Below are 54,168 nucleotides of genomic sequence, written 5' to 3'. Positions count from 1 at the left end.
GCCGAGGTCGCCAAGGTGCTGGTGCTCACCGACATTCCCTGCCTCGGGCGGTCCAACTTCAACGAGGCGCGCCGCTTCGTGACTCTGATAGATGCGCTCTACGAAGCGAAGGTGCGGCTGATCTGCTCCGCCGCGGCCCAGCCGGAGCTGCTCTACCTCGAAGGCGAGGGCTCGTTCGAGTTCGAGCGCACGGCGAGCCGGCTGCGGGAGATGCAGTCGGCGGACTGGGCTGCGCCTGAGAAGATCATACAGCGCAGTGCCGGATGAATTGCCCGTCGTAGTGGCGACCCTCGGCCAGCCCATCACATGCGCACCAGACCGACATTCCGTAATCGTGCTCGGATTCCGTGTTGAGCAATGCATCGGCATGAATGCTGATGAACACGTCCTGGCCGCGCAGATCCTCTGAATTGTTCGGGAATTCCGGCTCCAGTCCGAACAGCCGGTGGCCGCGCCAGTCGGTGATCCGCGCCTCGACGAAGCCGCGCACCCCTTCCGGAATGGCCTGGAAGTCGGTGGCGGCGAAGGCATCGCGATATTGCGTGCGCAAAGCGCCCCAGAGCGCGTCCGGGCTGCCGAGCATAAGCGGCTTCACGGGATAGTTCGGCATCCCGTACATCAGTGCCCGGCGCTCTACCAACAGAGCGCCCAGAGCAGCCGCGTCCACTGAGCCTTCTGGCGGCTCTGCGGCGGCGCGGGCATGCCAGGGCTCCAGCTTGGCCAGCAGCGCCGGCGCATCCTCCATCAGCAGGGAGTAGAAGGCCTGTTTCTGCAGAATCACCTTCGTAGGCGGGTCGGGCCAATGTGCCTTTCGGCTGAAGAACTCCTCCCCGAAGCGAAGCTCACGCTGCAACCCCTGAAGCAGCAGTCGCGCGTCAAGTTCCGCAAGAGCCCAAGTGTCGATCCACGCGGCTGGATCGGCAAAGAGCTCGGGAAAGGCCGAGGGGCGCTGCTCGCCGCGATCAAGGAAAGGGACCGGATCGACCGGCCAGCGCTTGAAAGTCTGCGCATCGCCGAAATAGCCAAGCTCGTTGATCGGCGCGAGCGTGGCAGGCGCCGGGATCCGCGAGGCAACCCGCATCCGCTTGTCGTCGATGATCCGGACCGCGTAGTCGTGCAGCCCGACAAACACCAGCAGCGCACCGCTTTCCGGCAGGCCCGGCGGCCGGCTGCCGGTTTCCGGCTCGGGCTGCAACGCCCCGAGGTCGATCTGCGCGAGGAAGTGCAGCGGCGCACCATCCGTCCCGAGGGGCCAGACGAATTCGAGCGGCGCGCAAGGCGTACCACCGAGCCAGGAAGTGGCGCTCTGCCAGGGACGGAACGGCGACCGCAGTATCAGCGCCCAGGCAGGCAATTCGCTCGCCCGGTCGGCGCTGCCGGTGCGGGCCTCCAACTCGGCGAGGATCTGGTCGACATCGATCGACGCCCTCTTTTCAGGGCGCTTCGCCTTGCGCAACCACTTGAACATCAGCCGTTTCCTCTCACCGAACTCACCGGAACTCTTGCACGAGGGGCGACAGTCTCCCACGCCCCGAGGGGGCTGCCGGGCGATGTGTTGCAGTCAGGTCTCAGCCGTTGTCGCGCAGCACCGTGCCGGCGAGGTAGAGCGAGCCGCAGATCACGACGCGCGCCGCCGGGGTCTCGGCACGGATGGCGGCAAGGGCCGTGGCCACATCGGGCGCCACCTCTGCCGGGATGCCGAGCCTGCGCGCGGCGTCTGCCAGCACCTGCGGATCGGCGGCGGCGCTCTCGCCCGGGATTGGTACCGCGATCAGGCCGTCGGCCCGTCCGGCCAGCGGCGCCAGCACGGCCTCGGGATCGCGGTTGGCGAGCAGGGCAAAGATCAGCCGGGTCGGCCGTTTCGGAAGGGCGTCGAGCGTGGCGGCGACAGCGCGGGTGGCGTGGGCGTTGTGCCCGCCATCGAGCCAGATTTCCGCGTCCGACGCGGCCTCGACCAGCGGGCCGCGACGAAGACGGTGCATCCGGGCCGGCCAGCGCGCGCCCGTCATCGCCGCCTCGCAGGCGGCCTCGTCGTGGCCGAGCGTACGCAGCGCGGCGATGGCGATACCGGCATTGTCGATCTGGTGAGGGCCGGCGAGCGCGGGCAGCGGCAGGTCGAACAGCCCGGTCTCGTCCTGATAGACCAGCCGCCCCCGCTCTTCCCATGTGTGCCAGTGCTGACCCTGGGCGAGCAGCGGCACGCCGAGCCGCGCGGCACGCGCCTCGATCACCTCGAGCGCCGCCTCTTCCTGGCGGCCGACGACGCAAGGCACGCCGCGCTTCAGGATCCCGGCCTTCTCGCCGGCGATCGCCTCGAGGGTGTCGCCGAGAAACGCCTGGTGGTCCATCGCGACCGGCGTGATGACGGTCAGGCGCGGCTCGGCGATCACGTTGGTCGTGTCCATCCGCCCACCCATGCCGACCTCCAGCAGCAGCGCGTCGGCCGGAGTCTCGGCAAAGGCGGCGAAGGCGGCGCAGGTCGTGGCCTCGAAGAAGGTCACGGGCGCATCGCCATTGGCATCGAGCGTCCGCTCCAGCAGCGCCGAGAGCGCCGGTTCGGAGATATCCGCGCCCGCGAGGTAGATCCGCTCGTGGAACCGCACGAGATGCGGCGAGGTATAGGCGTGCACGCGCAGGCCCGCGCATTCCAGCCCCGCCCGCAGCATGGCCAGGGTCGAGCCCTTGCCGTTGGTGCCCGCGATGTGGATCGTCGGCGGCAGCGCGTCCTGCGGATTGCCGAGCGCGGCGAGCAGGCGCCACGTCCGGTCAAGCGACAGGTCGATCTCTGTGGAATGCAGCCCGCTCAGCCGCGCCAGCAGCGCGTCGCTGCCGGTCACGGGGGCATCGTCGGGGGCGGTCACCGTGCCTTGTTCGCCTTCTTGGCCTCGTCGGCCTTGGGCGCGGACTCGGCGGGCGCCTTGGCCTCGGCCGGCACGTCGGCGGGGATCAGTTCGGCGTCCGACGGGCTCGGTAGCTCACCCATCACTGCCGGCGGCAGGCCGAGCAGCATCCGGGTGATCGTGACCAGCTCCTCGCGCATCTTGCGGCGGTCGGTGACCCGGTCGAGCATCCCGTGGTCCAGCAGGTACTCGGCCCGCTGGAAGCCTTCGGGCAGCTTCTCGCGGATCGTCTGTTCGATCACCCGCGGGCCGGCGAAGCAGATCAGCGCGTTCGGCTCGGCGATGTGGATGTCGCCCAGCATGGCGTAGCTCGCGGTGACGCCGCCGGTCGTGGGGTGGGTCAGCACGACGATATAGGGCAGGCCGGCCTCGCGCAGCATCTCGACCGCGACCGTGGTGCGCGGCATCTGCATCAGGCTCAGGATGCCTTCCTGCATCCGCGCGCCCCCGGCGGCGGAAAACAGGATCAGCGGCCGCTTGAGTTCCACTGCCCGTTCGGCGGCGGCGATGATCGCGTTGCCGACATACATCCCCATGGAACCGCCCATGAAGGTGAAGTCCTGCGCGGCGGCGACGATCGGCGTGCGGCCCATCTCGCCCTCGGCAACGAGCATCGCCTCTTTCTCGCCGGTGGCCTTCTGCGCGGCCTTCATCCGGTCGGGATATTTCTTCTGGTCGCGGAAATGCAGCGGGTCCTGGACCGGCTCGGGCACCGCGACCTCGGTGAAGATGCCGCCGTCGAACAGGTCCGCGAACCGCTCCCGCGGGGTCACCGGCATGTGGTGGTCGCAGCTGGTGCAGACGTTCAGGTTGTCCTTCAGCTCCCGGTGAAACAGCATCGTCCCGCATTCCGGGCACTTGGTCCACAGGTTCTCCGGCACCTCGCGGCGGGAGAACAGCGAGTTGATCTTGGGCCGGACGTAGTTGGAGATCCAGTTCATGGAGGGTCCTTCGCGCCAGTTGCGGGGCCTGAGATATGCCGCCTGACCGGTAAATGCAATTGCCCGCTCAGCGGGTGAGGCGCCGCCGGGTCAGCCACCAGACGAGCACGAGCACAGCGATCGAGACCACGATGGAAAGCGTCTGCGCTCCGCCGGCGCTGATCGGCTCCGCCGTGACGTAGAGCGCGAGACCGGTGATCGTGTTGGCGGTGGCGACGCCGAGGATGCCGACGGCGTTGTTGCCGAAGTGCAGCCCCATCGCCGCGCCGAGGCTGCCGGTCTTTTCGGTCAGGTCGGCGGCGAGCAGGCCGAAGACCAGCGCCGAGAGCAGCACCAGCGGCATGTTCGCCCCGGCCACCGGCGACCAGTGGAGCGCCGCGAACAGTACGGCGGGCAGCCCCATCCAGATCCAGCGGGCGGCGAACCGGGCGGCAAGCTGCTGTTGCAGGTAACCGCGGAACACCAGCTCCTCGGCGCCGATCTGGATGAAGATCATCACCAGCGCGAAGGGCAGGAACCGAAGCCACTCCGCAAGCGGCAGGCCGGGCACCGGCGCATCGACAAGGAACCCCAGCCCGATCATCACCGCGTAGACCGGGACAAGCATGGCAAGCGCGGTCAGGAAGCCCTCGGTCCACTCGGGCAGGTCACCGAAGAGCGAGCCCGGCCCCCGGAAATGAAACGCCGCGGCGGCCAGCAGCGGGCCGACGAAGAGGCCGAGGAACGTCGCGAGGACAAAGAACACCGATTCCGGCGTCGCGATCCCGGTGGCGCCGGTCAGTTCGGCCTGCAGGCTGCCCAGGGCCGAGACGAGGTGCAGCGGCGTCGGATCCTCCGGCGCTGCGATCTGCCGGGCCCGGATGAAGATCGCCCCCACCGTGATCGGGATCACGATCGCCACGTACATGAAGGCGATGAACACCAGGCCGAGACCCAGCCGCCAGAGTTGCGGGTAGTCCCTGGCTTCCGCCAGCGACGCTTCGAAGGCTGATGCGCGCATTGGTCAAGGCTCCTGTCCTGAAGGTGTTAGCCTGCGATGGCGGGTGCTGCAATCGGGTGGTTTTCGGTCAGACCTTGAGCGCCAGCCGCGCCGCCAGCCAGCAGCAGAACGTGGTCAGCACCTCCGGCAGCATCAGCGCCGCGATGGCGGGATCGTCGAGCCGGATCGGGATATGCCAGAGCGCCAGCCCCGATCCCGGCCCGGCGACCGAGACCAGCAGGATGCTGGCGATGTTGTTGGCGGCGTGGAACCCGATGGCCGCGCCGATTGCGCCGGTGCGAGCGGTCAGGTCGGCGGCGGCCAGCCCGAAACAGGTGGCCCAGAGCGCATAGAGCGGCGCATTGGACCCGGCCGCGCCGGGAGCGAGGTGCAGCAGGCCGAAGGCCAGCGACGGCACGATCAACCACAGCGGCAAGGTCGGGAACCGGGCGGCGAGCTGTTGTTGGAGGTAGCCGCGAAAGAACAGTTCCTCGGTGCCGGCCTGCACCAGGATCGCGGCAATCGAGACCGGCAACAGCAGCACCCAGGTGCCGCGCGGCATCGCCGTGTTGCGGACCGTCTCGTAATCCTGCGGCAGCACCACCCAGAGCAGCAGCAACAGCCCGCCGACCGTGAGCAGCACCCGCAGGAAATCGGAGACCACCGCCTCCCACGGGCCGAAGAGCGTCGCCGAGTGGCGGCCGTGTAGCGCATTGACCGCAAGAGCGAGCCCGACCGCGAAGAACCCGAAGGTGAACAGGGAATAGAGCGCCGCGAAGGCCGTCGCGTTGTCGCTGTCGGTGGCCTCGAGGATCGCATCCGTGGTCTCCAGACCCACCAGGTTCGACACCAGCGCGAAGCCCGCCTGGTAGAGCGCGATCCCCGCCACGACGGTCAGCACCACGCCGGCCAGGGTGCGCCACAGTTCGGGCGCTCCCCGCGCGGGCGCGACATAACTCAGGTGCGGTCGATAGCTCATCGGGCGTCCTTTCCCGCGAAGAGGTAGGCCGTCGGGCGACCCGGCGCAATCGCCCTGCAGGTCTCCGGCGGCGCGAAGCACCTTGCTCCCTTTCGGCCCGGGGTCTATTCCAACCGGCAAGCCAGACAGGGGAAAGCCATGCTGAAGCGTCCTTATGACAAGTCCAAACTGCCCAGCCGCCATGTCACCGAAGGGCCGGCGCGGGCGCCGCACCGCTCCTATTACTATGCCATGGGGCTTTCCGAGGAAGAGATCGCGCAGCCCTTCGTGGGCGTCGCGACCTGCTGGAACGAGGCCGCCCCCTGCAACATCGCGCTGAACCGGCAGGCGCAGGCGGTGAAGCTCGGTGTCAAGCACGCCGACGGCACGCCGCGCGAGTTCACCACCATCACCGTCACCGACGGCATCGCCATGGGCCACGAGGGCATGCGCTCGTCGCTGGCCAGCCGCGAGGCGATCGCCGACACCGTTGAGCTCACCATGCGCGGCCATGGCTACGACGCGCTCGTCGGCCTCGCCGGCTGCGACAAGTCGCTGCCGGGGATGATGATGGCGATGGTCCGGCTCAACGTTCCCTCCGTCTTCATCTACGGCGGTTCGATCATGCCGGGCCGGTTCGAGGGCCGCGACGTGACCGTTCAGGACGTGTTCGAGGCCGTCGGCCGCCACCAGGCCGGCGCCAACACCGACGAGGAACTGCGCGCGCTGGAAAAGGTCGCCTGCCCCTCCGCTGGCGCCTGCGGCGGCCAGTTCACCGCCAACACCATGGCTTGCGTCTCCGAGGCCATCGGGCTCGCGCTGCTCAACTCCTCCGGCGCCCCCGCGCCCTACGAGAGCCGCGACCAGTACGCCACCGCCTCCGGTGAAGCGGTGATGCAACTGCTGGAAAAGAACATCCGCGCCCGCGACGTGGTCACCCGCAAGAGCCTCGAGAACGCGGCGCGCATCGTCGCCTGCACCGGCGGCTCGACGAATGCCGGCCTGCACCTGCCCGCGATCGCCCACGAGGCCGGGATCGATTTCGACCTCTTCGACGTCTGCGACATCTTCCATGACACGCCGTATTTCGTCGACCTGAAGCCGGGCGGACAGTACGTCGCCAAGGATCTCTACGAAGCCGGCGGCGTTCCGGTGGTGCTGAAGGAGCTTCGCAAGGCGGGCCTGCTGCACGAGGATTGCATGACCGCTTCCGGAGAGACCATGGGCGAGGCACTCGACCGGATCGAGGGCGAGGCCGACGGAAAGGTGATCTATCCGGTCGAGACCCCGCTCTCCCCCACCGGCGGCGTTGTTGGCCTCAAGGGCAACCTGGCACCTGAGGGCGCCATCGTGAAGGTCGCCGGCATGGAGGAAGAACAGCGCGTCTTCACCGGCCCGGCCCGCGTGTTCGAATGCGAGGAAGACGCGTTCGAGGCCGTCAAGGCGCGGGAATACAAGGAAGGCGAAGTAATCGTCATCCGCAACGAAGGCCCCGCCGGCGGCCCCGGCATGCGCGAGATGCTCGCCACCACGGCCGCGCTCTCCGGTCAGGGCATGGGCAAGAAAGTGGCACTCATCACCGATGGCCGCTTCTCCGGCGCCACCCGCGGATTCTGTATCGGCCATGTCGGGCCGGAAGCCGCTCACGGCGGCCCGATTGCGTTGCTCCAGAACGGCGACATGATTACCATCGATGCCATCAAGGGCGAGATCTCGGTGGCGCTGAGCGACGAGGAACTCGCTGAACGCAAAAAGAGTTGGGCAGGACCGCGAGAGACCATTTACGCCACCGGCGCGCTGTGGAAATACGCGCAGCTTGTGGGTGGGGCAAGGCTCGGGGCCGTGACCCATCCCGGTGGCAAAGAAGAGCGGCATGTCTACATGGATCTTTAACCCTGCATTGTTCACGGCGGCGCTTTCGGGCGCCGCCATGTTGCTGAGTTCGGCCTGCACGACGCAGACCCCGGTCAGCCGCGCCGCGCCCACCGCGCCGGCGCTTCGAAAACTCCCCGTCCTCGACAACGCCGTGGTGATCACAGCCCCTCCGGGCTATTGCATCGACATGTCCGGCAGCCGATCGGAACGGCGCGACGCCTTCGTTCTGCTGGCCTCCTGCCGCGCGATAACCGGAGACGACGGTGCCCCCGCGCCCTCCACGCCCGGCCTGCTGATGGCCAGCGTCGACGGCACGAACACCGCGGGGATGCCGCCGCAGGCGGAGATCGAGAAGTTCTTCGCCTCCTCCGTCGGGCGCTCCGCCCTGTCGCGGGAGGGCGATCCGGACGCGGTGACGCTCGGCGAAAGCCGTTTCCGGGACGGAACCTACATGATCAACGTCCGCGAGAGGGGCGGATCGGAGGTTCTCGGCGCGCAGAGCTGGCGAGCGGTCTTCTCGGTCAACGGCCGCATGGTCACCGCGACCCTGCGGGAGGTCGCCGAGGCGCCGATCAACTCCAACGAGGGCTTCCGCACCGTGGAACGCTTCGCCCGCGACATCCGCCGCGCCAGCCCAGCCGCACCCTGATCCCGCACGGGATTTGCAGAGCGCGCGGCTTTTCTCCTAGAAGGGTCGCAGGCAGGCCAACGGAGCGGTGGCGATGACAGGACAGGGGCGTGGGCCATCCGACCGGGGATACGCGGGGGAGTCGCGCGGCTGGCTGACAAAGCTTGGCCTTCGAACCAAGGCGCGCACGCCCGTCCAGCGCATCGCACTGTCGGCGGACCTTCCCGGGTTCGAACGGCCGCTCTGCGCCGACTGGCTCTGGCGGCCGGACCCCTGGATCAGGCCATGCTTCTCCGGCCCCGTCCCTGTCGAGGGTTCGGGCCAGAACATCACGCCGGGCGTCTCACTGTTCCACGACGCCACCGCCGCGTCCGCCACCATCGCCCATACCGCGACGCCGGAAGCCGACGCGCCGTACGGGCTCTCGATGGACGTGGGCGCCTTCGACGGCTCGTTCCTGTCGCTCGCGCTCGACCTTCCCGCCGACGGGATTGCAGGGATCTCACGCCGGCACCTGCTCGGCGTCTCTTTTCGCCTCGAAGCGCCTCCGGCGGCCAAGGTCTTTGCCCGGTTCAACCTGCGCCACGGGCCGAACACCGAGACCCTGCTGCGCGCGTTGCCTGAGACCCGGGAGGCCACCGGACGCATCCCGGTGGAATTCGACCTCGCCTATATCGAGATGAACGAGCGGCGCGTGACCGCCGCCTGGATCGATGTGATCTTCCAGCAGCCCGCGCAGACGGGATTCCGGATCGACGACCTCGTGCTCTATCGCCGGCCGCGGGCGCAGCTCTGAGCCGGGCCCGGCCGCCCGAGGTCTGACGCCGCGTTGCGCGTGACATCTCCCCACGCGCCCGGCAGTCTCCCGCGGAACAGGGAGGATCACATGACCGCGTACCCACGTCTTCTGGCGCCGCTGGACCTTGGCTTCACGACGCTGCGCAACCGCGTGCTTATGGGCTCGATGCACACCGGGCTCGAGGAGACGAAGGACTGGAACCGCGTCGCGACCTTCTATGCCGAGCGGGCTGCGGGCGGCGTCGGCCTGATCGTGACGGGCGGCATGGCCCCCAACCGCGAGGGCGGCGTCTTCCCCGGCGCGGCGGGGCTCTTTACCGAACAGGACATCGCCAACCACCGCATAGTGACCGACCGCGTGCACGATAGCGGCGGCAAGATCGCGATGCAGATCCTGCACGCGGGCCGCTATGCCTACAGCCCCGACTGCGTCGCGCCGAGCCCGGTCAAGTCGCCGATCTCCCCCTTCCAGCCGAAGGAACTGGACGAGGCGGGCATCGAGAAGCAGATTGCCGACATCGCCACCGCCGCCGCCCGCGCCCGCGAGGCCGGCTATGACGGCGTCGAGGTGATGGGCTCCGAGGGTTACTTCCTCAACCAGTTCCTCGTGCGCCACACCAACAAGCGCACCGACCGCTGGGGCGAGTCCTACGAGAACCGGATGCGCCTGCCGGTCGAGGTCGTGCGCCGGGTGCGCGAGGCGGTGGGGCCGGACTTCATCGTGATCTACCGCCTGTCGATGATCGACCTGGTGCCCCAGGGCTCGACCTGGGACGAGGTGGTGATGCTGGCGAAGGCGGTCGAGGCCGCCGGCGCCACGATCATCAACACCGGCATCGGCTGGCACGAGGCGCGAATTCCGACCATCGCGACCTCGGTGCCGCGCCGCGCCTTCACCTGGGTGACGAAGAAGCTGATGGGCGAGGTCTCGATCCCCGTGGTCACCTCGAACCGTATCAACACGCCCGAGGTGGCGGAGCAGGTGCTCACCGATGGTTGCGCCGACATGGTCTCGATGGCGCGTCCTTTCCTTGCCGATGCCGACTTCGTCAACAAGGCCGCGGAAGGCCGGGCCGACGAGATCGCGCCCTGCATCGCCTGCAACCAGGCCTGCCTCGACCATACGTTCAGCGGCAAGCTGACCTCCTGCCTCGTCAACCCGCGCGCCTGCCACGAAACCGAACTCCGGATCGAACCGGCCGCCGCGCAAAGAAGGATCGCCGTGGTCGGCGCGGGGCCGGCCGGGCTTTCCGCGGCGCTGACGGCAGCGGAGCGCGGCCACGCCGTGACGCTCTTCGACCGCGACAGCCGCATCGGCGGGCAGCTCAACATGGCGAAGAAGGTTCCCGGCAAGGAGGAGTTCCACGGGCTCGTCGCCTGGTTCGAGACCATGGTCGCGAAATCCGGCATCGACCTGCGGCTCGGCACCGAGGTTGCACCGGAGATGCTGGACGGGTTCGACGAGATCATCATCGCCACCGGCGTCCGCCCCCGCGACCCCGGCATCCCGGGCGAGGAGGGCGCCAACGTGCTCGGCTATGTCGACGTCCTGCGCGACGGGGCGGAGGTTGGTCGGAAGGTCGCCATCGTGGGTGCGGGCGGCATCGGCTTCGACGTCGCGCAGTTCCTGGCGCACGCGGGCGAAAGCGCCACCGAGAACCCGCCGCACTGGCGCAGCTTCTGGGGCGTGGGCGATCCGGAGGTCACGCCGGGCGGTCTCGCGCCAAACGGGCCGCAGCCGGACCCGGCCGCCCGCGAGATCACTCTGCTCCAGCGCAAGGCCGAGCGGCCAGGCAAACGGCTGGGCAAGACCACCGGCTGGATCCACCGCGCCGAGCTGCAGATGATGGGCGTGACGATGCGCGGCGGCGTTAACTACGACCGGATCACGCCCGAGGGGATCGAGGTCTCGTCGGCCAACGGGTCGCAGCCGTCGCTCGTTGAGGCCGACACGGTCGTTCTCTGCGCTGGACAGGAATCGCAGCGCGACCTCGCCGACGCGCTGGAGGCCGCGGGGCGCAGCGTGCATGTGATCGGAGGCGCGGACGTTGCAGCGGAGCTCGACGCTAAACGCGCCATCGATCAGGGCACGCGTCTGGCAGCGCGACTCTGACGCCGATGGGGGGCTGACTGTTTCCGGATCGAAGCCGGTTCACCATTTATTTTGCGTCATCTTAACGATTGAGGCAGCCGGGAATCGGGAAAATCTCCCCAATTTTAGGGAGTTGCGATATTGGAGTCGGCGGGCAGTGTTTCCACCGCCACAACGGTGCCGGAGAATTTCCTGACATTGTCGGCCCCTCGCCGCAGTCTTGCCGGAATTTCCATCGATACCCGGAGCGTAATCAATGATGAGTTCATGAGGACCGCTGCTATGGATCGCCTGACCGAGATGGAAGCCTTCGCCACAGTGGTGGACCAGGGCGGATTCACGGACGCTGCCAAGAAGATGGGCATCTCCAAATCTGCGGTCTCCAAGCATGTTTCCTCCCTCGAAGCGCGCCTCGGCGCCCGGCTGCTGAACCGCACCACGCGGCGCGTCTCGCCCACCGAGATCGGCCTGGCCTATTACGATCGCGCCCGCCGGGTGTTGAACGATGCGGGTGAGGCCGATGCACTTGTAACCTCGATGCAATCCGCGCCCTCCGGTCTGCTCCGGATTTCGGTCGCCACGGATTTCGGGGTGAACCACCTGTCACCGATTCTCGGCGAGTTCCTGCAGGAATTCCCCGAGATCACCGTCAACATGGTGCTCAACAACCGCTACGTGGAGCTGATCAGCGAGGGCTTCGACATGGCCGTTCGGATCGGCGAGCTGGAAGACAGCACGCTGCGCGCCCGCAAGCTGACCGAGACTACCAAGCGGATGATCGCGAGCCCGGCCTACTTCGAACAATACGGCCGCCCGCAGAAGATCGACGACCTGAACGAGCACAAGCTGCTGCATTATTCCAACCAGTCCTCGGGCAACGTCTGGAAGCTTACCGCGCCGTCGGGCGAGAAGCGTCAGGTGCGCACGGCCGGCTGGCTTACGGTAAACGACGGCCAGTCGCTGCTCAACGCCGCCATTTCCGGGCTCGGCATCGCCTATCTGCCGAGCTTTCTCTATGCCGACGCGCTCAAGCAGGGCCTCGTCCAGGAGGCGATCCCTGATCTTCCGGTCGATCCGCTCGGCATCTATGCTGTCTACCCGCCGGGGCGCTTCACGCAGCCCAAGGTGCGCGCCTTCATAGATTTCCTTGTCCGGAGTTTCTCCGAAAAGGGCCCGGATATCTGGTAAGAGTTTTCCCCCACCTGGTCTCAAGCATCAGGACTGGCCGGAGCATCCCGCTCCGGCCATTTTTTTGTTGGCGGGGTATCGCTGCCTGGCAGGCGGGGGATTGCCCTCGGGCGGAGCCCTTTGGGCGGTGGCGCGCGTGCCGCGCGCGGGGCTGCGCCCCGGGGCCTCTCAGTCCGGATCTGAGAGGATGACCTCGACTCGCCGGTTGAGGGTCCGGCCGGCCTCGGTCGCGTTGCTGGCGAGCGGCGCGAGGAAGCCGACGCCCTCCGCTGCCATTCGCGGCTCCGCAATGCCGTGGCGCTCCGACAGCCGCTGCAGAACCGCCAGCGCCCGCTTGCGCGAGAGCGCCACGTTGGCGGCCAGGGTGCCTTCGGCATCGGTATGACCAACGAGGACGATCCCGCGCTCGGGATGCGCCGCGAGATAGGCGGCCAGTTCGTCGAGCGTCGCGAAGGGGCCTTCGGCCAGTTGCGACGAGCCGGTCTGGAACGTCAGGTCTCCCAGTACCGCGCGGCCCTTGGCCTCCAGATCCGAAACCAGCCGTCCAGCCGAGGCGGCGCCGTTGCCGACCGGTGGCGCCGGTCCGACCCCGACCGTCACGCCGGACAGAGCCCCCGCATCCTCTGGCCCCGCGGTGACGCGGGTGATCTGGACAAAGCCGCGAACGGCCGAGCGGCTGACCAGCAGGCTGACATGCTCTGGACCAACCTCCCCGTCGCGCCGCAGCAGGGCGTAGCGGAAATCGCCGAGGTCGACGTGCATCTCGGGCTCCGAAAACAGCTCGATCGCATAGCGGAAATCGAAGCCGCCGCAGGCCCGCGCCTCGCATTCGAAGACCGGCTCGAACCGTGCGTCGACAAGTTGATCCCGCAGCGGCACGAGGATCTGGAGCGTGGTCAGATCGGACGCCTGGATCTGCCAGGCCTGCCGGATGACCGCCCCTTCGGCACGCACCGTCTCGATCCCGCCGTCGACCCAGCCCGCCACCGGCAGATCGGCGCTGCCCATCTCTTCGCTCTTCGACGCGGTGAGCCGGGCGGTGGCGGGCAGGGTCAGCTCGACCGCCTGCGCGGGCAGGGCAACGGCGCAGGCCGCGCAGAAGTGTAGCAGGAGCCGTCTCATCGGTTGCGGGCGTGGTATTCCGGGTTGGGGCGCATGTCGACGGCCGAGGCGATGCGATTGCTCATGTTGAAGAAGCCGGCGACCGAGGCGATGTCCCAGATATCGCGGTCCGAGAACCCCAACTCGCGGAGCGCCTGACGGTCCGCCTCCGTGACCTCGGCGCTGGCGCGGGTGAGCTTCACCGCGAAATCGAGCATCGCGCGCTGGCGCGGCTCCAGGTCGGCGGTGCCGTAGTTCATCACCATCCGCTCGCCCAGCTCCGGGTCGCCCGACAGCTCGCGCACCGCCTGCCCATGGGCCACCTGGCAGTAATAGCAGCGGTTCTCGGAGGAGACGGCCACGGCGATCATCTCGCGCTCCAACTTGCTCAGCCCGCTCTCGGCCAGCATCAGCACGTTGTACATGCCGATGAAAGCGTCGAGGTGCTCGATGTCGAAGGCGTAGGCGCGCAGCACGTTCGGAACCAGCCCGAGTTTCTCCTCGCAGAGGTCGAAATAGGCCTGCGTGCGCTCCGGCAGCGGCTCTGCCGCCGGCAGATCGAGCGCGGTTGGGGCGTCCGACATGAATGTTCCTCCCTCGGACCCGCGGGTTACCTGGTGCGGTAGTGGTACTCTTCCACAGCTTCCATGCCCAGCGAAGCATAAAGCGCGCGGGCCGGTGCGTTGGCCAGCGTGACGAGCACGGAGAGCCGGGCGGCCCCCTCGTCGCGGGCCCAGAGCGCGGCCGCCTGCATCAGGTGCCGGGCGACGCCCTTGCGGCGGTGCTCCTGCGCGACTTCCAGCGCATGCAGCATGGCGATATCGCCATGGAGCGCGACAAATCCGGTGGCGGCGGGCTGATCCCCGGCGCGGCCAAGCAGCGACAGGCGCGGCCCCATGACCCTGTCCATCACCGCGAGCCGCGCGGGTCCGATGCCGCCCTCGGCCCAGATCTCGGCCTGAACCTGCATCGGCGGCCAGGCCACGTGAAAGGCGGTCACCGGTGGCGGCGCCTTGGCGAGCCGCTCCACCGGGCAAGCCAGCAGCACGACCGGGTCCTTCACCCGGTAGCCGGCCGCCTCCAGCCGTGCGTCGAGCGCCTCTTCCCCCGGACGGATCATGACCAGCGGATCCTGCCCCAGTCCGGCCTGCGCCTCCTCCATCGCCGAGATCTCCGGCGCGTCGCCCGCGGCCGTGGCGGCAGACACCCGATTGCCACCACCCGCGCCTTCCCTCAGGCGCCACCCGTCGATGTCGATGTAGCGGGCGGCAGGCCACGTCGCGTCTATGGTGGAAAAGAGCGCCTCGCGTTCCAGTCTGCTCACCGAACGGCCTCGGGGAAGAGCTCGGCCAGATCAGACATCGCGGCGTCGACCCGGCCCGGCTCCGTGCCGCGGATCACGATGTTGGTGCCGAAGATCCCCTCGCGGGAAAACGGGTAGGACCCGATGGAGAGGTCGGAATACTCCGTCGCCAGCTTACCGAGCGGCCCGGCGACCTCGCCCTCCGGCCGATGGATGGTAAGCGATTGCGACAGCAGCGGCGCCCCGCCCACCAGCGTCGGCAGAACCCCGGCGACCATCGCCTCGAAGACGGTCGGAACACCGGCCATCACGTGGACATTGCCGATGGTGAAGCCGGGGGCGGCGCTGATCGGGTTGTCGATCAGGGTGGCGCCGTCGGGGATGCGGGCCATCCGCAGCCGGGCCTCGTTCAGCTCGTTGCCGCGCGCCTCGGCAAAGGCGGCGAGCCGGTCCCGCGCCTCGGGATGCACGCCGATGGTCACCCCGAAGGCGGCGGCGATGCAATCGGCGGTGATGTCGTCATGAGTCGGGCCGATGCCGCCGGAGGTGAACACCGAATCATAGGCTTTCGACAGCGCACGGACGGCAGCGACGATGGCCTCGCTGTCATCGGGCACGACGCGAACCTCGGCCAACCGGATGCCCCGCTTGGTAAGTTCGCCGGCGAGGAAGTGCATGTTCGAATCGCGGGTGCGCCCCGAGAGAATCTCGTCGCCGATCACCAGCATTGCGGCGGTGGGATTGGGCATCGATTCTCTCCTTCTTGTCGGGCCTCGTATTGGGGTATAGGCCCGCACCATGCGCTTTCAAACCCCGCTCGTACCCGCCCGGCTGCTTCGCCGCTACAAACGGTTTCTGGCCGACGCCGTGCTGGAAGACACCGGCGAGCAGGTGGTTGCCCACTGCCCGAACCCCGGCTCCATGATGGGCCTGCAGGACGACGGCATGCGGATCTGGCTGGAGCCCAACGACGATCCCCGGAAGAAGCTCAAGTTCGGCTGGCGGCTGGCGGAGCTCCCCTGCGGGCACTGGGCCGGGATCGACACGGCAGTGCCCAACCGGGTGGTCCGTGAGGCGCTGGAGGCGCGCGCCATCCCCGCGCTCGCCGCCTATTCACAGGTCCGCCCCGAGGTACGCTATGGCGAGGGAAGCCGGGTGGATTTCCTGCTGAGCGAACACGGGCTGCCCGACGCATGGGTCGAGGTGAAGAACGTCCACCTGCGGCGCACCGACGACTGGGCGGAATTCCCCGACAGCGTCACCGCCCGCGGCGCGAAACACCTGCGGGAACTGTCCCGCATGGTCGCCTCCGGGGACCGCGCGGTGATGCTCTATCTGGTGCAACGCACGGATTGCGCCCGCTTCCGGCTGGCCGGCGATCTGGACCCTGCCTATGCCGCCGCCTTCGACGCCGCCCGCGCCGCCGGGGTGGAAGCGATCTGCCATGGCACCGTCATCGACAGGACCGGCGTCGGGATCGGCGAACCGCTGCCGGTGGATGCGCGCCCGCAGGCCGCAGAAGCCTGACCCGCGTTCTGGCATTTCCCCGGCAACGTCCTTATGTTGACGCCAAGAACGAGTAACCAGACGAGACCCGCGACGTGGACGAGACCCGCACCCGGCTGACCAGAGATGGCATCCGCCTGCATGAGGCAAGTGATTTCGAAGGCATGCGCGCAGCCGGCCGGCTCGCGGCGGACATCCTTGACAGGGTTGCGCCCCTGGTGGTTCCGGGCGTCGCGACGGCAGAGATCGACAAGGCCGTCGAGGACATGGTCGTGCAGGCCGGAGCGACGTCGGCCACGATCGGCTACAAGGGCTACCAGCACGCCACCTGCATAAGCATCAACCACGTCGTCTGTCACGGGATTCCCAGCGACAAGAAGCTTCGCGACGGAGATATCCTGAACGTCGACGTGACCGTCATCGTCGATGGATGGTTCGGAGACACCAGCCGCATGTACGTCGCCGGCAAGCTGCCCCGAAAGGCGGAACGGCTGGTCCAGGTCACCCATGACGCGCTCTTCAAGGGCATCGAGGCCGTCCGCCCCGGCAACACCTTCGGCGACATAGGCCACGCCATCCAGACCTACGTGGAAGCGCACCGGATGAGCGTGGTGCGCGACTTCTGCGGCCACGGTCTCGGCCAGGTGTTTCACGCGCCGCCCAACGTGCTGCACTACGGGCGCCCGGGCACTGGCCCGGTCCTCGAGGAAGGCATGTTCTTCACGATCGAGCCGATGGTGAATCTCGGCCGCCCCGAGACCAAGGTGCTTTCCGACGACTGGACGGCCGTCACCCGCGACAAGTCGCTCTCGGCGCAGTTCGAACATTCGATCGGTGTGACGGCGGACGGCTGCGAGATCTTCACCCTCTCGCCCGCCGGCCGGTTCCACCCGACCTGGGAATAAGGAGCCGGATCGGAACGCAGGTTTCCGATAGGTCAAGCAAACCGGGAATTTGGTCCGCGCCGGGCGTGTTTGCACCTCGCGAGGCCGGTTGTAGCCCCTCGTGCCGTTTTGTATGCCACTGCGAGCGCTTCAACAGGAGCGCCATGGATGACATCACGACAGGAGATCCGTCTCGTGCCCATCACCCTACGCAGCCTCGTCCTCGCGGCAGGCCTCGCCTCCATGGCCGGCCTCGCCACTGCCCAGGAGGTGACGTTGCGCTTCCAGCACTTCGTCTCCCCCAAATCCGCCAACCCGACGTATTTCATGGATCCATGGGTCAAGGCGATCGAGGAGCAGTCGGGAGGGCGCATCAAGGTCGAGCTCTATCCGGCGATGGCGCTCGGCGGTAAGGCACAGAGCCAGTACGACCTGATACGCGACGGCGTGATCGACGGCGGCTGGGTGATCCCCGGCTACCAGCCCGGCCGCTTCCCGGAAGCGGAGGCGCTGGAACTGCCGTTCATGATGCCGAAGTCGGGCGAGGTTGCTTCGGTCGCCGCCTGGAACTTCACCCAGAAGCACCTGATGGACGATTTCGCCGACGTGCACCTGATCGCCGCCCACATGCACGGCCCGGGGCTGGTCCACAAGAAGGGTCCGGCGATCACCTCGGTCGAGGATTTCGACGGCCTGAAGCTGCGCGGCCCGTCGCGCCCGGCGACGCTGCTGCTGGAGAAACTCGGCGCGACGCCGGTCGGCATGCCGGTACCCGGCTTCCCCGAGGCGCTGGCCAAGGGCGTGCTCGACGGCGGCGTGATCACCTGGGAAATGTCGCCCTCGCTCAAGCTCGACGAGCTGACCGACAGCCACACCGACGTCGCGGGCGACCGGGCGCTCTACAACCTCTACTTCATCTGGGCCATGAACAAGGCGAAGTACGAGAGCCTGCCCGATGACCTGAAGGCGGTGATCGACGCCAACTCCGGCCTGATGGCCTCGGCCTGGGCCGGCAAGGCGCATGACACCGGCGACGTGGAAGGGCGCGACGCCATGGCCGCGGCCGGCAACGAGATCGCCGAGATCAGCGCCGAAGAAACCGCCCGCATCGAGGCGCTCGGCGAGGAAGTGACCGCCGAATGGATCGCGGAAGTCTCCGCCCGCGGCCTGAACGGCGCCGCGCTTGTCGAAGACGCCCGCGCCATGGTCGCAGCTGCCGTCGAGCAGTAACGGCTCTGGTCTCCTCGCGGACCCTCCTAGGACAGCACCAGGTATCCGGTGTTGGAACAGGGGTATTTGAGCCAAGAAGAAGGCGAACCGTTTCGCTTTTCTTCTTGGCGAAAATACCTCTTTCCCCAAGTTTAGTGGCAGCGCACCGTCAGCTTTCGGACGGAGCGCTGCCCACACGCTCCGGGCCGCGCAGAAGCGTGACATGGGTGTCGCCCCAGTTGCGGCGATCCTCCAGCTCGAAGCCCTCCGGCGGGTCCATCGGGGCGTTTTCCTCCCAGACCACCAGAGCGCCAGGCGCGAGCCAGCCACCGGCCAGCGCCGATACTATGGCGCGTTCTCCCAGGCCCTTGCCGTAGGGCGGATCGAGAAATACCAGATCGAAGGCCGGGCCGCGCGCCTCTCCGAGCCGTGTCGCGTCGCGGCGGAAGACCTTCGTCACCCCCTGTGCGCGCATCTTCTCGATATTCTCCCGCAGCAACGCGCGCGCTTTTCCGCCGTCGTCGACGAAGGTCACGTGCGACGCACCGCGCGACAGAGCCTCCAGCCCGAGCGCGCCGGTACCCGCGAAGAGGTCCAGCACGCGGGCGTCCTCCACCGGGTCGCCATGGCTGTGGGCGAGCAGGTTGAACAGGCTCTCGCGCACCCGGTCCGAGGTCGGGCGCAGATGCGCGGCCGCATCCCCCTTGCCCACCGACGCGAGCGCGAGCCCGCGGTTCCGTCCGGCAATGATCCTCATGCCTTCATCAGGTCCTTCAGGTCGGTGGCCGGGTCCGCAATGGCGGCCGGGTCGGCGGATCTGCCGGCATCGATCAGGCGCTTGCCGACCATGTAGGAGCGCGGATCGTTCATCGCGTCCACGGCGAGCAGTTTCTCGCCCGCGAAATACCAGTGCGAGACCACGCCATCGCGCCCGCCGGGGCGAATGACGACCCGGTCATACCCGGTATTGAGACCGGCGATCTGCAGTTTCACGTCGTACTGATCCGACCAGAACCAGACCTTCGGGTCATAGGCCTCCGCCGCGCCGAGCATGTTGCGCGCCACGAGTTCCGCCTGGTCGATGGCGTTCTGGACGCTTTCCAGCCGGATCCGGCCGTCACGCCAGGGGAAGGAGGCGCAATCGCCCGCGGCCCAGACATTGGCGTCGGAGGTGCGGCCCTGCGCGTCCACCGCGATGCCATTGTCGATCGTCAGCCCCGCGTTCTCCGCCAGCTCGGTGGCCGGGCTGATGCCGATGCCGACGATCACCATGTCCACCGGCAGGTGCGTGCCGTCGGTCAGGCGCGCGCCGGTGACACGATCCTCGCCCGTGAGCCGCTCCAGCCCCACGCCTTCGCGCAGATCGACGTCATGGCCGCGGTGGAGCACCCGGAAGTAGTTGGAGGTCTCGGGCGCAGCGACGCGTTGCAGGATCCGGTCGGCCATCTCGACAAGCGTCACGTCCAGCCCCAGCTTCGAGGCCACAGCCGCGGCCTCAAGCCCGATGTAGCCGCCGCCGACGATCAGGGCCCGCGCGCCGGGACGGATCTCGGTGGCGATCCGGTCCACGTCGCGCAGGGTACGGACCACGTGCACCCCCCCAAGCAATCCGCCAATCGCCGGCGGCAGGCGCCGCGGGATGGAGCCGGTGGTCAGCGCAAGCTGGTCGTAGGCGAGCGTATCGCCGCCGAGCACGAGCCTTCGGTCCGCAAGGTCGATCGCGTGGACCCGGCGGTCGGTGAGCAGCGTGATGTCGTTCTCGGCATAGAAGGCCTCGGGTCGCAGGTAAAGGCGCTCCAGCTCCATCTCGCCCAGAAGGTATTTCTTTGAAAGCGGCGGGCGCTGGTAGGGCGGCGCGTGCTCCTCGCCAATCAGCGTCAGCTTGCCGGTGAACCCTTCCGCCCGAAGTTTCGCCACGAGCGAGGAGCCGGCCTGTCCGGCGCCAACGACGACAATACCCGACATGGGCTTCTCCTTGGACTGGCGTGATCGCGCGCGCACCCTATCGCCGGGGGACGGCGAAAGGCAATTGGTGACGCGGGCGGCGCCGTTTCGTCCGGGGGCAGGATCAGCCGGCCAGCCGGTCCATCGCCTCGGCGAGCTTGCGGTCCCGCTCGGTCAGCCCGCCGGCGTCATGGGTGGTCAGCCGCACCTCGACCGTGCGGTAGACATTGCTCCACTCGGGATGATGGTTCAGCTTCTCGGCGTGGATCGCCACGCGGGTCATCCAGCCGAAGGCCTCGACGAAATCGGCGAAGCGGAAGCTTCGGGTGATCGCCTTGCCGCCCTCTTCCAGGGTCCAGCCCGCGTTGCGGAGCCGCTCCAGTGCGGCGGGTTCGATGGTATCGGTCAATCGTGGTCCTCCCCGGTTCGCCTGAACGGGCCATAGCTCGTCAGGATCTCGATTTCCTCGTCGACGGCACGCGCCTCGGCCTTCAGGAACTCGGCAATGGCTCGGGCAAAGCCCGGATCCGCAGCCCAGTGCAGTGAGTGGGTGGTCACCGGCAGATAGCCGCGCGCCAGCTTGTGCTCGCCCTGCGCCCCGGCCTCCACCGTCTCCAGGCCGTGGGCGATCGCGAAGTCGATGGCCTGATAATAGCACGCCTCGAAATGCAGGCAGGGATGCCGTTCGAGGGCGCCCCAGTAACGGCCGTAGAGCGCGCGCCGGCCGATGAAGTTGAGCGCGCCGGCGACGTTGAACCCCTCCCGTTCCGCCAGCACGAGCAGGATGTCGTCGCGCAGGGTCTCGTGGGCGATTTCGAAGAACGCGCGGGTGAGGTAGGGCTGGCCCCATTTGCGGCTGCCGGTGTCCTGATAGAAGACCCAGAAATCATCCCAGTGATGCGGCTCGATCTCGTCGCCGGTGAGCGCCCGGATGAGCCCGCCGAAGCCTTGCGCGGTCGCGCGTTCCTTGCGGATGTTCTTGCGCTTGCGGGAGGAAAGCGCGGCGAGGAAGCTGTCGAAATCCTCGTAGCCGGCGTTCTCCCAGTGAAACTGCTGGCTGATGCGGTGCATCAGGCCCATCTGCCGACCCGCCGCGGCCTCGTCGGCTGTGCAGAAGGTCGCGTGCAGGCTGGACACGCCGTTGTCGGTCGCAAGCTTCACCGCGCCCTGGACCAGCGCGCCCATGCCGATCTGTTCGAAGCCGGGCTTCACCAGAAACCGCCGCCCCGTTGCTGGGGTGAAGGGTACCGCGATCTGCAGCTTCGGGTAATAATCGCCGCCGGCATTCTCGTAGGCCTGCGCCCAGGAATGATCGAAGATGTATTCGCCCTGGCTGTGCTGCTTGGCGTAGAGCGGCGCGCAGGCGATCACCTCACCACCGAGCCGCGCCACCAGGTAGGAAGGCTGCCAACCGGTGCCCGGACCGACCGAGCCGCTTTCCTCCAGCGCCCTGAGAAAGCGGTGGGTGGTGAAGGGGTCGAGCGGACGGAACCCGTCGGCTGCCTCGGGGCAGGCGCATGCGTCCCACTCGGCCGCCGGGATCACGGCAAGCGACGGCAGGACCTGTATCTCGATGGCAGTCTCGGGCTGGCTCATGGCGCCTTTCGGATCTGTTGGCGGCCCTACATTTGGCGCTGGCCGGGCCGGGATCAAGCCGCGAGGTAGCCCTCGAAGGTCACGTTGTCGGCAAGCCGGCGCGCCTCCATCTCGGCCTCGGTCGAGCGGATCGTCCAGCACAGCACCGGCACGCCGCGCGCCCGCACCGCATCGACGGCGGGATTGCCCAGATCGCGGGCATGATGGCTGATGAAGCTGGCGCCCGCCGCATCGAAATCGGCGATCCGGGCCAGCCGGGTCCGGGTCGCCTCGGGCACCGCGGGCCAGTCCGCCGCCTCAAAGGCGCAGGTCGTCAGACCCCGCGCCGCTTCCGGCGCATGGGCAGCCAAGGCGATCATGGAGTGGGGGTTGAAGGACATGAAGGCGATGGGGCCGGCATAGCCCTTCGCCACCTCCGCGACCGCTTCTTCCAGGGGGCCGACATCGGGCCCCAGCGCGCCGTCCTGGTCCTTTATCTCGACCAGCAGGGGCACCTGCCCGGCGACCAGCTCGAGGATCTCTGCGAAAGTCGGAATCCCCTCCTCGCCGCCGAGAAGGCCGATCTTGCCGAGTTCGGTGGCGCTGCGCCCCCGAAGCAGGCCGTCCTCGCCGGTCAGCCGCTTCAGGTCGTCGTCGTGGAACACCATTGGCTGCCCGTCCGACGAAAGCTGCAGATCGATCTCGATCCCGTAATTCCCGGCGATCGCGGCGCGCACGGCGGCGCGGGAATTCTCCGGCCGGCCGGCGGCGCGGTCATGGAGCGCCCGGTGCGCGATCGGGCGTGAAAGGAAATCCGCATGGAGCGTCATGGCGGGCCTGCCTGTGATGGTTTGCCTAGGTCAGTCGATCTGGAAGATCGCCTCGATCTCGACCGCCACGCCCAAGGGCAGGGCCGCCGCCGAGACCGCGGACCGGGAGTGGCGGCCGGCGTCGCCGAGCGCCTCGACGAGGAAGTCCGACGCCCCGTTCACGACCTTGGGCTGATCGGTGAAATCGGCCGTGGAATTGACGAAACCGGTCAGTTTGACCACCCGTTTCAGTCGGTCGAGGTCGCCGCCGCAGGCGGCCTTGCACTGGGCGAGGAGCGAGAGCGCGCAGAGCTTGGCCGCAGCCGCGCCCGCAGGCACGTCCACGTCGGCGCCGAGCTTGCCGGTAACGAGTCCGTCGGGTCCGGCGCTGATCTGGCCGGACACGAAGACGAGGTCGCCAACTACCACGAAAGGCACATAGTTCGCCGCCGGAGCGGGCGCGTCGGGAAGGGTCACGCCGAGTTCGGCGAGGCGGGTTTCGATGACGCCTGGCATGGGCATCGCTCCTTTGGAGAGGGCGTCAGGTTTCCCGGAACGCCTTGTTGAAATAGTCGGTGAAGGGTTTGAGAAGGTAGGCCATCGGCGTCCGCTGGTTGGTCTGGATATAGGCCTCGACCGGCATCCCGGGGATGATCTCCAGCCCCTCGAGTTTCTCCAGTTCGCCGTCCTTCAGTTCGATCTCGGCGCGATAGTAGGACACCATCGTGCGTTCGTCGGTGAAGGCGTCTGCGGAGATCTTCGCCACGACCCCGTTCATCTCGGGCGTGGTTCGCGACGAGAAGGCAGAGAAGCGCAGCACGACGTCCTGGCCGATGTGCACCTCGTCGACGTGGATCGGCTCGACCCGTGTGGCGATCACCAGAGGCCGGTCCTGCGGCACGATATAGGCCACCGGATCCGCCGGCCGCACCACCGAGCGCGGGGTGTTGACGACCATGCCATAGACGATGCCCGACGCCGGCGCGGTGATCTCCATCCGCGCCAGCCGCTGGCGCAGGCTCTGGCGGCGCTCAATCAACTCCACAAGGTTGTATTGCAGGTCGCGCATCCGGGTGATGGCTTCCTCGCGGCGGGAGGTTTCGAGCTTGAGGATTTCGATGTCGATTTCCGTCATCCGCCCGAGAGCCTCGGCGCGGCTCGCGGTCAGCTCCCCGATGGTGCCGGAGAGCCCGGCCTTTTCACGGCGTAGCGCCAGGACACGGGCAGATTGTGCCAGCCCCCTGTCGAGAAGCGACTGCTGGTCGCTCAGTTCCTCGTCGATCAGCTCCAGCTGCTCGCCGAGTGCGTTGGTTTGCGAATCGATGCCCTCCACCTGCGACTGGATCTGGTCGCGACGGCGCGCGAGCTGCTCCGATTCCTTCTCCATCGTGGTGAGTCGCGCTTCGAAGAGCCGAAGTTGCCCCTCAAGAAGCTCGGCGATCTCCTCTCGCTGTCCGGCGACCTCGACCAGTTCAGGATGAAACTCGATCTCCTCGAGCCCGTCGCGTTCGGCCGTCATCCGTCCAATCCGCGCCATCAGCTCGTAAAGCTGGCCCTCGACGATGGCCAGTTCGGAGTTGAGGTCGGTCGGGTCGAGCCGGATCAGCACGTCACCGGCGGCGACCATATCGCCCTCCTCTACGAGCACCTCATCCACGATGCCGCCATCCAGATGCTGGACGACCTGGCGGTTCTGCTCCACCTCGAGTTGTCCGGGCGCCACGATGGCGCCGGAGATATGGGTCATCACAGACCAGGTGCCGAAGCCGCCCACCAGGATCAGCAGGGCGACGAAGCCGACGATCAGCGGCCCGCGGGCCGACGGAATTTGGCGCATGCTCACGAAACACCTCCCTGCCCCTTGGAGCTCTGGATCTGGGCCGCGTTCTGGACCACTTCGGAGAGAACCTCGTCGCGCGGTCCGAAGGCGCGGCGGATACCGCCATCAAGGACGAGCAGGAGTTCGCACTCCTGAATCGCCGCCGGGCGGTGCGCCATGATGATAACCGATCGCTGCTCCGACTTCATCTGCCGGATCGCACGGTTCAGCGCCTCAGACCCCTCGTTGTCGAGGTTCGAGTTGGGCTCGTCGAGCACCAGGATCACAGGATCGCCGTAGAGCGCGCGCGCCAGGCCGATCCGCTGGATTTGACCGCCGGAGAGCCGGTTGGAGGCAGAGACGAGCGGGGTATCGTAGCCCTGCGGCAGTTTGAGGATCATCTCGTGGGCGGCGGCCTTCTGCGCCGCCTCCACGACCTTTTTCGGGTCCGGCTGGGTCGAAAGGCGGGCGATGTTCTCGGCGATGGTGCCGTCGAACAGGGTCACCCGCTGCGGCAGGTAGCCGATGTGCTGGCCGAGGACGTCCGGATCGTATTGATCGAGCGCCGCGCCATCGAGCCGGATCTTGCCGCCGGCACAGCGCCAGACGCCGGTAATGGCGCGGGCGAGGGTCGTCTTGCCAGAGCCGGAGGGACCGATCACGCCCATCGCCTTGCCGGGCGGAAGCATGAAGCTGACCATGCGGAGCGAAGCCTGGCTCTCGCCGGGCGGCACCACCGTCACCTGTTGGCCCTCGAGCCGCGCGGCGGGGCGCGGCAGGGGCGTGCGCTGGATCTCCGGCGGCACGTCCGACAGCAGCCGCATCAGGTTCTGCCAGCCGCGCGAGGCTCGCTGCAGAAGCTCCCATTGGCCGATTGCAAGCTCCACCGGCGCCAGAGCACGGCCGAGCAGGATCGAGCCCGCAATCATGGCGCCGGCCGACAGTTCGTTCTGAAGCACGAGGTAGGCACCGAGACCGAGCATCGCCGATTGCAGGAACAGGCGGAGCGACTTGGTGGCCGAGGTGAAGGCGCCGGCGCGGTCGGAGGCGGAAAGTTGCAGGTCCATCGCCGTGCCGCGCGCCACCTGCCAGCGGTCGAAGGTCGAGCCGCGCATGCCGAGCGCCTCGACAGCCTCGGCCTCGTCGCGCATCTGGTCGGACATCCGCTCCGCGCGCTGGTTCATGCCGGCGGCTTCCAGCGCCGGCTGCCGGGTGCGCCACTGGTTGAGCAGCGTCACGCAGACCAGCGTAATGCCACCGGCGACGGCGAGCGCGCCGAGCCAGGGATGGAAGATGAAGATCGCGAACAGGAAGATCGGCGTCCAGGGCATGTCGAAAAAGGCGAGCAGCGCCGGCGAGCCGAGGAAACGCTGGACAATCTCGAGATCGCGCAGACCGGTCTGCGCCGCTTCGGCGCCGGGACGGCCGGTTTCGCTGCGCAGCACCGCCGAGAAAACGCGGCTGTCCAGCAGGGTCTGGAAACGCGCGCCAGCCCGGGCCATCACCCGGCCACGCGCATAATCCAGCAAACCCATCATCAGGTAGAGGAACGCCACCAACACCGACAGCGCCAGCAGCGTCTCCTCGGAGCGCGAGCCGAGCACCCGGTCGTAGATCTGCAGCATGTAGAGGGGGCCGGTCAGCATCAGGAGGTTGACGAAGATCGAGAACAGGAACGCGGATGTGAAGAGGCTGCGACTCTGGGCTCGTGCTTGCTGAAGCTCTTGCCGTCCGGCTCTTGTGTCAGGTGCGCGCATTCTCGCCGGTCTCCTCGTGTTCGGCCGGTTGTCACTCACCATCCCCATCGCTACGTTGCACGAACAATGGGGCCGGCGGGTCTTTGGTCAGCCTCGGATGGCAAACTATGATGAAGCGTTTGATAATTCCAATGAAGTTTCACACCGGATATTTTCCCTGCCGTCTGAGTGCAATCGCTTTGTCCGGTCTCATGCTGGTTCCGGCGGGATGCGGCCCGGCGGCGATCCCCAGCGGCATCAACGACCCCAATGAGGCCAGCAATCGCGAGGTCCACGAGTTCAACAAGCGGCTCGATGAGCGCGTGCTGGGCGGCGGGTCGGAGGCCGAGAGCCCGGCGCAGATCTTGGCAGACGCGCCCGAGGCGATGGACGACAGCACGGTAATTGCCGTGGAAGAGGCGCCGCTGGAGGGGCCCGGCCCGCTGCTGATCATGGTCGCCAACTTCGGCGCCAACCTGGACAACCCGCGGCGCATCGCCAACAGCCTGCTGCAGGTGCGCCCTGGCGATGCGGCGCACAATACGTTGCGGCTCGGCATCAACTCCACCATCGGCGTGTTCGGCCTGTTCGACGTGGCCCGCGCCGCAGGCCTGCCCGAGATCGACACCGACTTCGGCGAGACGCTGCACGTCTGGGGCGTGCCCGAGGGTCCCTACCAAGAACTGCCGGTGATTGGCCCCTCAACTCGGCGTGACACCGTGGGAATGGCGGTGGACTTCGCGGGCAATCCGCTGTGGTATTTGTTCCCGTGGCCGCAGAACCTCGTCGCCAACGGTTTCACCTGGGCCGGCGAGGCGACAGACCGGCTGCGGTATTCCGAGACGGTGGATTCCGTTCTCTACGACTCGGCCGACAGCTACGCCCAGACCCGGCTGATCTATCTCCAGAACCGCCGCTTCGAGCTTGGGCGCGGCGAAGTTGCAGAAGAAGATTATTTTGACCCCTACGAGGATATCTATGGCGATGACATGTCTGGCACTGGCGAGTGAACCCACCCGGCGCAAAGTGCTGGGGCTGCTTCTCGGGGGCGTCGCTCTGGCGGCTGTGCCGGGCGCACCGGCCCTGGCACTGAGCGCCGGCAGCGCGGAGCAACTGGTCACGGCCGCGGTCAACGATATCAACAAGGTGATCGCCTCCGGCAAGTCCGAGAGTTCGATGTACCGCGATTTCGAGAAGATCTTCCTGCGCTACGCCGACGTGCCGACCATCGCCCGCTACTCGCTGGGCGCAGCGGCGCGTTCCGCCAGTTCGGCGCAGATCAACGCCTATACCAAGGCCTACACCGGCTACATCTCCCGCAAGTACGGCAAGCGGTTCCGCGAATTTATCGGCGGGCGGCTCGAGGTGCAGGGGTCCAAGCCGGTGAAGAGCTTCATCGAGGTGACGACCATCGCCTACCTGCGCGGCGAAGACCCGTTTGAGGTGACCTTCCTGGTGTCGGACCGGTCAGGAAGCCCGAAGTTCTTCAACCTGTTCATCGAAGGCGTGAACATGCTGCTGACCGAACGCACCGAGATCGGCGCCATGCTGGACCGTCGCGGCGGCAGGATCGACGCGCTGACCCAGGATCTCCAGTCCCTGAGCTGACCCCGGCACGCGGTCGGCTCAGCCGAGCTTGCGCACCCTGTCGCCGACCGAGACCACCCCGTCACGGGTGACCCGGGCATAGATGCCGCGCAGGCGGTGCTGTTTGCCGGGCCCGGTATTCACGAAGACACAGGCATCCCGGCCGTAGTGGTCGATGAACTGCTGGCAGCCGGTATGCGGCTCCTCGGTGATCACGATCTCGGCGCTGCCGATGGCCAGCCGCGTGCCCGGCGGCGTATTCTCCGGCGTGAGATCCATGTCGATGAACAGGTTGTCCCCGGCGGGCGGCCAGTTCTCCCGGTCGCCGGCGATGGCCTCGATGCAGCGGGACGGCATGATGCAGATCTGCACGTCCGGATGCGGGGCCCCGTCCGCGGTGGTCTTCCAGCACCCCTTGGCCCAGTGATCGCCGTCGACGCCGCCCTTGGCGCTGATCCCGACCGTCGCCGGCGAGAGGCGCGCGCCCTTTTCCGGACGCACGACGATCACGTCGAGCCGCCCCTCGTCCTTCGGGGCGGCCAGGATATGCGGCAGGGCCGCGCCAAGTTCGGCGCGGCTCCGGTGGTTTTCTGCGGGCATGGTGCGATCCCCTGATCCGTCAGGCCGCAGCCTGCACCGGATCGTCATCCCGGCAAAGCGCGATCTCAGTTCCGGCGGCCGAACAGGTTGCCGAGCACGTCCTGCAGCACCCGCTCGGCGAGGTTGTCCTTCTGCTCGGCCTGGGCGGGTGCCTGCTGGCGTCCGGCGCCGTTGCTGTTCGCGGTGGTAGTGTTGCCCTGGTATTGCGGCGCGGCGACCCCCGCGGGAGCCTGGGGCACATCCATCGGCAGCGGCGAGATCGGCACGCCCTCGTGGACGCGCAGCATGGTCTCGCGCCAGATGTCCGCCGGCAAGCCGCCACCGGTCACGCCGCTGAGCGGCGTGTTGTCGTCATAGCCCATCCAGACCCCGGCGACGTAATCGGCGGTGAAGCCGATGAACCAGGCATCGCGCGCGGCCTGCGTGGTGCCGGTCTTGCCAGCGGCCGGGCGGTCGCCCAACTTGGCGCGCTGACCGGTTCCGGCATCGATCACCTGGCTCATCATGTAGACCAGATAGCGCGCGGCCTGTTCCGAGATCACCCGCTCGCCGAAACCGCCGCCCTGCCCCATCAGCGTCTCGTTCTCCCCCTGCAGGCGCAGCTCGTTGAGCCCGTAGGGCGTCACCGAGCGGCCGCCGTTCAGAATACCAGCATAGGCGCCGGTCATTTCCACGAGGGTCGATTCGGAGACGCCGAGCGCCAGCGCGGGGCCGTTGGCCAGCGCATTGTCGATTCCGAACTCGGTGGCGATCTTGCGCACGTTCTCGCGGCCAACCGCCTCGGATACTTTCACCGCCGGGATGTTGAGAGATTCCTTCAGGGCGTCGCTCAGGGTGACACGGCCCTTGAATTCGCGGCTGTAGTTTTTCGGGCAGTAGTCGCCCGATCCGGGCACGTTGATGCAGTAGGGTTCGTCGACCACGGTGGCCAGCGGCGTATAGCCAAGGTCCATTGCGGCGGCATAGACGAAGGGCTTAAACGAGGAGCCGGTCTGCCGCTTGGCCATCGTGGCGCGGTTGAAGGCGCCCGAAACCTGCGTCTCGCGCCCGCCGACCATGGCCCGCACCGCCCCGTCGGCCGACATCACCACGATCGCGGCCTGGGCTTCGGAACCCTCCTTCAGCTTGCTCTCGAAGACATCGCGCATCGCGCCTTCGGCTGCCTTCTGGATCCGCTGGTCGATGGTGGTGAAGAGCAGCACGTCCTCGGTGGTGTCGCGGGTCAGGAAGTTCGGACCGGTGTCCATGACCCAGTCGGCGAAATAGCCGCCGGTGTTGGATTCGGCCGCGGCGCTCAGCGTCGCCGGCCGGTCCCAGGCACGGTCCCGCTCCGCCGCGGTGATATAGCCCTGATCGTACATCAGTTTGATTACCGTGTCCGCACGGTCCTGGGCACGTTGCAGGTTGTTGGTTGGGGCGTAACGGGTCGGCGCCTTTAGCAGGCCCGCCAGCATCGCCGCCTGACCGGGGTCGAGCTGCGAGGCCGGAACGCCGAAATAGCGCTGCGCGGCCGCTTCGAAACCGCGGGCGGAGGCACCGAGGTAGGCCCGGTTGAGGTAGATCACCAGGATCTCGTCCTTGGTGTACTTCGCCTCCATGGCCATCGCGTAGATGGCCTCCTTGACCTTGCGCCAGATCGTCGTGCGCCGGCAGTCGTCCTCGTAGGCGGCCTCGGTTTTCCAGACGCTGGCATCATAGGGAACGCCGAGGCAGAGCAGCTTGGCGGTCTGCTGGGTCAGCGTCGAGCCGCCGTGGCCTGACAGCGCGCTGCGCCCCTCCGACAGGTTGATCCGGATGGCGGAGGCCACGCCGCGCGGGCTGACGCCGAGGTGCCAGTAGAAGCGCCGGTCCTCGGTGGCCACCACGGCGTTCTTCACGTTCGGCGAGACCTGGTTGATGTCGGTGATCGAGCCGAACTGCTCGCCGCGCCAGGCAAAGACATCGCCCTCCCGATCCATCAGGGTCACGGAGCCGCGGGTGCGCCCGTCGATCAGGTCGGTGAAAGGCGGCAGTTGTGCATAGAAATACAGCACCGCCCCGCCGAGTACGAGGCCAACCACGGCCGCGCTGCGCCAGGTCAGGCTCCAGATCAGGCCAAGGACAAAGCCGATGAGTCGGCGCAGCCAGCCGATCGGACCGCGCGGACGTGCGGTCGCGCCGCCGCGCCGCGATTTGCGCGGTGCAGCCTTGCGCTTGCTGACCTTGCTGGCGCTCGCGGACGGTTTTTTTGCCGTTGTGCCGCGTGATGTAGCCTTCGTGGGGCGCTTGTCGGCCCGAAGGACCGGGCGCTTTCCGCCTTTGGAGCTCATGGGAGCCTCTGGACCGTTTACCTGCTCGTTTTTCAGAGTTGATACCCCGAATGGCAATCAATTGGGAGAGCGGAGGTGCCATTGCCGCGTCTTGAGTTGGCTTAAAAAATGAGCATCACTGCCTCATTGTGCAAATATTGTGCAAAATATCCGGAATCTGCCCGAGGATCCGGCCACGGATTTCTTGAACCTCCCTCGTTCCATCGGCTGTCTGCCTGCGTAGACCCGCCGGGGACCTCCCCCCGGCCAAGCGGAAGGGGAGCAAAGTGAAACTCATCATTGCAGCAATCAAGCCGTTCAAGCTCGAGGAGGTGCGCGAAGCGCTCACCGCCATCGGCGTCCGCGGCATGATGGTTACCGAGATCAAGGGATTCGGCTCGCAGTCGGGCCACACCGAGATCTATCGCGGTGCGGAATACGCCGTGAATTTCGTGCCCAAGGTCAAGCTGGAAATCGTGGTCAACGCTGCGATGGCCGACCAGGTGGTCGAGACGATCCAGAAGACCGCCAAGACCGACAAGATCGGCGACGGCAAGATCTTCGTTCTCGACGTGAACCAGGCCGTCCGCGTGCGGACCGGCGAAACCAACGACGACGCGCTCTGAGAGCCCGGGTCCTTCAGGGGAAAAGAAAAAGACATGACGCTCAAGAAGTTCATTCCTGCCATCGCTGCGGCCGCTGTCGCGCTGCCGACGGTGGCCCTCGCGCAGGACGCGCCGGTGCCGGGTGTCGACGCGTCGACCGACAGCATCTTCATCTTCAACACGCTGCTCTTCCTCATCGGCGGCTTCCTCGTGATGTGGATGGCCGCAGGCTTCTCCATGCTCGAAGCCGGTCTGGTGCGCCAGAAGAACGTCACCATGCAGCTGACCAAGAACGTGGCGCTCTTCTCGCTCGCCGCAATCTTCTACTACCTGGTCGGCTACAACCTGATGTACCCGCTCGGCAGCTGGTCGATCGGCTCTGACGAGACCGGCGGCTACCTCGGCGCCTTCGGCCCGGCCGTTCTCGAAGCCGTGGGCATCACCCGCGATGCCGCCGACGACTACGGCTACGCTTCCACCGGCTCGGACTTCTTCTTCCAGCTGATGTTCTGCGCCACCACCGCCTCGATCGTCTCGGGCACCCTGGCCGAGCGCATCAAGCTGTGGCCCTTCCTGATCTTCACGATCGTGCTGACCGCGTTCATCTACCCGATCCAGGCCTCCTGGAAATGGGGTGGCGGCTTCCTCGACAGCCAGTACGGCTTCCTCGACTTCGCCGGTTCGACCGTGGTGCACTCCGTGGGTGGCTGGGCGGCTCTGGCCGGCGCGCTGATCCTCGGCCCGCGTATCGGCAAGTACAAAGACGGCCGCGTGCATCCCTATCCGGGCTCCAACCTGGCCCTCGCCACGCTCGGCACGTTCATCCTGTGGCTCGGCTGGTTCGGCTTCAACGGCGCCTCCCAGCTTGCCATCGGCACCGTGGGCGATGCCGCCGACGTCAGCCGCATCTTCGCCAACACCAACACTGCCGCTGCCGGTGGCGCGATCGCCGCGCTGATCATGACCCAGGTCATGTACGGCAAGGTCGACCTCACCATGGTGCTCAACGGCGCCCTGGCCGGTCTGGTGTCGATCACCGCCGAGCCGCTGACCCCCTCCCTCGGGGCTGCGACGCTGATCGGTGCCGTCGGTGGCGTGTTGATCGTCTTCGCCGTGCCGATGCTCGACAAGTTCAAGATCGATGACGTTGTCGGCGCCATCCCGGTGCACCTCGTCTGCGGCATCTGGGGCACCATCGCGGTCGTTCTGACGAACCCCGATGCGACGCTCTTCGGCCAGCTGATCTCGATCGTGATCGTCGGCGTGTTCGTCTTCGTCGTCTCCGCGATCGTCTGGTTCATCCTCAAGATGACCATGGGCATCCGGGTGCCGGCCGAGGACGAGATCACCGGTCTCGATACCGCCGAGCTGGGCATGGAAGCCTACCCCGAGTTCGCAAAAGGCTGACCTCCCTTCCAGTCAGCCCGACCCTGGCCCCGGACGCGCGAGCGCCCGGGGCTTTTTCATTGCCGAAGCCGGGTCTACCGTTCTTGGCGATGAGACGCCTCCCATGAGCGCGATCCACGCAAGCGGCGCAGTCTATCGGGAATTCGGTTTGTGGCTTCGCCCTGTCGGCCCGCCGGGTTAGCGCAGCACGGCGGCGATCGCGCGGGCGGCAGGGGCGAGGGTTTCCGGCGTCAGGCCGGCCACGTTGATCCGCCCGTCGCCGATCATGTAGAGCGCATGCTCACGGCGCAGTGTCTCCACCTGCTCCGGGGTGGCCGGCAGCAGTGAGAACATGCCGCGATGGCCGGCCAGATGGCCGAAGCGGTCGGAGCCGGACGCCTCGCGCAGAGCATCAGCCAGCCCCCGACGCATGGAATCGATCCGCTCTCGCATCTCGGTCAGTTCTTCTTCCCACTGGGTGCGCAGCGCCGGGTCCGTCAGGATTGTCGTTACCACCCGCGCACCGTGATCTGGCGGGAAGGCATAGGATTGGCGGTTGAGCCATGCCAGCGTGCCCCGCACGGCCGCAGCCGCCTTCGGCCCGTCGCACAGCGCAAGCACCAGGCCAACTCGCTCGCGGTAGAGCCCGAAATTCTTGGAGCCCGAGATGGCAACCAGCATCTCCGGCAGAGCCGCGGCGATCAGCCGGAGGCCGACCGCGTCCTGTTCCAGCCCGTCGCTGAAACCGAGATAGGCGAGGTCGACCATCGGCACGGCCCCACGCTCAGCGAGCAGAAGCGCGATGTCGCGCCAGTCCTCCAGCGCGAGATCGGCGCCGGTGGGATTGTGGCAACAGCCATGCAGCAGCACGAGATCTCCCGCCGCTACGCCCTCGAGATCGGCCTGCATCCCCTCTCGATCTAGGCCGCCGCTCGACGCGTCGTAATGGCGATAGCTGCGGCGCCTCATGCCGACCCCGTCGAGAATGGCAAGGTGATTCGGCCAGGTCGGCGACGGCGTCCAGACGGTTGCGTCGGGCCGGACCCGGCGCACCAGTTCGAACGCCTGCCGCACCGCGCCGGTGCCGCCTGGGGTCGCCAGCGCTGCGACGCGGTCGGAGGGGATGACCCCGCCCAGTACGAGCCCGCGCATCGCGGCGTGGAACGCCGGATCGCCAGACAGCGCGACGTAGCCCTTGGTCTCCTGTGTGTCAAGAAGTGTCCGCTCGGCGGCCTTGACCGCCCGCATCACCGGAGTGCGCCCATCGGCCGTCCGGTAGACACCGACGCCCAGGTCGATCTTCCCGTCGCGCGCGTCTTCGGCGAAGGCCTGCATCACACCCAGAATGGGGTCAGGGGCCGGGGCCCGGTGATCTTTGAACATGGGCTGACTCAGTCCGGAATGCGGCCGGCGTCATGAGCGCGTTTCAGCACCCGGGTATGATCGGTCCGCCGAACCGCCTCGAAGCCCATCCGCTGGTAGAGCCCGAGGGCGCGCGGGTGGTCGAGCGTGTTGGTGTTGACCGTCATCTTCTCGACGCCCGGAATGTCCCACCCTGTCAGCACGGCGCTTTCCAGAAGGAAGCGCCCGAGGCCACGGCCGATCGCCTGCGGCACGAGGCCGAAATAGGCAAGGTCGCAGATGCCCGGCTTGCGGTGATCGAGCATGAAGAACCCGTGCGGCCAGCCTTGGCGCATCAGCGTGTAGAGCGAGGTATTGTCGCTCGCCAGCCACTCGGCCAGCTCCTCCTCGCTGCGGTCGTGCATGTCTTCCCAGGCATAGTCGCGGCCGACCGCGTCATAGAGGCCGAGAAAGAACCAGACCGGAGGCGTATCGGCCTTGAGCAACGCCGAGGGCGCGCCGACGGGCTGATGCGGCCAGCCAAAGGACGGCCGCTTGGTCATCTCGAGCCAGGTTACGGTGTAGGAGATCTCGCCTCCGGCGGGGGTCAGGCTCATCCGATCTCTACCTTCAGATCCGGATACATGCCCCATTCCGCCCAGGAGCCATCATAGAGCGCGTTGCGCCCGTGGCCGAGCAGGGTCAGGGCAAGCGTGAGCGCGGCCGCGGTCACGCCGGAGCCGCAGGTGGTGATGATCGGACGGTCGAGATCCACGCCGGCCTCGGAGAACAGGCTCCGCAGCTCGGCATCGGATTTCAACGTGCCGTCCTCGTTGGTCAGCGTCTCCCAATGGACGTTCAGAGAGCCGGGAATATGGCCGGGGCGCAGTCCGGGGCGCGGCTCCGTCTCCTCGCCGCGGAACCGGCCGGGTCCGCGCGCATCGACGATCTGCCAGTCCTTGAGCTTTACGGCCTGGGCGACCTGGGTCACGTCCTTGATCATGTCCGCCTGGCGCCGCACGGTGATGTGCCGGTCGCGCATCAGCGGCGGCACGTCCTCCACCGGGCGTTCCTCGCGCTGCCATTTCGGGAAGCCTCCGTCGAGCACCGCGATGTCGAAATGCCCCATCAGGCGGAACAGCCACCAGACCCGCGCGGCCGAAAACAGCCCCATACCGTCGTAGACGACGACCTGGTGACCATCGCCCACCCCGAGCTTGCGCATCCGGCTGATGAATTTCTCCGTCGGCGGCACCATGTGCGGCAGGTCCGAGCGAAGGTCGCTGATCTCGTCGATGTCGAAGAAGCGCGCGCCCGGGATGTGGCCGGCGTCATACTCCGCCCTGGCGTCGCGGTTCATCGCCGGCAGGTACCACGACGCGTCCAGCACCCGCAGGTCGGGATCGTTCAGGTGGGCTGCCAGCCAGTCGGTGCTGACAAGCGTTTTCGGATCGTCTCTGCCCATCCGGCCCTCCACGCAAGCATCTTGTCCGAAAGGGCTACCGTCCGCGAGGCCGGGACGCAAGCCAAAGGAGGATGCCCGGCCCGGGCTCTGCCGACGGGCCGTGCAGACACAGGACGGTACTACTTGGCCAGCATCTGCTTGATGAGGCCGACGACCACCATAAGGACCCCACCACCGACGCCGCCTGAGGCAACCGAGCCGATGATGCTGCCGAGATCGACGCCACCGGCGCCGGCAGCCACATCGGTCGCCACGCTCGAGGCGCCAAGCATCCCGAGGATCTGGGCTCCGATTCCACCGCCAAGGATGCCGACAATCGAGTTGCCGAGCGTGCCGAGGCTCATGTTCTTGAGAAGCGCGCCGGCAATGTTGCCACCAATTGCGCCAGAGAGGAGACCGATCAGAAGTTCCATGCTTTCACCCAGCTGAAAGGGACTGTCCGGCCACGATACCACAAACGCCGTCCAAACGCGCGAAATCCTTGGGCGGGAGCGAAGACGTCGGAAATCTGAAAGGGTCGGGGCTGCGCTGGTCGGCCCGTCAACCGCCGTGGCGGAGCAGACGCTGCTTCTGGCGGTTCCAGTCGCGCTTGGCCTCCGTGGCGCGTTTGTCCTGGGTCTTCTTGCCCTTGGCGATGCCGATCTTCAGCTTCGCGATGCCCTTGTGGTTGAAGTAGAGCACCAGAGGCACCAGCGTCATGCCCTTGCGTTGCGTATCGTTCCAGAGCCGCGACAGTTCCTTGCGGGAGACCAGCAGTTTGCGCCGCCGCCGCTCCTCATGGCCGAACATGGCGCGATCGTAGGGGGCAATGTAGCTGTTCACCAGCCATAACTCCCCATCCTCCACTGCCGCGTAGCTCTCGGCGATGTTGGCGGAGGTGGTGCGCAGGCTCTTCACCTCGGACCCGGTGAGCATGATGCCGCATTCGAGATCGTCCTCGATCGCATAGTCATACCGCGCCCGCCGGTTCTCGGCGATCACCTTGTAATTCGGATTGTCCTTCGGTTTTGCCATGGAGGGCGGATATAGGCGCTTTGCCGGCAACTTCCAAGCGCTATGGCAGGCATGCCGCATCGGATGACGCAGCTTGCCGCGCCATTCAAAATCCGGATGACGACATCAGGCGACAGACCTAGTGTCGAGCCATGATATTGCCGCTCATTCTGTTCGCGCTTTCCCTTTCTTTGCTCGCCGTGTCCTATCTCTTCGCGGACCTGGCGGATCTTTTCCTGCTTGCCGTTCCCGCGACACTGGCGAGCCTCTGGCTGGTGGTCAGCACCGGGCTGCGCCGCTGGCGCGAGGGGCCGCGCGCACCGGCAGGCCCGGTGGTGATCGACGGATCGAACGTGATGCACTGGCGGGACGAGACCCCGCAGATGGACACGCTGCGAGAGGTCATCCGGCACCTCTCAAACCGGGGCTTCAAGGCAGGTGTCGTGTTCGACGCCAATGCCAGCTACAAACTTGCGGGAAAGTATCTCGACGAGCGGGCGCTGGCGCGGCGCCTTTCCCTGCCCAGGGACAACGTAATCGTGGTCGACAAGGGGACACCAGCCGATCCGATCCTGCTGGAAGTGGCGCGCGATCTGGGCGCGCGGGTGGTGTCGAACGACCAGTTCCGCGACTGGGCCTTCGACCATCCTGAAATCCGTGAGCCCGGACACCTGATCCGGGGCGGGTATCGCAATGGCAAGCTCTGGCTCGATATCGGCTAGGCCGCGGGCCTAGCCCTTGGGTTCTTCTCGGTCCCGCTCGAAGCTCTGGAACGGTAGGGGCGGGAGCCAGGCCTCACGCCGAACGGCCCAGCATTCGTAATCGGGGACAAGGCCGGCGGTGTCGTCGAGCGCCCCGAGGTGCAGTTCGATCTCGTCACCGCTGCGCGCAAAGACCGAGGAGCCGCAGTGCGGGCAGAAATGCCGGCCCCGGTAACTCCGGGTCTCGCCCTGCACGGTAACGGCCTGCGCGGAATAAATCGCGGCGGCATAAAATAGCGCGCCGTGGTGCTTGCGGCAATCGAGGCAATGGCACAGGCCGACCCGATCCGGCCGGCCCCTGGCCACGAAGCGGACATCGCCGCAGAGGCATCCACCGCTGAAAGGGTCCATCCAGCTGCCCCCTCTCCCGCGCCCTCCTTAGCCGAGGAGGCCTGCGAATTCCATCGCGTCGCGGATCGCCGCCTTGGTGCCATCGGTCAGCCCGACCAGCGGCAGACGCACGTCCTCGGAGCACTTGCCAAGCAGCGACAGGCCGTATTTCGCACCCGCCAGACCCGGCTCGAGGAATATCGCCGTGTGCAGCGGCATCAGCCGGTCCTGGTATTCGAGCGCCTTGGCGTAGTCGCCGGCAAGCGTCGCCGCCTGGAATTGGGCGCAAAGCTTCGGCGCGACGTTGGCGGTGACCGAGATGCAGCCGACGCCGCCATGCGCGTTGAACCCGAGCGCGGAGGCATCCTCGCCCGAAAGCTGGACAAAATCCGGCCCGCAGGTCTGGCGCTGCTTGCTGACACGGGTGATGTCGCCGGTGGCGTCCTTCACCCCGACGATGCGGGGCAGTTCCGCCAGCCGGCCCATGGTCGCGGGCGACATGTCTACGACCGAACGGCCGGGGATGTTGTAGATGATGATCGGCAGGTTGCTGGCGTCGTGCATCGCCTTGAAGTGGGCGTAGAGGCCCTCCTGCGTCGGTTTGTTGTAATAGGGCGTCACCACCAGCGCCGCATCTGCACCTACCTTTTCCGCATGGCGGATCAGGTTGATGCCCTCGGCCGTATTGTTCGACCCCGCGCCGGCGATCACCGGCACCCGGCCGGCGGCGGCCTGCACCACGCGCGCCACCACTTCGCCGTGCTCGGCATGGCTCAAGGTCGGGCTTTCGCCGGTGGTTCCGACCGGCACAAAGCCGCTGCTGCCCTCTGCGATATGCCATTCGATCAGCGCATCAAGCGTTTCCAGGTCCACCTTGCCATCCTTGAACGGGGTGACCAGAGCGGGAATTGAGCCTTTGAACATGATTTCCTCCGTTTCCCGCGCCGCGGCGCGCCTGACCGGGCCGCAGCCCGAGTCGCTCATCGTCAAAACGCGGCGGACCCTATATGGCCGAAAGGGAATTGCCAAGTTTGTGAGTTGCGGCGAGATACACGTCCTTTAGGGTCGGTGCGATCGAATTCGGACTAACAAGAACAACCGGGCAGACACCTTGCGATTCGTCCCACTGATGCTCCTCTTCCTGATGCTGCCGCTTCAGGTCGCGGCCGCGCCGTCGGCACAGGGCGCGGCGCTTGCCGATGCCTTGCAACAGATGCGCACCGGCAACTGGCGTGGCGCCGCCGTCGCGGTCCGGCCGGCCGGCGCCGAGGGGCGCGACATCATCGAATGGCACCGGTTGCGGCAGGGCGGGCAGGCCCCGTTCGACGCCTATCGCGACTTCCTTGCGCGGCGACCGGACTGGCCGGGGCTCGACCTGCTGCAGACCCGCGGCGAGGGCTCGATCCCGGAGGATGCCGATCCGGCCGAGGTCGTCGCCTATTTCGGCGGGCGCCTGCCCGAGACCGGCACCGGCGTGTTGCGGCTGGTCGAGGCGCATCGCGCCCTCGGGCATGCCGGCGACGCCGAGGCGATCGCGGTCATGGCCTGGCGCACCCGGACCCTGTCGCCCGAGATCGAGACCAGCCTGCTCGACCTCTACCGTTCGCTGCTTTCGGAGCACCACACGGCGCGACTCGACGACCTGCTCTGGCGCGGCGAGGAGACTGCCGCGCGGAGGATGCTGCAATTCGTCCCCGAGGGTTGGCAGAAGCTGGCGGAGGCCCGGCTCGCGCTGACCGCGCAGGCGCCCGGGGTCGACAGCCGGATCGAGGCCGTGCCGGAGGCGCTCGCCGGGGATGCCGGGCTGGCCTACGAACGGTTCAACTGGCGGGTCCGAAAGGGGCGCAGCGAGGACGCCATCGCGCTGATGGCCGAACGCTCGATTGCGCCAGACGCGCTCGGGCGACCGGAACACTGGGCGAACTGGCGGCGGATCTATTCGCGCCAGCTGATGCGGGACGGCGAGGCGGTCGCGGCCTATTCGCTCGCCAGCCAGCATTTCCTCGTGGAAGGCGGGAACTTCGCAGACCTCGAATGGCTGGCCGGCTATATCGCCTTGCGAAAGCTGGGTGATCCGGAACTGGCGCTGTTCCACTTCGACCGGCTCGCCGCCGCAGTTCAGACGCCGATCAGCCTTGGCCGCGCCGGCTACTGGCGCGGGCGCGCGCTTGAGGCGCTTGGCGACGCGGCGGGCGCGAGCGCGGCCTATGCGGACGGGGCGCTCTACCAGTCGAGCTACTACGGACTCCTGGCAGCCGAGGCGGGCGGTCTACCACTGGACCCTACTCTCTCTGGCCGCGAGGTCTTCCCCAAGCTGGAAGACAGTCCGCTTCGCCAGAGCTCGGTCCTGACCGCCGGTCTCCTGCTGCTCGACGCGGGCGACGACCCTCTGGCGGAACGTTTCCTGTCGCATCTGGTCGAAGGGCTGCCGCGAGAGGAAGCCGGCACGCTTGCGGACCTGATGCTGGAGCTGGGCGAGACCCATATCGCGCTGATGATCGCCAAGCGCGCGGCGGAGGGGGGAATGGTGCTCCCGGCCGCCTATTACCCGCTCAGCCCGCTGATGGAACGCGACCTGCCCGTGTCGAAGGCCCTCGCACTGTCGATCGCCCGCCGGGAGAGCGAGTTCGACCCTCGGGTCGTGAGCCCCGCAGGCGCTCGCGGGCTTATGCAGCTGATGCCGGGCACAGCCCGCGACGTGGCGGCGGAGCTGAAGATCCCCTACGACCGCGACGGGCTGACCGGAGATCCGACCTACAACGTGACGCTGGGATCGACCTACCTCGCCGGACTGATCGAGGTGTTCGGCCCGGCCCCGGTGCTGGTCTCCGTGGGCTACAACGCAGGGCCGGGGCGCTCGCTCGACTGGGTGTCGCGCTTCGGCGACCCGCGGTCGGAGGAGGTGGACGTGATCGACTGGATCGAGCACATCCCGTTCCGAGAGACCCGCAACTACGTGATGCGCGTGACGGAAAGCATCCTGATCTACCGCGCCCGTCTTTCGGGCGAGACCCGCGATGCCCCGCCCAAGGTTATCGACTTCCTCCGCAACGGCTAAACCAGCCGGTGGCGCTCCCGCCCCTTTCCTGCCCCTTGCGGGGCAGGAAAGCGTTGGGCCGGGCACGCCTTCGGCGTGCTGGCGCAGAACCCGGTCCAAGTGCAACTGCCGCGCCGAAGGCGCGGCCCGGCCCAACGCCGGACAAGCCGCTTGCGGCGCAGCTCCGGGGGCGGGAGCGCCCCGGCCTCATGGCTCGCGACGTCAGGCGGCGCGGCGTTGACGCCAGAGGGTGAAGAGCCCGGCCGAGATCACGATCATGCCGCCGACCAGCACGTTCGGGCGGATCGTCTCGCCGAAGGCCAGAACGCCAAGGGCGCTGGCGAAGACCAGCTGGAAATAGGCGAATGGCTGCACGGCGCTGGCCTCGGCGACTTCGTAGACGCGGATCAGCAGCCAGTGCCCGGAGGCCCCCGTCAGGCACAGAAGGCCCATCCAGGCCCAGTCCCCGGACGCCATCGGCTGCCAATGCGAGGCGCCAACGATCGTCATCACCACCGCGCCGGACACGCCGGTCCAGAAGAAGCTCGTGGCGCTGGCGTCACGACGGGCGGCGTAGCGGGTCATCAGCCCGTACAGGGCAAAGAGCAGCGCCGAGGCGAGCGCCACCAGCGCATAGGGCGAGAACACCGCCCGCCCCGGCTGGAGGATCACGAGGATGCCGACAAAGCCCACCCCGATCGCGGCCCAGCGGCGCCAGCCGACCTTTTCTCCCAGGATCGGGCCGGAGAGCGCCGCGATCATCAGCGGGTAGCAGGCGAAGATCGCGTGGCTTTCCACCAGCCCGAGATAGACGAAGGCCTGGATCGCGACGCAGATCTCCAGCGCCAGCAGGACGCCGCGCCCGATTTGCAGCAGCGGCTGCGTGGTCCGCGCCGCGGTCACAATTGAGCCGGAACGCTGCCGGGCGAGCGTCAGCACGAAGGCTGCGAAGAACCAGTAGCGGATCATCACCACCATGAAGACGTTGTACTCGGCCGCCAGATGCCGCGAGATCCCGTCCTGCATGGCAAAGACGAAGGTGGTGAGGATCATCAGCATGATGCCGAGGCGGTTGTTGTCGGTGCCCGCGGTCATGCCGGCATCCTCCCGGCGCTCATGTGCCGCTTGCGCCCGTAGCCCGGCCGCCGCTCGACGGTGAAACCGGCCGCGGCGAGCGCCCGTCGGACAGCGCCGGCGGCGGTATAGGTGGCGAAGCTGCCACCCGGGGCGGTGTGCCGCCCGACCTCCGCCATCAGGTCGTCCTGCCAGAGCTCCGGGTTCCGCGCCGGGGCGAACCCGTCGAGAAACCAGGCGTCGGCTGCGCCCTGCCAGGCCGGGACGGTGTCGCGCGCGTCACCGCGGATCATCACTGCCGAGACCGGACCGATGCGGGCCTCGAAGCCGGCTGGATCCCAGGCGGCGAGCAGCGGTTCGCGGAAGGCCTCGAGCCCGGAGAAGGGCGCCAGTGCGCGGGCGAGGTCGCCGGCCTCCAGCGGGAAGGCCTCGAACCCGACATAGCGGACCCCGTCCACCCCGGCCCCCGACGCGCAATCGGCCAGCGCCAGCAGGTTCAGTCCGGTACCAACACCGAGTTCGGCCACCTGGAAGCCCGGCCGAAGCCGCGCCGGAAGGTCGTTGCCGTCGAGAAAGACATGGCTGGTCTCCGCCAACCCGTCGTCGAGCGAATAATAGGGATCGTCGAACCGCGCGGAGACCGGCACATTGCCGTCCCGCCAGATCAATCCGCCGTTCTGGTCACTCTGCTGCACCTGGTCTAGACCCCTCTTCAAGCGCGCGGACAATGGGCGAGAGGTGAGACCTTGGCAAGGATCGACTGCACGGTGCGGGGGGGCGGTATCTTCGGTCTCGCCTGCGCCTGGGAAATGGCCCGCCGCGGGGCGAAAGTCTGTCTGATCGAACGGGAGCGGATCGGCGCCGGCTCCTCCGGCGGGCTGGTTGGCGCGCTGGCGCCGCATGTGCCGGAGAACTGGAATCCGAAGAAGCAGTTCCAGTTCGAGAGCCTCGTCATGGCCGCGGCGTTCTGGGCCGGGGTGGCCGAGGCCTCTGGCCGCGATCCGGGATACCTGCGCAGCGGCCGACTCCAGCCGGTGGAGGATGCCGCCGGACTCGAACGAGCGCGGGAGCGCGGGGTGGAGGCCGAGAAGCTCTGGCAGGGCAAGGCCGAATGGCGCGTGGTGCCGTCCGAGAGCTTCGGCGACTGGGCGCCGCTCAGCCCCACCGGCTGGCTGATCCATGACACGCTCACCGCGCGGCTCCACCCCCGGCAGGCCGCCGCCGCGCTGGTAGCGGCGATCGAGGCGGCCGGGGGCGAGGTGGTGATCGGCGAGGCGGAGGACGCAGGCTCAGTGCTCTGGGCAACCGGGCATTGGGGGCTGGCGACCCTGAGCGCAGATCTGGGCAAGACGGTCGGCGCGCCGATCAAGGGGCAGGCCGCGCTTCTGAAGCTCAATCGCCCCGACGCGCCGCAATACCTCGCCGGCGGCGTCCACGCGATCCCGCATGCCGATGGCACGCTCGCGATCGGTTCCACGACCGAGCGGGAGTTCGACGCCCCCGACACGGTGGACAGCCAGATCGACGAGGTCGTGGCGCGGGCGCGGGCCGCCTGCCCGGCCCTGGCCGACGCGCCGGTGATCGCGCGATGGGCCGGGCTGCGGCCGCGGGCGCGGAGCCGGGCGCCGATGCTGGGCCCCTGGCCAGGGCGGCCCGGTCACTTCGTCGCCAATGGCGGTTTCAAGATCGGTTTCGGGATGGCGCCCAAGGTGGCGCAGGTAATGGCCGACCTGGTCCTGGACGGCCACGCGGAAGGCATCCCCGACGGCTTCCGCGTCGAGGACAACCTCTGATCTGCGCGGCCGGTCCGCCGGCCGTCGGCGATTTCGGGATCAGGCGTCGCGCCCTACTGGGCGCAGCGCTGCTCGGCCTCTTCCATCGCCGCGGTGAACCCCATCAGCGAGAAGGTATCCTCGGTTCGTGTCCCGCGGCTGGACCGCGCGGTCAGCTTGGCTTCCGCACCGCGCTTCAGCGCCGTCACCAGCTTGGCGTCGTCCTCCGGCGAGGCCGGCCAGGCCCATTCGCCCTCGGTGAACAGCTCGAAGCTGCTGTCGCCCACCTCGACCGTCACGGTCGAGCCGCCGGCAAAGGGATAGCCGCCGGTAAAGGACACCTCGCCCGCGGCACCCGCACCCGGACGGAAGGTGACGAACAGCAGGATATCCCCGCGTTGCACCGAGACCGGCTTGCCATCACGGCTGTTCACGGTTTCCTTGGGCGAGGACACCCCCCAGCATTCCGTCGGGTTTTCCTCGACGAACACGCTCCAGTCGGTCTTGGCGGCGACCCGGTTCGAGGATTCCTGCGCACCGGCAACGGCCCCCGAAAGAACGAGTGCACCGGCCGCCAGTCCGGTCGTGATCCAGGATTTCATCTGTCTGCAGCCTCCAGCTGTCTCTGCCTCACACTAGCCGCTCTTGGCCCTTGATGGACTCTTCGGAAAGCGGATGGAATTTCAACCTGCTGTTTTGCATGGTAACGCAGATGTGCCGGGAGGGTGAAGCCCTGACGGCGGAAATTTGCCGGGAGAAGAGACGAAATGGCCGCCGTGGAACTGGTTGAACTCTGGCGCGGAGACATCCGCGAATCCGTGCACCGCGGACATGCGGTGATCTGTGACGGCTCTGGCGCCGTCATCGAGGCCTGGGGAGACGCCGACAAGGTCGTTCTGCCCCGGTCCTCGGCCAAGATGGTGCAGGCGCTGCCGCTCCTGGAGAGCGGGGCCGCCGATGCTGTCGGGCTGACTACCGAACAGCTCGCCCTCGCCTGCGCCAGCCACAGCGGGGCGGCAATCCACACCGGTCGGGCGGAGCGCTGGCTTGCGGATCTCGGGCTGACAGACAGCGACCTGCGCTGCGGCCCGCAGGACCCCGAAGATCCGGCCGAGCACAAGCGCCTGCTCTGTTCCGACGAGCGCCCCTGCCAGGTGCACAACAACTGCTCCGGCAAGCATTGCGGGTTCCTGACGCTGAACCGGCACATTGGCGCGGGGCCGGAATGCACCGAGCCCGACCATCCGGTGCAGCTGGCCGTCCGGGCGGCCTGGGAGGAGGTAACCGGAGAGACCTGCCCCGGCTTCGGCATCGACGGCTGCTCTGCCCCGAACTTCGCCGCCAGCCTCGCCGGCATTGGACGGGCGATGGCGGGCTACGCAGCGGCGCGAGAGGGCCGGGGGCGCCGGCAAAGCGCGCAGGCCCGGCTGGCGCAGGCGATGATGGCGCATCCCGCGCTGATCGCCGGCGAGGGCCGGGCCTGCACCGATCTGACCCGCGCGCTCGGCGGCGCGGGCGTGGTCAAGACCGGGGCGGAGGGGTTCTACATCGCGATCCTGCCGGAGCGTCGGATCGGCGTGGCGCTCAAGATCGAGGACGGAACGACCCGCGCCAGCGAATGCGTCATCACCGCGATCCTGGTGCGCCTCGGCGTCCTCAGCCCGGAGCACCCGGTGGCGCAACGGCTCCGCAACCCACGGCTGCTCAGCCGCCGGGGGTTCGAAACGGGGCAGATGCGTCCGGTGCCGGGCCTGTTCGACTGACAGAGGACCCCGCCGGAGGGGCCGGGCCGCGCGTCAGGCGCGCGCGCTGGCCTCTCTGCGCAAGGCGCGCCTGCGGAGCATCGCGGAAATCAGGCTCAGCACCGTGCCCCCGATCAGGAAGGGCGAGGCCATGAGCCCGACCGCCACCCACAGGCCGAGCGCGGCCGAACCGTCCTCGTGATCAGGCAGGCTGAATCCGAACAGAACCGTCAGCAGGGCAGCGACCCAGCATATCCACGCAAGGACTCCCGCCACTCGTCCAAGCATCGCCGTCTCCCGGTTACTCGCCCCGGTTCAACAGGGCGGACGGGTATGGCCGGCGTAAGGCGGCAAGATGACGGCCCTCGCCGTGCTCCGGCACAGGGCCGGCCGTGGTTACATGTCGAAGGTTTCCGCCACCTCGACCGTCCCGCTGCCGTCCTTGACCATCGGGCAGACCCTGGCGTGAGCGATCGCGGCCGGCATGTCCGGGGCCTGGATCAGCGTGTACCCGGAGATCGGATTGGCGCCGCCGTTGTCGTCCACGCCCTTGGAATGCACCGTCCAGGACTGGCCCACCGGGTTGCCCCCGTCGACGACCGCGTCGCCCATCGCCTCGAACCATGCCGTCCATTCGGCCATGACCCTGGCGCCTTCCTCCTCGGTCTCGGGTTTCTTCCCGCCATGATAGGCAAATACATACTTTGGCATCCCGGTTTCCTTTCCTGTTGAGATGCGGGGAAATGGCTTTCAGACGGCCAGCCGCTCCAGCTTGACGAGCGACGAGGTCCAGCCCCTCGTGTGGTTTTCCGCGGCTTCGGCGCCGGGCAGGCCGCGATGGTCGATCACCAGATGCGCGCCGCGGTCGGTTTCGGTCACGGTGAGGGTGACGTGGCTTTCGGCGCCGCGCCGACCCTGGTCATCATGCCAGGCCCAGGTGAAGCCCACCGACTTCGGCGGGTCGACATGGGTTACATGACCCGAGACCTTGAAGCGCTGCCCCTCCCCGTTCTCCATCACCGAGAACCACGGCCCCTTGCGAGTGAAATCCAGCGCATGTTCCGGAACCTTCATGCCCTCGGGGCCCCACCATCGAGCCAGGCCTTCGGGCGAACTGACATAGCGGTACAGGGTCTCGACACTGACCGGGAAGATCCGTTCCAGCCGGACGTCTTCAAGCGTTTCCATCAAATCTCCTCTTTGCTCTGCAATGCCTGTTCGAGCCGGTCGAGGCTGCCCTCCCAGAAGGCCCGGTGCGAGATCGTCCAGGCGGAAATGGCCCGCAGCGCCTCGGGGTTCACGGAATAAATGCGTTTCGTGCCCTGCACCCGCTGATCGATGACACCGGCCTCGCGGAGCACCTTGAGATGGCGCGAGATTGCCGGCGCGGAGATCGGGGCGACCTCCGACAATTCACCAGCGGTGCGTGTGCCCTCGGTCAGAAGGCGCTCGACGATGGCGAAGCGGGTGTCGTCGGCAAGGGCGGCAAAAGTCTCGGGCAGCGGTTTCATGCAACCAGCCTGCGCCGATCCCTTTATTGACGAGAATGTTGATCAAACATGCGGTGAATATCCGTCGGCACTCAGGCCTCGACGAACTCGTCGACCGAGTATCCCTGGATGAACAGCAGCGCCGTGAGGTCGCCGTGGTTGATGCGGATGTCGCATTGCGCCGCGACACTCGGCTTGGCGTGGAGCGCTACACCGGCCCCCGCGAGTTCGAGCATGCCGAGGTCGTTGGCCCCGTCCCCCACCGCGAGCACATCTGCGGCCGTGATGCCGAGCCGGGCGGTGATCTCCTTGAGCGCAGCCACCTTGGCCTCCCGCCCGAGGATCGGCTCGGATGGCACGCCCGTCAGCACGCCGTTCTCGACCAGCAGGGTGTTGGCCCTGTGCTCGTCAAAGCCGAGCCCGGCGGCGACCTGCGCGGTGAAGGCGGTGAAACCGCCGGAGACCAGCGCGGCATAGCCGCTATTGGCCTTCATCGTTGCGATCAGTTCGCGGCCACCCGGTGTGTAGGTGATGCGCTCGGCCAGCACCTTGGCGATCACGCCCTCCGGCAACCCCTTGAGCAGCCCCACGCGCTCGCGCAGCGCGCCTTCGAAATCGAGTTCACCATTCATCGCCCGCGCGGTGATCTCCTTCACGCGTGCGCCGACGCCGGCCTCGTCGGCCAACTCGTCGATGCATTCCTGGCCGATCATGGTGCTGTCCATGTCGGCCAGCAGCATCCGCTTGCGCCGCCCTTCGGCGGGTTGGACCACGAGGTCGATGCCGAGCGCCTGCATGTCCTCCCAGACCTGCCAGCGGTTCTCCGGCAGCGCCTCCATCGGGAACTCCGCCGCCGCCCCGGGCGCCAGCCAGACCGCCGCTCCACCGCCCCAGGCAGTGCGCAGCGCCTCGATGGCCGCCGGCTCGAGGCGGGGCCGAACGGGATTGGTCAGCAGCGTGGTGACATACATGCGAGGCTCCTGCGGCACGGGATCTGGCGGGCATAAAGCAGGAACCGTCCGCCTTCGCCAGCCCCCTCCGCCCCGTGCCTGGACAGACCGCCAATCTGCCCGGCTGGCGATGGCGCTCTTCCAATCACATCTTGTCCGCGGTGGCGATGGACATTCCCGACGGTGCGGAAAAGGCCTCGTCCCACAGGACCCGCTCCGTCGCGTAGAGCTGGCAGACGACCACGCCCTGTTCGGTCTGCGCCCCGACCGGCGTCGTTTTGTAATCCGATTGATCGATGCAGCCGGATACGGCCGTGAAAAGGCGCAGCGCCGGACCTCAGAACACGGCTTTGATACTGGCGCCCTTCAAGATTTCTTGGAGGGCAACCTGCGATGACGCGATGCTGCAGGACATGGACGGTCCTTCGCCTGAGGGGCGCGGCTTCAATCTGTTGTAGGAGAACGGCATTCCGGCGGCCCACCTTCTAGTGCCCCCCGGTCCCGGGAGACCATTCACAGGCCCGGCCCTCTTGCCAATCGGCGTCACGGGTTTCCGATAGGGTCGGCAGAACTCCGCATTCCGGGCGAGGGCCGCGAAACGGCACTTGTTATTTTCCCGGGGCTCTCGTAGAGGCGTCCGTGGGACACCCCTCCCCAACGAGGGGCATATATCTGTAAGGATACCAGCAATGGCGACTCAATCCCCGGCTGCGCGGCCGGCGAACCCTCGTTTTTCCTCTGGCCCCTGTGCCAAACCCCCCTCATTCACGCTCGACGCCCTGAAGGACGCCCCGCTTGGCCGGTCGCATCGCGCCGCCATCGGCAAGGCGAAGCTTTCCGACGCGATCGAGATCACCCGCGACGTGCTCGGCGTGCCCGCCGACTACCGCATCGGCATCGTGCCCGCTTCCGACACCGGCGCCGTCGAGATGGCAATGTGGTCGCTTCTGGGGCAACGCCCGGTCGAGATGCTGGCTTGGGAAAGCTTCGGCGCCGGCTGGGTGACCGACGTGGTCAAGCAGCTCAAGCTCGATGCCACCGTCCGGACCGCCGAATACGGCGAGATCGTCGATTTCACGCAGGTCGACTTCGACAAGGACGTCGTCTTCACGTGGAACGGCACCACCTCCGGCGTGCGCCTGCCAAACGGCGACGCGATCCCCGCCGACCGTGACGGGCTGACCATCTGCGACGCGACCTCCGCGGCTTTCGCGGTGGACCTGCCCTGGGACAAGCTCGACGTCACCACCTTCTCCTGGCAGAAGGTGCTGGGCGGCGAGGCCGCACACGGCATCCTGATCCTCAGCCCCCGCGCGGTGGCACGGCTCGAGAGCTACACCCCCGCCTGGCCGCTGCCCAAGATCTTCCGCCTGACCAAGGGCGGCAAGCTGATCGAGGGCATCTTCAAGGGCGAGACGATCAACACGCCGTCGATGCTGGCGGTCGAGGACTACCTCTTCGCGCTCGACTGGGCCAAGTCTGTGGGCGGGCTGGAGGGCCTCATCGCCCGGGCAGACGCCAACACGGCCGTGATCGCGCGTTTCGTGGCCGAGAACGACTGGATCGACTTCCTCGCCGCCGACCCGGCGATCCGCTCCAACACCAGCGTCTGCCTGAAGTTCACCGACGCGCGGATCAAGGACGGTGCGGCCTTTGCCAAGACGGTGGCCAAGCGGCTCGACGCCGAGGGCGTGGCCTATGACATCGGCGCCTACCGCGACGCCCCCGCGGGGCTTCGCATCTGGTGCGGCGCGACGGTCGAGACCTCGGATCTCGAGGCGCTCGTCCCGTGGCTCGTCTGGGCCTTCGAGACCGAGATCGCGGCGCAACTCGCCGCCGCCTGATCCACGACCCCATCGCCGTTCCGGGGGCCCTTCGGCCCCCGCCCTCTCCCCGTTTTCGAAGGAGTGCCACTCATGGCTCCCAAGGTTCTCGTCTCCGACAAGCTCAGCGAAACCGCTGTCCAGATCTTCCGCGACAATGGCATCGAGGTGGATTTCCTGCCGACCCTCGGCAAGGAACCCGAGAAACTCATCGAGTTGATCCACAACTACGACGGCCTCGCGATCCGCTCGAACACCAAGGTGACCGACAAGATTCTCGAGCGCGCCACCAACCTCAAGGTGATCGGCCGCGCCGGGATCGGCGTCGACAACGTCGACATCCCGGCCGCCTCCAAGAAGGGCGTGATCGTGATGAACACGCCCTACGGCAACATGATCACCACCGCCGAACATGCCATCGCGATGATGTTCGCCGTGGCGCGCCAGATCCCCGAGGCCTCCGCCTCCACCCACGCCGGCAAATGGGAGAAGTCCAAGTTCATGGGCGTCGAGCTGACCGGCAAGACGCTGGGCGTGATCGGTGCGGGCAACATCGGCGGGATCGTCTGCGATCGCGCGGTTGGTCTGAAAATGAAGGTGCTGGCCTATGACCCGTTCCTCAGCGACGAGCGTGCGGCCAAACTCGGCGTGACCAAGGTCAAACTGGCCGAACTGCTGAAGCGCGCCGACTTCATCACGCTGCACGTCCCGCTTACCGACAAAACCCGCAACATCCTGAGCCGCGAGAACCTCGCCAAGACCAAGAAGGGCGTGCGGATCATCAATTGCGCCCGTGGCGGCCTGGTCGACGAGGAGGCTCTGGCCGACATGCTCAAGGAAGGCCATGTCGCCGGCGCCGCCTTCGACGTCTTTGCCAAGGAGCCGGCCACCGAGAACCCGCTCTTCGGGTTGCCCAACGTGGTCTGCACGCCGCACCTCGGCGCCTCCACGACCGAGGCGCAAGAGAACGTGGCACTGCAGGTGGCGCAGCAGATGTCGGCTTACCTGAACACCGGCGCCGTCGAGAACGCGCTGAACATGCCGTCGGTCACAGCCGAGGAAGCCAAGGTCATGGGGCCGTGGCTGAAGCTCGCCGAACATCTCGGCGCCTTCATCGGCCAGATGACCGACGAGCCGATCAAGGCGATCAACATCCTCTACGACGGCAAGGTCGCGGAGATGAACCTCGACGCGCTCGGCTGCTCGGCCATCGCGGGCGTCATGAAGGCCTCCAACCCCGACGTGAACCTCGTCTCCGCGCCGATCCAGGCCGCCGAGCGCGGGGTGCAGGTCTCGCGCACGACCCAGGCGAAATCCGGCGTCTTCGATGCTTTCGTCAAGCTGACCGTGGTCACCGACACCCGCGAGCGCTCGATTGCCGGGACCGTGTTCTCCGACGGCAAGCCGCGCTTCATCCAGATCAAGGGCATCAACATCGATGCCGAGATCGGGGAGCACATGCTCTACACGACCAACAAGGACGTGCCCGGCATCATCGGCACGCTCGGGCGGATCGTAGGCGAGAACGGCGTGAACATCGCCAACTTCACCCTCGGACGGACCGAGCCGGGCAAGGATGCAATCGCCCTGCTCTATGTCGATGAGGCGGTGAACGACGTGGTGATCGGCAAGCTCAAGGAGACGGGCCTGTTCCAGAACGTCAGCCCGCTGGAGTTTGCCGTCGCCTGATCGGCCACGATGGACTAGAGAGATCTGCGGGCGTCCTGGCAAGGGGCGCCCGCAGGCATTTGGAGAGAACGGGATCATGCGGACCTATGCGATCGGCGACATTCATGGGCAGCTCGAAAAGCTGAGGCGCGCCCATGCGCTGATCGACGCAGACAAGGCCGCCGTGGGCGATCCGGGTGCGACCGTCGTCCATCTCGGCGACCTGCCGGATCGCGGCCCCGATACCAAGGGCGTGATCGACCACCTGATCCAGTGCCGCGACGCAGGCGCGCCGCATGTGGTGCTGCTCGGCAATCACGACCGGATGATGCGACGCTTCCTGCATCCGGAGAAGCTCAAGGACAACCTGCGGCACGACCTCGACTGGCTGTGGGAGCCGCTCGGCGGGCGTGCCACGCTCGCCTCCTACGGGGTCGATGTCTCGGCGGGCAGAGACGATCTGGACATTCACGCCGACGCGCTGGACGCCGTCCCCGTCAGCCACCTCGCCTTTCTCGACGACCTCACGACGCCCTATGCAGAGGGCGAGTGCCTTTTCGTCCATGCGGGAATTCGGCCGGGCGTGCCGCTCGAACGGCAGACCCTCGACGACCTCGTCTGGATCCGCGAACCCTTCCTGTCGGACACCCGCGACCACGGCCCGCTGATCGTTCATGGGCACACGCCCGTGGACGAGGTTATGCACTGCGGAAACCGGCTGAACCTCGACACCGGCGCGGGCTATGGCGAAGCGCTCTCGGCGGTGGTCATCGAGGGGCGCGACGTCTGGCTGCTGACGGAAGAGGGGCGCCTGCCAGTTCTGCCGTACGGCATCTGACACACCACCCGACCCGAAAAATCCATCAGGCGATGTCGGACGCTCCGCCCCGGCTTTGCTCTCGGCGAGCCTTTTTCTGAGCCCCGCTGAAACGGCGGCCTTACCGCGCGGGCAGCGCAACTGACAGCAATCCTGGCAAAAAAAAGGCAGACTTCGAACCAATTCGAGAATTTGTCTCGAACTGTCGCCGTTCGTGAACAACAGACACAGCCCGTAACAACTTGCTACTATTGTTTATCTGACTGATACCATTAACGATTTCTTAACCCGACGACTTCGCGCCGCCAAAATCTTGCAATCCCACTTGACCAAACGTCTTCCAAAATCAGAATGGGTAATCATAGTTCCGCCAATCCACCTGCGGACGTGATTCGCAATTGATTTAATACGAGTAGGGGGAAGTTATGGAAGATCACAACATGAAACAAAACGAAGCTCTGGTTTCGCCGGCCCGGCGGCGCCTTCTTGCCAAAGCCGGCACCTACGCGGTGGTGACGCCGCCGGCGGTGTCCTTCATGCTGTCGACGGCGCTGGCTGGCGATAGCGTCGCCAAGTCCGGCGGCGGGGATCAGCCCTGGAAGCAGCGCTGGCAAGAGCGCAAGCTGCAGCAGAAGCAGGCTAACAAGGCCGCCAGAAAGGCAGCCAAGAAGGCTGCAAAGAAGGCCGCTAGAAAAGCAGCCAGGCAATAACTCCGTTTCGCCGGTGTCCTGACACCGTCCGATGCCTGGACAGCTCTAACTCGCGTGCTTCAGGGCTTCATTGTCTTGAAGCACGCCAATAGCATGTTGGTAACGATTTCAGGCAGGGCTTCGTGATACACACAGCGCAACAACCGCTCCGGAGCAGGACCGCCGATCTCATGGCGGTGGCTTGCGCGGGCGTGCGTATCTCGAACGTCAAGGGATCACGTTTGCTCTTTGTGCCTGACCGACAGGAGTTGTTCGGGGTCAGCTCGACCACGCAACAGCTCTGGCCCTTGCTGCAATCGGGCATTGCGGCTGGGCAATTCGCCGCCCGTGCCGCCGCGTTGGGCGAGGACGGGCTCGCGCTGCTCGACCAGCTCGTGGCGATCGGAGCGGTTCACTACATCTCCGCCGGCGACCAGCCCCTGGACATCCACGATCGTGTCACTATCTCTGCGGGGCACACGGCGATCGGCCTCAGCTTCACCGGAGCGGAGAGCCTCGCAAGGCTGCGGTGCATTTTCCGTCATCTCGAGGCCCCTTCCCTGCCCGAAGCAGAAGTCGTGATCGTCGAGCGGGAAAACGGAGTGGGCATCGCTTTCTCGGGCGACGAGCTGGAAGTTCTAGCCTGGCGCGAAGCCGGACCGGCGCTGAAGCTGCTGATCACCGAACTCGCCCTGGACGCCGCCAGGGGCATGACGCTCCATCTCGGCACCCTTCAGAGGGACAACGAGGCGTTGCTGCTCGTCGGCGAACCCGGTGCCGGCAAGTCCACGCTGTCGGTCGCCCTCGGACGCCATGATTTCGAGTTGTGGGGAGACGATCTGGCGGAGCTGCGGCCAGATGGCCGGGTTCAACCGCTCGCCCTTCCGGCGACGCTCAAGGATGGCGCCTGGCCCATGCTCGAGCACCTGCACCCAGAATTGAAGGGGGGCGAGGCTTTCGTGCGGCCCGACGACAAGACCGTCAAGTACCTGCCCCTGCCGCCTGCGGCCAAAGCCCCGGTTCTGCGGGCGCGCTGCGCGCTCTCGCTTCGCAGGGACGCGGACGCGCCGCCGGGACTCGAGGCGCTGGATGCAAAGGACTTCATTGCGGCGATGATCGGGGGCGGATGGTCCGGCGACCATCGACTGACGTCTGATGATTTCGACGGCCTCGCCGCCTGCGCCGACGGTATCGCGTTCTTCCGGGCGACCTATCCCGACCTCCCGACCGCGCTTTCGCTCGTCGAGGAGGCATGGCGGCTCTTGGGAACGGCGCAATGAGCCCCCTGCGCCTTCCCCGGTTCCCGCCGGATCCTTCGCCTATGCGCCAGCTCGCCGCCTGTCTGCGCGGCGAAGTGAGCGCAACAACCGACTGGCACACCTGCCTCGAGGCGGCCAACCGGCACTACGTCGCGCCGGCACTGAGCAAGTCGCTGGAGCGAAGACTTGCTTCGGAGGAACTCGATCCGGAGGCGCTGCAATACCTGGAGGATCTGCGGACCCTCA

57 protein-coding genes (2 of these 57 cut by a window edge) are annotated in these 54,168 nt (G+C 67.2%); 23 read left to right on the top strand and 34 right to left on the bottom strand.

Going from position 1 to position 54,168, the window contains the following annotated elements; genetic code table 11:
- Positions 1-267, top strand: partial view of a cell division protein ZapE gene (gene zapE / locus ACFQ2S_RS22420; RefSeq protein ID WP_386078280.1) — the 3' end only. 852 nt of this gene lie to the left of the window's left edge; the window shows 267 of its 1,119 coding nt (coding positions 853-1,119); its start codon lies off the left edge, out of view; its stop codon occupies positions 265-267.
- Here zapE and ACFQ2S_RS22415 read toward each other — a convergent pair.
- The 5 genes from ACFQ2S_RS22415 to ACFQ2S_RS22395 form a co-directional block, all read right to left on the bottom strand.
- Positions 245-1,468 carry a DUF1963 domain-containing protein gene (locus ACFQ2S_RS22415; RefSeq protein WP_386078277.1) on the bottom strand — a complete coding sequence of 408 codons (1,224 nt, stop codon included), beginning with the start codon at positions 1,466-1,468 and terminating at the stop codon, positions 245-247. The genes zapE and ACFQ2S_RS22415 overlap by 23 nt on opposite strands.
- 100 nt (positions 1,469-1,568) lie before the next feature.
- On the bottom strand, positions 1,569-2,861 hold the full coding sequence (locus ACFQ2S_RS22410; RefSeq protein WP_386078275.1) for a bifunctional folylpolyglutamate synthase/dihydrofolate synthase: 1,293 nt from the start codon (positions 2,859-2,861) through the stop codon (positions 1,569-1,571).
- Entirely contained in the window at positions 2,858-3,841 is a 984-nt protein-coding gene (gene accD / locus ACFQ2S_RS22405; RefSeq protein WP_386078272.1) for an acetyl-CoA carboxylase, carboxyltransferase subunit beta, read from the bottom strand. The genes ACFQ2S_RS22410 and accD overlap by 4 nt, the downstream gene beginning before the upstream one ends.
- 67 nt (positions 3,842-3,908) lie before the next feature.
- A complete protein-coding gene (locus ACFQ2S_RS22400) occupies positions 3,909-4,841 on the bottom strand; it encodes a CPBP family intramembrane glutamic endopeptidase (RefSeq protein WP_386078269.1) in 933 nt (310 codons plus the stop codon).
- Between the two features lie 67 nt (positions 4,842-4,908).
- On the bottom strand, positions 4,909-5,799 hold the full coding sequence (locus ACFQ2S_RS22395; protein ID WP_386078267.1) for a CPBP family intramembrane glutamic endopeptidase: 891 nt from the start codon (positions 5,797-5,799) through the stop codon (positions 4,909-4,911).
- 138 nt (positions 5,800-5,937) lie between these two features.
- Between ACFQ2S_RS22395 and ilvD the strand changes: the two genes are divergently transcribed.
- The 5 genes from ilvD to ACFQ2S_RS22370 all read left to right on the top strand — a co-directional run bounded on the left by ilvD (position 5,938) and on the right by ACFQ2S_RS22370 (position 12,359).
- Positions 5,938-7,671 (top strand): dihydroxy-acid dehydratase, encoded by a 1,734-nt coding sequence (ilvD, locus tag ACFQ2S_RS22390; protein ID WP_386078264.1) that lies wholly within the window; start codon positions 5,938-5,940, stop codon positions 7,669-7,671.
- Positions 7,652-8,302, top strand: a complete 651-nt coding sequence (locus ACFQ2S_RS22385) for a hypothetical protein (RefSeq protein WP_386078261.1) — start codon at positions 7,652-7,654, stop codon at positions 8,300-8,302. The genes ilvD and ACFQ2S_RS22385 overlap by 20 nt, the downstream gene beginning before the upstream one ends.
- A gap of 73 nt (positions 8,303-8,375) precedes the next feature.
- On the top strand, positions 8,376-9,077 hold the full coding sequence (locus tag ACFQ2S_RS22380; RefSeq protein WP_386078259.1) for a DUF6478 family protein: 702 nt from the start codon (positions 8,376-8,378) through the stop codon (positions 9,075-9,077).
- Between the two features lie 90 nt (positions 9,078-9,167).
- Entirely contained in the window at positions 9,168-11,192 is a 2,025-nt protein-coding gene (locus tag ACFQ2S_RS22375) for an FAD-dependent oxidoreductase (protein ID WP_386078256.1), read from the top strand.
- A 261-nt stretch (positions 11,193-11,453) separates the two neighbouring features.
- Entirely contained in the window at positions 11,454-12,359 is a 906-nt protein-coding gene (locus ACFQ2S_RS22370; RefSeq protein ID WP_089233530.1) for a LysR family transcriptional regulator, read from the top strand.
- A gap of 168 nt (positions 12,360-12,527) precedes the next feature.
- Here the strand turns inward: ACFQ2S_RS22370 and ACFQ2S_RS22365 are convergent, their stop codons facing one another.
- From ACFQ2S_RS22365 to ACFQ2S_RS22350, 4 genes are read right to left on the bottom strand one after another with little or no spacing between them, the layout of a single operon-like run.
- Positions 12,528-13,481 carry an OmpA family protein gene (locus tag ACFQ2S_RS22365; protein WP_386078253.1) on the bottom strand — a complete coding sequence of 318 codons (954 nt, stop codon included), beginning with the start codon at positions 13,479-13,481 and terminating at the stop codon, positions 12,528-12,530.
- Positions 13,478-14,044: a peroxidase-related enzyme gene (locus ACFQ2S_RS22360; protein WP_386078251.1), complete on the bottom strand. Its 567-nt coding sequence runs from the start codon at positions 14,042-14,044 to the stop codon at positions 13,478-13,480. The genes ACFQ2S_RS22365 and ACFQ2S_RS22360 overlap by 4 nt, the downstream gene beginning before the upstream one ends.
- A gap of 26 nt (positions 14,045-14,070) precedes the next feature.
- Positions 14,071-14,784: a GNAT family N-acetyltransferase gene (locus ACFQ2S_RS22355; RefSeq protein ID WP_386078248.1), complete on the bottom strand. Its 714-nt coding sequence runs from the start codon at positions 14,782-14,784 to the stop codon at positions 14,071-14,073.
- Positions 14,781-15,512, bottom strand: coding sequence for a competence/damage-inducible protein A (locus ACFQ2S_RS22350; RefSeq protein WP_089233534.1), 732 nt, complete (start codon positions 15,510-15,512; stop codon positions 14,781-14,783). Before ACFQ2S_RS22350 ends, ACFQ2S_RS22355 begins: the two co-directional genes overlap by 4 nt.
- A 49-nt stretch (positions 15,513-15,561) precedes the next feature.
- Here ACFQ2S_RS22350 and sfsA point away from each other — a divergent pair, with 49 nt between their 5' ends.
- The 3 genes from sfsA (at position 15,562) to ACFQ2S_RS22335 (ending at position 18,383) form a co-directional block, all read left to right on the top strand.
- Entirely contained in the window at positions 15,562-16,290 is a 729-nt protein-coding gene (gene sfsA / locus ACFQ2S_RS22345; protein ID WP_386078245.1) for a DNA/RNA nuclease SfsA, read from the top strand.
- 74 nt (positions 16,291-16,364) lie between these two features.
- The gene (gene map / locus ACFQ2S_RS22340; RefSeq protein ID WP_386078243.1) at positions 16,365-17,174 is read left to right on the top strand and encodes a type I methionyl aminopeptidase; all 810 of its coding nucleotides are present in this window, start codon (positions 16,365-16,367) and stop codon (positions 17,172-17,174) included.
- A gap of 147 nt (positions 17,175-17,321) precedes the next feature.
- Positions 17,322-18,383, top strand: coding sequence for a TRAP transporter substrate-binding protein (locus tag ACFQ2S_RS22335; protein ID WP_386078240.1), 1,062 nt, complete (start codon positions 17,322-17,324; stop codon positions 18,381-18,383).
- A 148-nt stretch (positions 18,384-18,531) separates the two neighbouring features.
- On the opposite strand, the gene rsmD is transcribed toward ACFQ2S_RS22335, so the two are convergent.
- The 8 genes from rsmD to ACFQ2S_RS22295 form a co-directional block, all read right to left on the bottom strand.
- The gene (rsmD, locus tag ACFQ2S_RS22330; RefSeq protein WP_386078237.1) at positions 18,532-19,119 is read right to left on the bottom strand and encodes a 16S rRNA (guanine(966)-N(2))-methyltransferase RsmD; all 588 of its coding nucleotides are present in this window, start codon (positions 19,117-19,119) and stop codon (positions 18,532-18,534) included.
- Positions 19,116-20,327, bottom strand: coding sequence for an NAD(P)/FAD-dependent oxidoreductase (locus ACFQ2S_RS22325; RefSeq protein ID WP_386078234.1), 1,212 nt, complete (start codon positions 20,325-20,327; stop codon positions 19,116-19,118). The genes rsmD and ACFQ2S_RS22325 overlap by 4 nt, the downstream gene beginning before the upstream one ends.
- A 103-nt stretch (positions 20,328-20,430) precedes the next feature.
- The gene (locus ACFQ2S_RS22320) at positions 20,431-20,715 is read right to left on the bottom strand and encodes a 4a-hydroxytetrahydrobiopterin dehydratase (protein WP_386078231.1); all 285 of its coding nucleotides are present in this window, start codon (positions 20,713-20,715) and stop codon (positions 20,431-20,433) included.
- A complete protein-coding gene (locus ACFQ2S_RS22315) occupies positions 20,712-21,902 on the bottom strand; it encodes a GNAT family N-acetyltransferase (protein WP_386078228.1) in 1,191 nt (396 codons plus the stop codon). Before ACFQ2S_RS22315 ends, ACFQ2S_RS22320 begins: the two co-directional genes overlap by 4 nt.
- A 53-nt stretch (positions 21,903-21,955) precedes the next feature.
- A complete protein-coding gene (locus ACFQ2S_RS22310) occupies positions 21,956-22,711 on the bottom strand; it encodes a glycerophosphodiester phosphodiesterase family protein (RefSeq protein WP_386078226.1) in 756 nt (251 codons plus the stop codon).
- A 30-nt stretch (positions 22,712-22,741) separates the two neighbouring features.
- The gene (locus ACFQ2S_RS22305) at positions 22,742-23,206 is read right to left on the bottom strand and encodes a RidA family protein (protein ID WP_386078223.1); all 465 of its coding nucleotides are present in this window, start codon (positions 23,204-23,206) and stop codon (positions 22,742-22,744) included.
- A gap of 25 nt (positions 23,207-23,231) precedes the next feature.
- Positions 23,232-24,527: an HlyD family type I secretion periplasmic adaptor subunit gene (locus tag ACFQ2S_RS22300; RefSeq protein ID WP_386078376.1), complete on the bottom strand. Its 1,296-nt coding sequence runs from the start codon at positions 24,525-24,527 to the stop codon at positions 23,232-23,234.
- Positions 24,528-24,529: 2 nt separating this feature from the next.
- Complete coding sequence (locus ACFQ2S_RS22295; protein ID WP_386078221.1) at positions 24,530-26,266, bottom strand: type I secretion system permease/ATPase; 1,737 nt, start codon at positions 26,264-26,266, stop codon at positions 24,530-24,532.
- A 131-nt stretch (positions 26,267-26,397) separates the two neighbouring features.
- Here ACFQ2S_RS22295 and ACFQ2S_RS22290 point away from each other — a divergent pair, with 131 nt between their 5' ends.
- The gene (locus ACFQ2S_RS22290; RefSeq protein ID WP_386078218.1) at positions 26,398-27,255 is read left to right on the top strand and encodes an MlaA family lipoprotein; all 858 of its coding nucleotides are present in this window, start codon (positions 26,398-26,400) and stop codon (positions 27,253-27,255) included.
- Positions 27,224-27,853 carry an MlaC/ttg2D family ABC transporter substrate-binding protein gene (locus ACFQ2S_RS22285; RefSeq protein WP_386078215.1) on the top strand — a complete coding sequence of 210 codons (630 nt, stop codon included), beginning with the start codon at positions 27,224-27,226 and terminating at the stop codon, positions 27,851-27,853. Before ACFQ2S_RS22290 ends, ACFQ2S_RS22285 begins: the two co-directional genes overlap by 32 nt.
- An 18-nt stretch (positions 27,854-27,871) precedes the next feature.
- Here the strand turns inward: ACFQ2S_RS22285 and ACFQ2S_RS22280 are convergent, their stop codons facing one another.
- Positions 27,872-28,432, bottom strand: coding sequence for an MOSC domain-containing protein (locus ACFQ2S_RS22280; RefSeq protein WP_386078212.1), 561 nt, complete (start codon positions 28,430-28,432; stop codon positions 27,872-27,874).
- A gap of 65 nt (positions 28,433-28,497) precedes the next feature.
- Entirely contained in the window at positions 28,498-30,741 is a 2,244-nt protein-coding gene (locus ACFQ2S_RS22275) for a transglycosylase domain-containing protein (protein WP_386078209.1), read from the bottom strand.
- 266 nt (positions 30,742-31,007) lie between these two features.
- Here ACFQ2S_RS22275 and ACFQ2S_RS22270 point away from each other — a divergent pair, with 266 nt between their 5' ends.
- Positions 31,008-31,346 (top strand): P-II family nitrogen regulator, encoded by a 339-nt coding sequence (locus ACFQ2S_RS22270; RefSeq protein ID WP_068116246.1) that lies wholly within the window; start codon positions 31,008-31,010, stop codon positions 31,344-31,346.
- A 33-nt stretch (positions 31,347-31,379) separates the two neighbouring features.
- A complete protein-coding gene (locus ACFQ2S_RS22265) occupies positions 31,380-32,732 on the top strand; it encodes an ammonium transporter (protein WP_386078205.1) in 1,353 nt (450 codons plus the stop codon).
- A gap of 177 nt (positions 32,733-32,909) precedes the next feature.
- Here ACFQ2S_RS22265 and ACFQ2S_RS22260 read toward each other — a convergent pair whose 3' ends face one another.
- The 5 genes from ACFQ2S_RS22260 to smpB all read right to left on the bottom strand — a co-directional run bounded on the left by ACFQ2S_RS22260 (position 32,910) and on the right by smpB (position 36,531).
- Positions 32,910-34,094 carry an amino acid aminotransferase gene (locus tag ACFQ2S_RS22260; protein ID WP_386078202.1) on the bottom strand — a complete coding sequence of 395 codons (1,185 nt, stop codon included), beginning with the start codon at positions 34,092-34,094 and terminating at the stop codon, positions 32,910-32,912.
- An 8-nt stretch (positions 34,095-34,102) separates the two neighbouring features.
- A complete protein-coding gene (locus ACFQ2S_RS22255) occupies positions 34,103-34,669 on the bottom strand; it encodes a GNAT family N-acetyltransferase (RefSeq protein WP_386078200.1) in 567 nt (188 codons plus the stop codon).
- On the bottom strand, positions 34,666-35,517 hold the full coding sequence (gene sseA, locus ACFQ2S_RS22250; RefSeq protein WP_386078197.1) for a 3-mercaptopyruvate sulfurtransferase: 852 nt from the start codon (positions 35,515-35,517) through the stop codon (positions 34,666-34,668). Before sseA ends, ACFQ2S_RS22255 begins: the two co-directional genes overlap by 4 nt.
- A gap of 119 nt (positions 35,518-35,636) precedes the next feature.
- Positions 35,637-35,930: a hypothetical protein gene (locus ACFQ2S_RS22245; protein ID WP_386078194.1), complete on the bottom strand. Its 294-nt coding sequence runs from the start codon at positions 35,928-35,930 to the stop codon at positions 35,637-35,639.
- Between the two features lie 127 nt (positions 35,931-36,057).
- Entirely contained in the window at positions 36,058-36,531 is a 474-nt protein-coding gene (gene smpB, locus ACFQ2S_RS22240; RefSeq protein ID WP_089233551.1) for an SsrA-binding protein SmpB, read from the bottom strand.
- Positions 36,532-36,662: 131 nt separating this feature from the next.
- On the opposite strand from smpB, the gene ACFQ2S_RS22235 reads away from it, so the two are divergent.
- A complete protein-coding gene (locus ACFQ2S_RS22235) occupies positions 36,663-37,232 on the top strand; it encodes an NYN domain-containing protein (protein ID WP_386078191.1) in 570 nt (189 codons plus the stop codon).
- A 9-nt stretch (positions 37,233-37,241) separates the two neighbouring features.
- Here the strand turns inward: ACFQ2S_RS22235 and ACFQ2S_RS22230 are convergent, their stop codons facing one another.
- Together ACFQ2S_RS22230 and dapA are read right to left on the bottom strand one after the other, a co-directional pair.
- Entirely contained in the window at positions 37,242-37,622 is a 381-nt protein-coding gene (locus ACFQ2S_RS22230) for a GFA family protein (RefSeq protein ID WP_386078188.1), read from the bottom strand.
- A 27-nt stretch (positions 37,623-37,649) separates the two neighbouring features.
- On the bottom strand, positions 37,650-38,525 hold the full coding sequence (gene dapA / locus ACFQ2S_RS22225; RefSeq protein WP_386078185.1) for a 4-hydroxy-tetrahydrodipicolinate synthase: 876 nt from the start codon (positions 38,523-38,525) through the stop codon (positions 37,650-37,652).
- Between the two features lie 187 nt (positions 38,526-38,712).
- On the opposite strand from dapA, the gene ACFQ2S_RS22220 reads away from it, so the two are divergent.
- Positions 38,713-40,659, top strand: coding sequence for a lytic transglycosylase domain-containing protein (locus ACFQ2S_RS22220; protein WP_386078182.1), 1,947 nt, complete (start codon positions 38,713-38,715; stop codon positions 40,657-40,659).
- Between the two features lie 201 nt (positions 40,660-40,860).
- Here the strand turns inward: ACFQ2S_RS22220 and ACFQ2S_RS22215 are convergent, their stop codons facing one another.
- Complete coding sequence (locus ACFQ2S_RS22215) at positions 40,861-41,733, bottom strand: DMT family transporter (protein WP_386078179.1); 873 nt, start codon at positions 41,731-41,733, stop codon at positions 40,861-40,863.
- The gene (gene mnmD / locus ACFQ2S_RS22210; RefSeq protein ID WP_386078176.1) at positions 41,730-42,407 is read right to left on the bottom strand and encodes a tRNA (5-methylaminomethyl-2-thiouridine)(34)-methyltransferase MnmD; all 678 of its coding nucleotides are present in this window, start codon (positions 42,405-42,407) and stop codon (positions 41,730-41,732) included. Before mnmD ends, ACFQ2S_RS22215 begins: the two co-directional genes overlap by 4 nt.
- A 51-nt stretch (positions 42,408-42,458) precedes the next feature.
- On the opposite strand from mnmD, the gene ACFQ2S_RS22205 reads away from it, so the two are divergent.
- Positions 42,459-43,505: an NAD(P)/FAD-dependent oxidoreductase gene (locus ACFQ2S_RS22205; protein WP_386078174.1), complete on the top strand. Its 1,047-nt coding sequence runs from the start codon at positions 42,459-42,461 to the stop codon at positions 43,503-43,505.
- 53 nt (positions 43,506-43,558) lie between these two features.
- On the opposite strand, the gene ACFQ2S_RS22200 is transcribed toward ACFQ2S_RS22205, so the two are convergent.
- Positions 43,559-44,086, bottom strand: coding sequence for an invasion associated locus B family protein (locus ACFQ2S_RS22200; RefSeq protein ID WP_089233558.1), 528 nt, complete (start codon positions 44,084-44,086; stop codon positions 43,559-43,561).
- Positions 44,087-44,251: 165 nt separating this feature from the next.
- On the opposite strand from ACFQ2S_RS22200, the gene ACFQ2S_RS22195 reads away from it, so the two are divergent.
- Positions 44,252-45,247, top strand: coding sequence for an asparaginase (locus tag ACFQ2S_RS22195; protein WP_386078172.1), 996 nt, complete (start codon positions 44,252-44,254; stop codon positions 45,245-45,247).
- Positions 45,248-45,280: 33 nt separating this feature from the next.
- Here ACFQ2S_RS22195 and ACFQ2S_RS22190 read toward each other — a convergent pair whose 3' ends face one another.
- From ACFQ2S_RS22190 to serB, 5 genes are all read right to left on the bottom strand, one after another.
- Positions 45,281-45,514, bottom strand: coding sequence for a hypothetical protein (locus ACFQ2S_RS22190; protein WP_386078170.1), 234 nt, complete (start codon positions 45,512-45,514; stop codon positions 45,281-45,283).
- Positions 45,515-45,622: 108 nt separating this feature from the next.
- On the bottom strand, positions 45,623-45,937 hold the full coding sequence (locus ACFQ2S_RS22185) for a hypothetical protein (RefSeq protein ID WP_386078167.1): 315 nt from the start codon (positions 45,935-45,937) through the stop codon (positions 45,623-45,625).
- A 39-nt stretch (positions 45,938-45,976) separates the two neighbouring features.
- On the bottom strand, positions 45,977-46,414 hold the full coding sequence (locus tag ACFQ2S_RS22180; protein ID WP_386078165.1) for an SRPBCC family protein: 438 nt from the start codon (positions 46,412-46,414) through the stop codon (positions 45,977-45,979).
- Positions 46,414-46,737, bottom strand: a complete 324-nt coding sequence (locus ACFQ2S_RS22175) for an ArsR/SmtB family transcription factor (RefSeq protein ID WP_386078163.1) — start codon at positions 46,735-46,737, stop codon at positions 46,414-46,416. The genes ACFQ2S_RS22180 and ACFQ2S_RS22175 overlap by 1 nt, the downstream gene beginning before the upstream one ends.
- Before the next feature lie 71 nt (positions 46,738-46,808).
- Positions 46,809-47,687, bottom strand: coding sequence for a phosphoserine phosphatase SerB (gene serB / locus ACFQ2S_RS22170; protein ID WP_386078161.1), 879 nt, complete (start codon positions 47,685-47,687; stop codon positions 46,809-46,811).
- A 668-nt stretch (positions 47,688-48,355) separates the two neighbouring features.
- Here serB and ACFQ2S_RS22165 point away from each other — a divergent pair.
- The 6 genes from ACFQ2S_RS22165 to ACFQ2S_RS22140 form a co-directional block, all read left to right on the top strand.
- Entirely contained in the window at positions 48,356-49,510 is a 1,155-nt protein-coding gene (locus ACFQ2S_RS22165) for a phosphoserine transaminase (protein ID WP_386078158.1), read from the top strand.
- A gap of 72 nt (positions 49,511-49,582) precedes the next feature.
- Positions 49,583-51,178, top strand: a complete 1,596-nt coding sequence (gene serA / locus ACFQ2S_RS22160; protein ID WP_386078155.1) for a phosphoglycerate dehydrogenase — start codon at positions 49,583-49,585, stop codon at positions 51,176-51,178.
- Positions 51,179-51,254: 76 nt separating this feature from the next.
- Positions 51,255-51,995 (top strand): metallophosphoesterase, encoded by a 741-nt coding sequence (locus tag ACFQ2S_RS22155; protein WP_386078152.1) that lies wholly within the window; start codon positions 51,255-51,257, stop codon positions 51,993-51,995.
- A 404-nt stretch (positions 51,996-52,399) separates the two neighbouring features.
- Positions 52,400-52,684, top strand: a complete 285-nt coding sequence (locus ACFQ2S_RS22150; protein ID WP_386078149.1) for a hypothetical protein — start codon at positions 52,400-52,402, stop codon at positions 52,682-52,684.
- Between the two features lie 170 nt (positions 52,685-52,854).
- Positions 52,855-53,943 carry a hypothetical protein gene (locus ACFQ2S_RS22145; protein ID WP_386078146.1) on the top strand — a complete coding sequence of 363 codons (1,089 nt, stop codon included), beginning with the start codon at positions 52,855-52,857 and terminating at the stop codon, positions 53,941-53,943.
- 41 nt (positions 53,944-53,984) lie between these two features.
- Positions 53,985-54,168 carry the 5' end (the start) of a nucleotidyltransferase family protein gene (locus tag ACFQ2S_RS22140; protein WP_386078143.1) on the top strand. 809 nt of this gene lie beyond the right edge of the window, so 184 of the gene's 993 nt are visible here — the first part of the coding sequence; the start codon lies at positions 53,985-53,987; its stop codon lies beyond the right edge, outside the window.

Origin of the sequence: Tropicimonas aquimaris, assembly GCF_042676185.1 — a bacterium.
GTDB classification, from domain to species: domain Bacteria; phylum Pseudomonadota; class Alphaproteobacteria; order Rhodobacterales; family Rhodobacteraceae; genus Tropicimonas; species Tropicimonas aquimaris.
The sequence above is the reverse complement of the archived record's forward strand: the minus strand, read 5'-3'. Positions and strand labels throughout refer to the sequence as shown.

What these genes read in the sequence shown, in the direction of transcription:
- ACFQ2S_RS22415 (WP_386078277.1), bottom strand. Translation starts at nt 1,468, where the DNA reads ATGTTCAAGTGGTTGCGCAAGGCGAAGCGCCCTGAAAAGAGGGCGTCG.
- accD (WP_386078272.1), bottom strand. Translation starts at nt 3,841, where the DNA reads ATGAACTGGATCTCCAACTACGTCCGGCCCAAGATCAACTCGCTGTTC.
- ACFQ2S_RS22400 (WP_386078269.1), bottom strand. Translation starts at nt 4,841, where the DNA reads ATGCGCGCATCAGCCTTCGAAGCGTCGCTGGCGGAAGCCAGGGACTAC.
- ACFQ2S_RS22395 (WP_386078267.1), bottom strand. Translation starts at nt 5,799, where the DNA reads ATGAGCTATCGACCGCACCTGAGTTATGTCGCGCCCGCGCGGGGAGCG.
- ilvD (WP_386078264.1), top strand. Translation starts at nt 5,938, where the DNA reads ATGCTGAAGCGTCCTTATGACAAGTCCAAACTGCCCAGCCGCCATGTC.
- ACFQ2S_RS22385 (WP_386078261.1), top strand. Translation starts at nt 7,652, where the DNA reads ATGTCTACATGGATCTTTAACCCTGCATTGTTCACGGCGGCGCTTTCG.
- ACFQ2S_RS22380 (WP_386078259.1), top strand. Translation starts at nt 8,376, where the DNA reads ATGACAGGACAGGGGCGTGGGCCATCCGACCGGGGATACGCGGGGGAG.
- ACFQ2S_RS22375 (WP_386078256.1), top strand. Translation starts at nt 9,168, where the DNA reads ATGACCGCGTACCCACGTCTTCTGGCGCCGCTGGACCTTGGCTTCACG.
- ACFQ2S_RS22370 (WP_089233530.1), top strand. Translation starts at nt 11,454, where the DNA reads ATGGATCGCCTGACCGAGATGGAAGCCTTCGCCACAGTGGTGGACCAG.
- ACFQ2S_RS22365 (WP_386078253.1), bottom strand. Translation starts at nt 13,481, where the DNA reads ATGAGACGGCTCCTGCTACACTTCTGCGCGGCCTGCGCCGTTGCCCTG.
- ACFQ2S_RS22360 (WP_386078251.1), bottom strand. Translation starts at nt 14,044, where the DNA reads ATGTCGGACGCCCCAACCGCGCTCGATCTGCCGGCGGCAGAGCCGCTG.
- ACFQ2S_RS22350 (WP_089233534.1), bottom strand. Translation starts at nt 15,512, where the DNA reads ATGCCCAATCCCACCGCCGCAATGCTGGTGATCGGCGACGAGATTCTC.
- sfsA (WP_386078245.1), top strand. Translation starts at nt 15,562, where the DNA reads ATGCGCTTTCAAACCCCGCTCGTACCCGCCCGGCTGCTTCGCCGCTAC.
- ACFQ2S_RS22335 (WP_386078240.1), top strand. Translation starts at nt 17,322, where the DNA reads ATGACATCACGACAGGAGATCCGTCTCGTGCCCATCACCCTACGCAGC.
- rsmD (WP_386078237.1), bottom strand. Translation starts at nt 19,119, where the DNA reads ATGAGGATCATTGCCGGACGGAACCGCGGGCTCGCGCTCGCGTCGGTG.
- ACFQ2S_RS22325 (WP_386078234.1), bottom strand. Translation starts at nt 20,327, where the DNA reads ATGTCGGGTATTGTCGTCGTTGGCGCCGGACAGGCCGGCTCCTCGCTC.
- ACFQ2S_RS22315 (WP_386078228.1), bottom strand. Translation starts at nt 21,902, where the DNA reads ATGAGCCAGCCCGAGACTGCCATCGAGATACAGGTCCTGCCGTCGCTT.
- ACFQ2S_RS22310 (WP_386078226.1), bottom strand. Translation starts at nt 22,711, where the DNA reads ATGACGCTCCATGCGGATTTCCTTTCACGCCCGATCGCGCACCGGGCG.
- ACFQ2S_RS22305 (WP_386078223.1), bottom strand. Translation starts at nt 23,206, where the DNA reads ATGCCAGGCGTCATCGAAACCCGCCTCGCCGAACTCGGCGTGACCCTT.
- ACFQ2S_RS22300 (WP_386078376.1), bottom strand. Translation starts at nt 24,527, where the DNA reads ATGCGCCAAATTCCGTCGGCCCGCGGGCCGCTGATCGTCGGCTTCGTC.
- ACFQ2S_RS22295 (WP_386078221.1), bottom strand. Translation starts at nt 26,266, where the DNA reads ATGCGCGCACCTGACACAAGAGCCGGACGGCAAGAGCTTCAGCAAGCA.
- ACFQ2S_RS22290 (WP_386078218.1), top strand. Translation starts at nt 26,398, where the DNA reads ATGAAGTTTCACACCGGATATTTTCCCTGCCGTCTGAGTGCAATCGCT.
- ACFQ2S_RS22285 (WP_386078215.1), top strand. Translation starts at nt 27,224, where the DNA reads ATGGCGATGACATGTCTGGCACTGGCGAGTGAACCCACCCGGCGCAAA.
- ACFQ2S_RS22280 (WP_386078212.1), bottom strand. Translation starts at nt 28,432, where the DNA reads ATGCCCGCAGAAAACCACCGGAGCCGCGCCGAACTTGGCGCGGCCCTG.
- ACFQ2S_RS22275 (WP_386078209.1), bottom strand. Translation starts at nt 30,741, where the DNA reads ATGAGCTCCAAAGGCGGAAAGCGCCCGGTCCTTCGGGCCGACAAGCGC.
- ACFQ2S_RS22265 (WP_386078205.1), top strand. Translation starts at nt 31,380, where the DNA reads ATGACGCTCAAGAAGTTCATTCCTGCCATCGCTGCGGCCGCTGTCGCG.
- ACFQ2S_RS22260 (WP_386078202.1), bottom strand. Translation starts at nt 34,094, where the DNA reads ATGTTCAAAGATCACCGGGCCCCGGCCCCTGACCCCATTCTGGGTGTG.
- ACFQ2S_RS22255 (WP_386078200.1), bottom strand. Translation starts at nt 34,669, where the DNA reads ATGAGCCTGACCCCCGCCGGAGGCGAGATCTCCTACACCGTAACCTGG.
- sseA (WP_386078197.1), bottom strand. Translation starts at nt 35,517, where the DNA reads ATGGGCAGAGACGATCCGAAAACGCTTGTCAGCACCGACTGGCTGGCA.
- ACFQ2S_RS22245 (WP_386078194.1), bottom strand. Translation starts at nt 35,930, where the DNA reads ATGGAACTTCTGATCGGTCTCCTCTCTGGCGCAATTGGTGGCAACATT.
- smpB (WP_089233551.1), bottom strand. Translation starts at nt 36,531, where the DNA reads ATGGCAAAACCGAAGGACAATCCGAATTACAAGGTGATCGCCGAGAAC.
- ACFQ2S_RS22235 (WP_386078191.1), top strand. Translation starts at nt 36,663, where the DNA reads ATGATATTGCCGCTCATTCTGTTCGCGCTTTCCCTTTCTTTGCTCGCC.
- ACFQ2S_RS22230 (WP_386078188.1), bottom strand. Translation starts at nt 37,622, where the DNA reads ATGGACCCTTTCAGCGGTGGATGCCTCTGCGGCGATGTCCGCTTCGTG.
- dapA (WP_386078185.1), bottom strand. Translation starts at nt 38,525, where the DNA reads ATGTTCAAAGGCTCAATTCCCGCTCTGGTCACCCCGTTCAAGGATGGC.
- ACFQ2S_RS22215 (WP_386078179.1), bottom strand. Translation starts at nt 41,733, where the DNA reads ATGACCGCGGGCACCGACAACAACCGCCTCGGCATCATGCTGATGATC.
- ACFQ2S_RS22200 (WP_089233558.1), bottom strand. Translation starts at nt 44,086, where the DNA reads ATGAAATCCTGGATCACGACCGGACTGGCGGCCGGTGCACTCGTTCTT.
- ACFQ2S_RS22195 (WP_386078172.1), top strand. Translation starts at nt 44,252, where the DNA reads ATGGCCGCCGTGGAACTGGTTGAACTCTGGCGCGGAGACATCCGCGAA.
- ACFQ2S_RS22190 (WP_386078170.1), bottom strand. Translation starts at nt 45,514, where the DNA reads ATGCTTGGACGAGTGGCGGGAGTCCTTGCGTGGATATGCTGGGTCGCT.
- ACFQ2S_RS22185 (WP_386078167.1), bottom strand. Translation starts at nt 45,937, where the DNA reads ATGCCAAAGTATGTATTTGCCTATCATGGCGGGAAGAAACCCGAGACC.
- ACFQ2S_RS22180 (WP_386078165.1), bottom strand. Translation starts at nt 46,414, where the DNA reads ATGGAAACGCTTGAAGACGTCCGGCTGGAACGGATCTTCCCGGTCAGT.
- ACFQ2S_RS22175 (WP_386078163.1), bottom strand. Translation starts at nt 46,737, where the DNA reads ATGAAACCGCTGCCCGAGACTTTTGCCGCCCTTGCCGACGACACCCGC.
- serB (WP_386078161.1), bottom strand. Translation starts at nt 47,687, where the DNA reads ATGTATGTCACCACGCTGCTGACCAATCCCGTTCGGCCCCGCCTCGAG.
- ACFQ2S_RS22165 (WP_386078158.1), top strand. Translation starts at nt 48,356, where the DNA reads ATGGCGACTCAATCCCCGGCTGCGCGGCCGGCGAACCCTCGTTTTTCC.
- serA (WP_386078155.1), top strand. Translation starts at nt 49,583, where the DNA reads ATGGCTCCCAAGGTTCTCGTCTCCGACAAGCTCAGCGAAACCGCTGTC.
- ACFQ2S_RS22155 (WP_386078152.1), top strand. Translation starts at nt 51,255, where the DNA reads ATGCGGACCTATGCGATCGGCGACATTCATGGGCAGCTCGAAAAGCTG.
- ACFQ2S_RS22150 (WP_386078149.1), top strand. Translation starts at nt 52,400, where the DNA reads ATGGAAGATCACAACATGAAACAAAACGAAGCTCTGGTTTCGCCGGCC.
- ACFQ2S_RS22145 (WP_386078146.1), top strand. Translation starts at nt 52,855, where the DNA reads ATGGCGGTGGCTTGCGCGGGCGTGCGTATCTCGAACGTCAAGGGATCA.